This window comes from Fibrella aestuarina BUZ 2 (assembly GCF_000331105.1).
GTDB classification, from domain to species: domain Bacteria; phylum Bacteroidota; class Bacteroidia; order Cytophagales; family Spirosomataceae; genus Fibrella; species Fibrella aestuarina.
Window position 1 is genome coordinate 840413 of sequence record NC_020054.1, and the last position, 57671, is coordinate 898083.

The 57671-nt window shown below is 57.5% G+C and carries 45 protein-coding genes (2 of these 45 running past the window's edge); 21 read left to right on the plus strand and 24 right to left on the minus strand.

Features of this window, described 5'->3' with window-relative positions:
* From scpA to FAES_RS03330, 5 genes are all read left to right on the plus strand, one after another.
* A protein-coding gene (gene scpA, locus FAES_RS03310; protein WP_015329776.1) for a methylmalonyl-CoA mutase crosses the window boundary here: on the plus strand, positions 1 to 500 show its end. Its footprint begins 1750 nt before the window's first position; the window shows 500 of its 2250 coding nt (coding positions 1751-2250); the start codon falls outside the window, past its left edge; the stop codon is at positions 498 to 500.
* A gap of 54 nt (positions 501 to 554) precedes the next feature.
* Positions 555 to 1277: an RluA family pseudouridine synthase gene (locus tag FAES_RS03315; RefSeq protein WP_015329777.1), complete on the plus strand. Its 723-nt coding sequence runs from the start codon at positions 555 to 557 to the stop codon at positions 1275 to 1277.
* Positions 1278 to 1379: 102 nt separating this feature from the next.
* Positions 1380 to 1682 carry a Dabb family protein gene (locus FAES_RS03320; protein WP_015329778.1) on the plus strand — a complete coding sequence of 101 codons (303 nt, stop codon included), beginning with the start codon at positions 1380 to 1382 and terminating at the stop codon, positions 1680 to 1682.
* A 55-nt stretch (positions 1683 to 1737) separates the two neighbouring features.
* The gene (locus FAES_RS03325; protein WP_015329779.1) at positions 1738 to 2139 is read left to right on the plus strand and encodes a ketosteroid isomerase-related protein; all 402 of its coding nucleotides are present in this window, start codon (positions 1738 to 1740) and stop codon (positions 2137 to 2139) included.
* Positions 2140 to 2243: 104 nt separating this feature from the next.
* The gene (locus FAES_RS03330) at positions 2244 to 2846 is read left to right on the plus strand and encodes a GNAT family N-acetyltransferase (protein ID WP_015329780.1); all 603 of its coding nucleotides are present in this window, start codon (positions 2244 to 2246) and stop codon (positions 2844 to 2846) included.
* Here the strand turns inward: FAES_RS03330 and FAES_RS03335 are convergent.
* The 7 genes from FAES_RS03335 to FAES_RS03365 form a co-directional block, all read right to left on the minus strand.
* On the minus strand, positions 2843 to 4165 hold the full coding sequence (locus FAES_RS03335) for a sensor histidine kinase (RefSeq protein WP_015329781.1): 1323 nt from the start codon (positions 4163 to 4165) through the stop codon (positions 2843 to 2845). The two genes, FAES_RS03330 and FAES_RS03335, sit on opposite strands and share 4 nt — an antisense overlap.
* A complete protein-coding gene (locus tag FAES_RS03340; protein WP_015329782.1) occupies positions 4162 to 4488 on the minus strand; it encodes a circadian clock KaiB family protein in 327 nt (108 codons plus the stop codon). Before FAES_RS03340 ends, FAES_RS03335 begins: the two co-directional genes overlap by 4 nt.
* A gap of 1 nt (position 4489) precedes the next feature.
* Positions 4490 to 4795 carry a circadian clock KaiB family protein gene (locus tag FAES_RS03345; RefSeq protein ID WP_015329783.1) on the minus strand — a complete coding sequence of 102 codons (306 nt, stop codon included), beginning with the start codon at positions 4793 to 4795 and terminating at the stop codon, positions 4490 to 4492.
* Positions 4796 to 4880: 85 nt separating this feature from the next.
* Positions 4881 to 6593 carry a circadian clock protein KaiC gene (gene kaiC / locus FAES_RS03350; RefSeq protein WP_015329784.1) on the minus strand — a complete coding sequence of 571 codons (1713 nt, stop codon included), beginning with the start codon at positions 6591 to 6593 and terminating at the stop codon, positions 4881 to 4883.
* A gap of 116 nt (positions 6594 to 6709) precedes the next feature.
* A complete protein-coding gene (locus FAES_RS03355; RefSeq protein WP_015329785.1) occupies positions 6710 to 8356 on the minus strand; it encodes an ArnT family glycosyltransferase in 1647 nt (548 codons plus the stop codon).
* A gap of 40 nt (positions 8357 to 8396) precedes the next feature.
* Entirely contained in the window at positions 8397 to 8930 is a 534-nt protein-coding gene (gene hpt, locus FAES_RS03360; RefSeq protein ID WP_015329786.1) for a hypoxanthine phosphoribosyltransferase, read from the minus strand.
* 83 nt (positions 8931 to 9013) lie between these two features.
* Complete coding sequence (locus FAES_RS03365; RefSeq protein WP_015329787.1) at positions 9014 to 9502, minus strand: DUF8785 domain-containing protein; 489 nt, start codon at positions 9500 to 9502, stop codon at positions 9014 to 9016.
* A gap of 150 nt (positions 9503 to 9652) precedes the next feature.
* Between FAES_RS03365 and FAES_RS03370 the strand changes: the two genes are divergently transcribed.
* Together FAES_RS03370 and FAES_RS03375 are read left to right on the plus strand one after the other, a co-directional pair.
* Positions 9653 to 10306 carry a deoxyribose-phosphate aldolase/phospho-2-dehydro-3-deoxyheptonate aldolase gene (locus tag FAES_RS03370; RefSeq protein WP_015329788.1) on the plus strand — a complete coding sequence of 218 codons (654 nt, stop codon included), beginning with the start codon at positions 9653 to 9655 and terminating at the stop codon, positions 10304 to 10306.
* Positions 10307 to 10383: 77 nt separating this feature from the next.
* Positions 10384 to 10908 (plus strand): dihydrofolate reductase, encoded by a 525-nt coding sequence (locus FAES_RS03375; RefSeq protein WP_015329789.1) that lies wholly within the window; start codon positions 10384 to 10386, stop codon positions 10906 to 10908.
* 92 nt (positions 10909 to 11000) lie between these two features.
* On the opposite strand, the gene greA is transcribed toward FAES_RS03375, so the two are convergent.
* The gene (gene greA, locus FAES_RS03380; RefSeq protein ID WP_015329790.1) at positions 11001 to 11474 is read right to left on the minus strand and encodes a transcription elongation factor GreA; all 474 of its coding nucleotides are present in this window, start codon (positions 11472 to 11474) and stop codon (positions 11001 to 11003) included.
* A 230-nt stretch (positions 11475 to 11704) separates the two neighbouring features.
* Here greA and fmt point away from each other — a divergent pair, with 230 nt between their 5' ends.
* Complete coding sequence (fmt, locus tag FAES_RS03385; RefSeq protein WP_015329791.1) at positions 11705 to 12658, plus strand: methionyl-tRNA formyltransferase; 954 nt, start codon at positions 11705 to 11707, stop codon at positions 12656 to 12658.
* Positions 12659 to 12754: 96 nt separating this feature from the next.
* Positions 12755 to 13711, plus strand: coding sequence for a hypothetical protein (locus FAES_RS03390; protein WP_015329792.1), 957 nt, complete (start codon positions 12755 to 12757; stop codon positions 13709 to 13711).
* Between the two features lie 95 nt (positions 13712 to 13806).
* Here the strand turns inward: FAES_RS03390 and xylA are convergent, their stop codons facing one another.
* The 3 genes from xylA to FAES_RS03405 form a co-directional block, all read right to left on the minus strand.
* Positions 13807 to 15147, minus strand: coding sequence for a xylose isomerase (xylA, locus tag FAES_RS03395; RefSeq protein ID WP_015329793.1), 1341 nt, complete (start codon positions 15145 to 15147; stop codon positions 13807 to 13809).
* A gap of 84 nt (positions 15148 to 15231) precedes the next feature.
* Positions 15232 to 15903, minus strand: coding sequence for an NUDIX hydrolase (locus tag FAES_RS03400; RefSeq protein ID WP_015329794.1), 672 nt, complete (start codon positions 15901 to 15903; stop codon positions 15232 to 15234).
* A gap of 64 nt (positions 15904 to 15967) precedes the next feature.
* A complete protein-coding gene (locus FAES_RS03405; RefSeq protein ID WP_015329795.1) occupies positions 15968 to 16834 on the minus strand; it encodes a porin family protein in 867 nt (288 codons plus the stop codon).
* Between the two features lie 138 nt (positions 16835 to 16972).
* Here FAES_RS03405 and FAES_RS03410 point away from each other — a divergent pair, with 138 nt between their 5' ends.
* Positions 16973 to 18061, plus strand: coding sequence for an MBL fold metallo-hydrolase (locus FAES_RS03410; RefSeq protein ID WP_041258543.1), 1089 nt, complete (start codon positions 16973 to 16975; stop codon positions 18059 to 18061).
* 90 nt (positions 18062 to 18151) lie between these two features.
* Positions 18152 to 19027: an FKBP-type peptidyl-prolyl cis-trans isomerase gene (locus FAES_RS28835; RefSeq protein ID WP_015329797.1), complete on the plus strand. Its 876-nt coding sequence runs from the start codon at positions 18152 to 18154 to the stop codon at positions 19025 to 19027.
* Between the two features lie 54 nt (positions 19028 to 19081).
* Here FAES_RS28835 and accC read toward each other — a convergent pair whose 3' ends face one another.
* The gene (gene accC, locus FAES_RS03420) at positions 19082 to 20599 is read right to left on the minus strand and encodes an acetyl-CoA carboxylase biotin carboxylase subunit (RefSeq protein WP_041257484.1); all 1518 of its coding nucleotides are present in this window, start codon (positions 20597 to 20599) and stop codon (positions 19082 to 19084) included.
* 118 nt (positions 20600 to 20717) lie between these two features.
* Here accC and FAES_RS03425 point away from each other — a divergent pair, with 118 nt between their 5' ends.
* Positions 20718 to 22922 carry a S9 family peptidase gene (locus tag FAES_RS03425; RefSeq protein WP_015329799.1) on the plus strand — a complete coding sequence of 735 codons (2205 nt, stop codon included), beginning with the start codon at positions 20718 to 20720 and terminating at the stop codon, positions 22920 to 22922.
* Positions 22923 to 22981: 59 nt separating this feature from the next.
* Here the strand turns inward: FAES_RS03425 and FAES_RS03430 are convergent, their stop codons facing one another.
* The 3 genes from FAES_RS03430 to crcB form a co-directional block, all read right to left on the minus strand.
* Positions 22982 to 23446: a lipocalin-like domain-containing protein gene (locus FAES_RS03430; RefSeq protein WP_041257486.1), complete on the minus strand. Its 465-nt coding sequence runs from the start codon at positions 23444 to 23446 to the stop codon at positions 22982 to 22984.
* A 151-nt stretch (positions 23447 to 23597) separates the two neighbouring features.
* Complete coding sequence (locus FAES_RS03435) at positions 23598 to 25010, minus strand: M14 family zinc carboxypeptidase (RefSeq protein WP_041257488.1); 1413 nt, start codon at positions 25008 to 25010, stop codon at positions 23598 to 23600.
* 123 nt (positions 25011 to 25133) lie between these two features.
* The gene (gene crcB / locus FAES_RS03440; protein ID WP_015329801.1) at positions 25134 to 25523 is read right to left on the minus strand and encodes a fluoride efflux transporter CrcB; all 390 of its coding nucleotides are present in this window, start codon (positions 25521 to 25523) and stop codon (positions 25134 to 25136) included.
* Positions 25524 to 25687: 164 nt separating this feature from the next.
* On the opposite strand from crcB, the gene FAES_RS03445 reads away from it, so the two are divergent.
* Positions 25688 to 29419 (plus strand): CRTAC1 family protein, encoded by a 3732-nt coding sequence (locus FAES_RS03445; protein ID WP_015329802.1) that lies wholly within the window; start codon positions 25688 to 25690, stop codon positions 29417 to 29419.
* A gap of 84 nt (positions 29420 to 29503) precedes the next feature.
* Complete coding sequence (locus FAES_RS03450; protein ID WP_015329803.1) at positions 29504 to 30247, plus strand: class I SAM-dependent methyltransferase; 744 nt, start codon at positions 29504 to 29506, stop codon at positions 30245 to 30247.
* 6 nt (positions 30248 to 30253) lie between these two features.
* On the opposite strand, the gene FAES_RS03455 is transcribed toward FAES_RS03450, so the two are convergent.
* From FAES_RS03455 to FAES_RS03465, 3 genes are all read right to left on the minus strand, one after another.
* Positions 30254 to 30610, minus strand: a complete 357-nt coding sequence (locus FAES_RS03455; RefSeq protein WP_015329804.1) for a helix-turn-helix domain-containing protein — start codon at positions 30608 to 30610, stop codon at positions 30254 to 30256.
* A complete protein-coding gene (locus FAES_RS03460; protein ID WP_015329805.1) occupies positions 30607 to 30918 on the minus strand; it encodes a type II toxin-antitoxin system HigB family toxin in 312 nt (103 codons plus the stop codon). Before FAES_RS03460 ends, FAES_RS03455 begins: the two co-directional genes overlap by 4 nt.
* Positions 30919 to 30979: 61 nt before the next feature.
* Entirely contained in the window at positions 30980 to 32659 is a 1680-nt protein-coding gene (locus tag FAES_RS03465) for a VRR-NUC domain-containing protein (RefSeq protein ID WP_015329806.1), read from the minus strand.
* A 151-nt stretch (positions 32660 to 32810) separates the two neighbouring features.
* Between FAES_RS03465 and FAES_RS03470 the strand changes: the two genes are divergently transcribed.
* From FAES_RS03470 to FAES_RS03480, 3 genes are read left to right on the plus strand one after another with little or no spacing between them, the layout of a single operon-like run.
* On the plus strand, positions 32811 to 33788 hold the full coding sequence (locus FAES_RS03470; protein WP_015329808.1) for a DUF2157 domain-containing protein: 978 nt from the start codon (positions 32811 to 32813) through the stop codon (positions 33786 to 33788).
* Positions 33789 to 33806: 18 nt separating this feature from the next.
* Positions 33807 to 34979: a hypothetical protein gene (locus FAES_RS03475; RefSeq protein WP_015329809.1), complete on the plus strand. Its 1173-nt coding sequence runs from the start codon at positions 33807 to 33809 to the stop codon at positions 34977 to 34979.
* Between the two features lie 28 nt (positions 34980 to 35007).
* Positions 35008 to 35958 carry an alpha/beta hydrolase gene (locus tag FAES_RS03480; protein WP_041257491.1) on the plus strand — a complete coding sequence of 317 codons (951 nt, stop codon included), beginning with the start codon at positions 35008 to 35010 and terminating at the stop codon, positions 35956 to 35958.
* A gap of 69 nt (positions 35959 to 36027) precedes the next feature.
* On the opposite strand, the gene FAES_RS03485 is transcribed toward FAES_RS03480, so the two are convergent.
* The 6 genes from FAES_RS03485 to FAES_RS03510 all read right to left on the minus strand — a co-directional run bounded on the left by FAES_RS03485 (position 36028) and on the right by FAES_RS03510 (position 47880).
* Positions 36028 to 41409, minus strand: coding sequence for a non-ribosomal peptide synthetase (locus tag FAES_RS03485; protein WP_015329811.1), 5382 nt, complete (start codon positions 41407 to 41409; stop codon positions 36028 to 36030).
* 55 nt (positions 41410 to 41464) lie between these two features.
* Positions 41465 to 43621 carry a GumC family protein gene (locus tag FAES_RS03490; RefSeq protein ID WP_148289281.1) on the minus strand — a complete coding sequence of 719 codons (2157 nt, stop codon included), beginning with the start codon at positions 43619 to 43621 and terminating at the stop codon, positions 41465 to 41467.
* A gap of 126 nt (positions 43622 to 43747) precedes the next feature.
* The gene (locus tag FAES_RS03495) at positions 43748 to 44605 is read right to left on the minus strand and encodes a TolC family protein (protein WP_041257492.1); all 858 of its coding nucleotides are present in this window, start codon (positions 44603 to 44605) and stop codon (positions 43748 to 43750) included.
* A gap of 211 nt (positions 44606 to 44816) precedes the next feature.
* Positions 44817 to 46031 carry a glycosyltransferase family 2 protein gene (locus FAES_RS03500; protein ID WP_015329814.1) on the minus strand — a complete coding sequence of 405 codons (1215 nt, stop codon included), beginning with the start codon at positions 46029 to 46031 and terminating at the stop codon, positions 44817 to 44819.
* 105 nt (positions 46032 to 46136) lie between these two features.
* Entirely contained in the window at positions 46137 to 47315 is a 1179-nt protein-coding gene (locus FAES_RS03505; RefSeq protein ID WP_065814277.1) for a sugar transferase, read from the minus strand.
* 94 nt (positions 47316 to 47409) lie between these two features.
* The gene (locus tag FAES_RS03510; protein WP_015329816.1) at positions 47410 to 47880 is read right to left on the minus strand and encodes a response regulator; all 471 of its coding nucleotides are present in this window, start codon (positions 47878 to 47880) and stop codon (positions 47410 to 47412) included.
* A gap of 881 nt (positions 47881 to 48761) precedes the next feature.
* Here FAES_RS03510 and FAES_RS03515 point away from each other — a divergent pair.
* From FAES_RS03515 to FAES_RS03530, 4 genes are all read left to right on the plus strand, one after another.
* On the plus strand, positions 48762 to 55550 hold the full coding sequence (locus FAES_RS03515) for a type I polyketide synthase (protein ID WP_015329817.1): 6789 nt from the start codon (positions 48762 to 48764) through the stop codon (positions 55548 to 55550).
* 372 nt (positions 55551 to 55922) lie between these two features.
* Entirely contained in the window at positions 55923 to 56480 is a 558-nt protein-coding gene (locus tag FAES_RS03520) for a DinB family protein (protein ID WP_015329818.1), read from the plus strand.
* Between the two features lie 12 nt (positions 56481 to 56492).
* Positions 56493 to 56717, plus strand: coding sequence for a hypothetical protein (locus FAES_RS03525; protein WP_015329819.1), 225 nt, complete (start codon positions 56493 to 56495; stop codon positions 56715 to 56717).
* Between the two features lie 365 nt (positions 56718 to 57082).
* On the plus strand, positions 57083 to 57671 hold the 5' portion of the coding sequence (locus FAES_RS03530) for an acyltransferase (protein ID WP_015329822.1). Its footprint extends 86 nt past the window's final position; 589 of the gene's 675 nt are visible here — the first part of the coding sequence; the start codon lies at positions 57083 to 57085; the stop codon falls past the right edge of the window.

The window sequence follows — 57671 nt, forward strand, 5'->3', positions numbered from 1 at the left end:
GGGCCGTATCGGGTGTGTATCAGGCAGAGGTATCCGACGATGAGAACTTTCGGCTGGCGCGTGAAATGGCCAACCGCTTTGCCGAGGAGGAAGGACGCCGCCCCCGGATGCTGGTGGCCAAAATGGGACAGGATGGCCACGACCGGGGTGCCAAAATCATCGCGACCAGCTTCGCCGATCTGGGCTTCGACGTGGATATGGGGCCGCTGTTTCAGACACCAGCCGAAGTAGCCCGGCAAGCTGCCGAAAACGATGTGCACGTCGTTGGGGTGTCGAGTCTGGCGGCAGGCCATAAAACGCTGGTGCCGCAGCTCATTGACGAACTCCGCGCGATTGGCCGCGACGACATTCTGGTGATTGCCGGGGGCGTTATTCCGGCGGCCGATTACCAGTACCTCTACGACGCGGGCGTGAAAGGCGTCTTTGGCCCCGGCACCGTTATTTCCATCGCTGCCCAGAAGATCCTAAGCGAACTGATGGAAGCAGGTGTGTCGGACTGAGGACGGGGCGAAGCGGGGCGGGTGTTACTGGCGTAAACGCCGTACCTTTGTGGTATGAAACTGAATTTCGCCGACCTCATTCTGTATGAGGACGATGACTATATCCTCATCAACAAGCCGCCGCACGTAGCCTCGCTCGACGAACGCACGACCGATAAGGCGGGCGTCAGCATTCTGCGGCTGGCTAAAGCGTACAGCGACGACGCCCAACTGGCGCACCGGCTCGACAAGGAGACCTCAGGTACGTTGGCGATTGCCAAACACCCGGAGGCCTACCGGCATCTGGCCATGCAGTTTGAACACCGCGAAGTGGCCAAGCGCTACCATGCCATCACCAATGGCGTCCATAATTTCGAAGATATTTCGGTCTACCTGCCCATCGCCCCGAGCCGCGATGGTACCCACGTGAAGATTGACCGGGAAAAGGGCAAGGTCGCCGAAACCATCTTCAACACGCTGCGGGCCTACCGGATCAATACGCTGGTGGAATGCATGCCCATCACGGGCCGGATGCACCAGATTCGCGTGCACCTGATGTGCCTGAAAGCACCTATCGTGCAAGACACCACCTATGGAGGTAAACCCGTTTTTCTGTCGCAGATCAAGCGCGATTTCAATCTGAAACAGGAGACCGAAGAGCAGCCGCTGATTCAGCGGGTGGCCCTGCACGCCCATTCGCTTACCTTTACCAAACTAAACGGCGACGAACTGACGGTCGAATCGCCCTATCCGAAGGACTTTGCCGCTTTGGTAAAACAACTTGAAAAAAATAGTTAATCAGTGATGAGGAGTAAATGATGAACGATACGCTTAGGTGTCAACTACCTTATCGCTCACCACTTACCCCTCCTCATTTTATTGCTCATCACGTTTCATCTCATGTTCATTCATTCTGTTTACTTCTGGCTGGCCCGCCCCGAATCCGACGAGGACCGGGCCGCTCTGAAAGCGGGCCTCGAGTCATTGCGGGGCGTGGAGGCCATTCAGGCCGCACAAATTGGAACGGCAGCGGCAACCCGTCGGCCCGTTATCGACCACAGCTATGACTTTGCGTTGCTGCTGACCTTCGCCGATGAAGCGACGCACGACATCTACCAGGAACACCCGATCCATCTGGCGTTTGTGGATAGCTGCAAACACCTCTGGAACCGCGTTCAGATTTACGACGTAGAGGTGAAATAAATTAAGTCCACCGTCCAATGGTCACTGTATGCCCGTTGAACGGTGGAATATTTCTATGACTTCACACGATACCGTAGCGGCGTATTATGCCGCGTTTAACCGGAAAGACTGGTCGGCTATGCTGGCGCTGCTGAGCGACGACGTTCGGCATGACAGCAATCAGGGCTCGTCGCGTACCGGTAAAGACCTCTTTACGCAGTTTCTTCAGCATATGGACGACTGCTACGACGAAACCCTTACTGACCTGGTGATTCTGACGAGTCCGGCGGCGCCTTCGCGCGTAGCCTGTGAGTTTGTCGTCAACGGGGTGTATAAGAAAACCGATGGTGATCTGCCCGAAGCCCACGGCCAGACCTACCAACTGCCTGCCGGTTCGTTTCTCGACGTGACCGATGGCAAGATTACCCGCGTTACCACGTATTACAACCTCCCCCTTTGGGAATCGCTGGTGGCTTAAAACGGATGAATAATGGATACTGTAGAATGGCTCCGCTAGCCTGACAACGCTTCGTTAGCGACGCCCGTCATTCTACACTATCCATTATTCATTCTCCTTTCCCCATGGCTGATCTGACCTTTCGGCGTTATACGGGTGCCGGTTTTCGGGCGGTGTTCGAGCCGTTGGCGCGGCTGCGGATCACGGTCTTTCGTGACTTTCCGTACCTCTACGAAGGCTCGATTGCGTACGAAACAACGTACCTGGAAACCTACGCCCGCTCAGCGCGTTCGCTGCTGTTTGCCGTTTTCGATGGTGATGAGCTGGTGGGGGCTACTACCTGCCTGCCGCTGCTCGACGAAACGCCCGAGGTGCAGGCACCTTTTCGGAAAGCCCACTACGCCCTTGACCAGGTCTTTTATTTCGGGGAAAGCATTTTGCTGCCTCGCTACCGGGGTATGGGTTTAGGGCATCGTTTTTTCGATGAACGAGAGGCGCACGCGGCCAGCTTCGGCACGTACCCAACCACGTGCTTCTGTGCCGTACAACGCCCCGCCGACCATCCGCTCCGCCCGGCGGGTTACAAGCCACTCGATGCGTTCTGGCTTAGCCGGGGTTACCATCGGGAAGACCGCCTCCAAAGCACCTTTAGCTGGCCCGATATTGGCGAAACCACCGATACGGACAAGCAGATGGTTTATTGGGTACGGACGATGCCGCGACCCTAAGCCGGTAGGTAGAGCTTGAAGGTTGACCCCAGACCAGGCTTGCTTTCGGCCGTGAGTTCACCCCGATGGTTGTTAGCAACTTTGCGACATATAGCCAGCCCAACGCCGCTGCCGGGATAATTCCGGCGGCCGTGTAGTCGTTGAAAGACCTGAAAAATACGGTCGAGGTACTTCTCGTCGAACCCAATGCCATTGTCGGTCACGCTGATCTCGTGGAAGACCTGATCGGGTACTGGGCTGGGCGGAATCGTATGCTGCACCGAAGCGGGTAACTCGGCCATCGACACGCGGCGGGCGGTAAGCTGAATATGCGGCGGAACGTCGGTACGATGGAATTTCAAGGCGTTACTCAGCAAATTCTGGAATAGCTGCCGAAGCTGTACTTTATCGCCCTGTACCACGGGTAAGTCGGTGCATTCGATCTTGGCTCCCCATTCCGACACGGCTACCGAGAGGTCATCGAGCACATCGGTCAGCAGCGCATCGAGCGGGACGGGCCTAAACGGTACCTGCTGCGTCGTCAGCCGCGAATAATCGAGCAAATCTTTGATCAGCAGCGTCATGCGGGCGGCGGCGGCGTTCATGCGTGTGATCAGGTCGTGGCCTTCATGGCCCAGACTAGCCCCGTAGTCGGCCTTCAGTAGCTCACCAAACGACCTGATTTTGCGAAGGGGCTCCTGCAAATCGTGGCTGGCCACGTAGGCAAACTGCTGGAGGTTATCATTCGACAGGTTGAGTGCGTTATTGCTGATTTCCAGCGCGCGGTTGGCCCGTTTTAGCTGATCGTTGTTGAGCGAGAGCAGTTGCTGGGTTTCTTTCTGGCTCGTCAGGTCGGTGATAATAACGCTTAACGACGGGCCTTCGTCGAGGTCGAGGGCCGTTACCGACAGCAAACAGGGAATGGCGTGATCGGTATGGTCGCAAAGCGTCATCTCGACGCGGTGTTTGTCGGCCCAGCCCATCTCGACGAGCTGCTGATAGGCAGAGGCACTCTCAGAAGCCACAAAGCTGTCGAACGGGAGACCGATCACCTGCGACAGGGGAAGCCCCACCATCGAGGCAAACATGGAGTTGCCGTACACGATCAGGCCACCGGCGCTCAGCGTGACGGCCCCTTCGTTCATGGTTTCGATAAAAACCCGGTAGGTCTGATCGGCCGTTTTCAGGGTGTAAAGCTCGTGCCCGTCGTCGCCCGTTACGACCAACGCATCGACCTGACCCGTACGGATGGCGTGGATCGTCTCGGTGGCTTCTTCCAACTGCTCGCGCAGCCGTTCGTTCTCAGCCAGAAGCTCGTCGTAAGTCAGGGTTGCGTTCATGCAAAAGGGGCAGCTAGGCCTAATCCCTGGAGCACCTTTTCGGTATTCGACATATCACCGATCAGCCGCCGCTCGGGCAGGGGTAAGCGTTTGATCAGCAGCGGTAAGGCAATGATCTGGTGCCGTTCGGCTATGTCGCGCTGCTGATGCACGTCGATAACCTCCAGTGCGTAACGCCCGGGCAGGTACGTCTCGCAAAGCTGTTTAAGGTTGGTAATGGCCCGCACCGAGTTGACCGAAGCCCCCGTTACAAATAGGCTGAGCTGATAGGGCGCGTCGCCGTTTTCAGGGGTGGGTTCATCGGTTGGGTCGAGGGTATTCATGTTAAGACGTTGCCGGGCGAATGTTCAGCCCAACCAGTACTTTTTCTTCATTCGACAGATCGCCGATGATTTTCCGAATCGGTTCGGGCACTTTTTTAACCAGCGTCGGCACGGCCAGAATCTGATCACCTTCGGCCAACTGAGGGTGAATCAGCAGGTCGATTACTTCGATGACATAATTATCCTTCAGGTTGTTTTCGCAGTATCGCTTGAGGTTGGCCAGCGCCGCCACGGATTTTGGTGTGTTACCAGCAATGTAGAGCCGCAATTCCCAGATGGTATCCTGCTCATTTGTATTCGTATTCATTCCCTTGGACGTGTGTGCTATGGTGAAAGTGCAGAGATGCGCAAGCTGACCCCCGATCGAGTAACTAGCGGGTTGGCGCCCCTGTTTACTCGTCTTTATGGCGGTTGCGGGTAAGCTGCTCTCGGTTCTTCTGCAAAATTTCTTTCCGAAGCTCGTCCTCGATGTAGGTTTTATTTAGTTCGTCCTGAACCGATTCGAACTCTTCGCGCAGGCTGGCAATCTTTGATTCGAGGACCAGCTTTTTGCGTTCAATTTCCCGGTCTTTTCGGGTAACCGCGTGGTCGCGCAGGGCCTCGCCGGTATATTCCTGTAGTTGCTGGGCTTCGCGCGCCGAACCAGTCAGGACGCCCTCGGGGCCGAGGTACACATCGACCAGGTCCACGCCATGATCGGTAATGACAAACTCGCGCACCTGGTTGGAGTGTTTCATGCCCCGCGCCTTCATCACGTAGAGGCCCCGATTGCGTTCGCCGTTCGATTCGATGTCGCGCACCAGGAGCCACGTATCCACCAGCGACGCGACGCCTTCGTCGGTCTGTTCCTCAACGACGGTGTTGCGGGTCAGGGCCGTGAAGAGCACCGTAATCTGCTGTGCCTGCAAGAAGTCGATGAGCCGGATCAGCATCGATTTTACCTCGCTCATCGACCCCACCGTGATGAGGTTCGTGATCGGGTCCAGAATGACGACCCGGGGCTGAAGGGTTCTGATCAGCTTGTGGATGACCGTCAGGTGCATTTCAAGGCCGTTGAGCGTGGGGCGCGAGGCGTGGAAGGTCAGCAGCCCGGAGTCGATGTGAGCCTGTAAGTTGAGCCCAATTGAGCCCATGTTGCGGATGATCTGCTGCGGCGACTCTTCAAAGGCGAAGAAGATGCAACGTTCGCCGCGTAGGCAGGTTTCGTTGGCGAAGCTGCCCGCAATGCTGGTTTTGCCCGTACCGGCCGTGCCCGAAACCAGGATGCTGCTGCCCCGGAAATAGCCTTTGCCATCGAGCATCCGATCGAGCGAACTGATCCCCGACGAAACCCGGTCGGTAGATACGGCATGATCGAGGGTAAGCGACGTAACGGGCAGCACCGAAATGCCGTCTTTGTCGATCAGGAAAGGGTATTCGTTGGTGCCGTGTACCGAGCCCCGGTATTTGACGATGCGGAGCAGGCGGGTCGAAATCTGATTGTCGACCCGGTGATCGAGCAAAATCACGCAGTCGGAGACATATTCTTCCAGGCCGTGCCGGGTCAACGTACCTGCGCCGCGCTCGCCGGTGATGATGGCCGTCACCTGCTTTTCTTTCAGCCATTCAAACAGACGGCGTAACTCCGCCCGCAGAATGCCCTGATTGGTGAGGCCCGAAAACAGGTTTTCGATGGTGTCGAGCACCACACGTTTGGCGCCGATGCTGTCAATGGCGTAGCCAAGCCGGATAAAGAGCCCGTCGAGATCATACTCGCCGGTTTCTTCGATCTCGCTGCGTTCGATGCGCACGTAGTCGAGCTTGATGCGCTTGTCGTTTTGAAGCTGCTGGAGGTTAAACCCCAGCGAAGCCACGTTGACCGCGAGCTCGTCGGCTTTTTCTTCGAACGCCATAAAAACGCCCGGCTCGTCGAACTCCAGTGCACCGCGCACCAGAAATTCCATCGAAAAGAGGGTTTTGCCGCAGCCAGCACTCCCGCAGATGAGGGTGGGCCGTCCTTTGGGTAAGCCACCTCCGGTTATTTCGTCCAGCCCGACTATGCCGGTGGGCGTTTTGGGTAGAGCCTGTAAGGGAAAAGAGGAATCCTTAGCGGAAGTAAGGGACATTTAGATCGAAGGCATGTGTCCTCAACCACCTATCGGCTAAGGTGGTTAAAGATAACAAATCGCCACGAGCTTTCCCCACGGCGCTGCTCACCCAAACCGGAAAGGGCTTCAACGGCCTACTTCCGCTCAAAGAGGACATATCCGTTTTCTTCGCGGATCAGTCGCAGGTTGGGATTAGCGCGGTACTGATCGGCCACGGTGATCTTGGTAATCAGGTACGTTGGCTTATCGACCGGACCGTTGAGGAGGTAGTCCGACTGGCGCGTTTTGGGGTTTACAGGGGGCTGCTTGCGGAAGTAAAACAGCTGCGCGTAGCTTTTGTAGCCGATTGGTTCGGCATAAACGTCCTGCCCCTGCCGCTCGGTGTAAAAGCGCACAACGGCTCCCTGCACGTACTCTTCAATTTTGGGAACGATCAGCGCCAGATACAACCACAGGCAAACGGCCGTAGCGCCAAACAGGGCCCAGATGGGGCCGGGGAGGCTGTTCTCAGGTACGTTGTTGCGCCGGGCCCGGACAAAGTGCCCCAGCCGGATAATGGCTGTGAGCAGCACCGCCAGATACGCCAGCCCGATAATCCATTCCCAGCCGCCCCAGGTTACGTTGGCTTGCAGGTTGGCTACCGCAAAGGGGTCGTTGATGTATGGTATCAGCATGGCTTTGAACCGACCCACCACGGGCAGGGCCGTCAGCAGCAATCCGAGCAGGCCACCAATCAGCAATAGCCCGGCGGTTAACCAGCGGTTCCAGGCCACGCGGCCCGCCAGCAGGTCGGCGATGTGCCGGGCGGCCAGGTACGAGACCGGGAACCAGGCCATGCTCGAATAATGCACGATTTTGGTTTTGACGATCGAAAACAGGATCATCACCACCCAGAAAAGCACCACCATCCAGAGCCGGAAGTCGCGCGGGTCGGTTGAGGCGGTGAGGTAGCGGATGGCGAAAATCGACAGCGGAAAACAGCCCACCAGCACCACCACGAAATGGTAGTAGAACGGCTGCCCGTGGCCGGCGTCGGGCGTGGAGAAGAGCCGAATCTGGTACTCGATAAACTCCTGCAAAAACCAGGGGCCATTCTGGATAATTTCGAGCCCAAACCACAACGAGGCAATGCCCAGTGCGATGCCCACGGCCAGCAGTGCGTGCCCAAACCGGAGCAGCGGCCTGAACCGCGCCAGCGCCCACACGATGCCGAACGTGAGGCCCGCCAGCAGAGCGCCCACTGGCCCTTTGGTCAGGATGGCCAGCCCAACAAAGAGGCCCGCCAGGGCGGCGAGTTGGCCCGCTTTCGGTTTGTCGTGGCGTTGGGCGGCCAGGTACGTATACCAGACGCCCAGGAAAATGAAGAGGTTGAACGTGGGGTCGATGATGCCCGTTTTGAAGTACAGGTGCGGGGTGAGCGCGCCCAGGTATCCCACTGCCCATAACAACCCGAAGCGCGGGCCGTGCAGGTACGTTCCCACGCGGTAGAACGTCAGCAGCGTGGCGATGCCGATGAGGGCATTGGGCAGCCGGGCGGCATATTCGCCCACGCCCAGCCAGGACATGGCCGTTGCCTGAAGCCAGAAAAACAGCGGTGGTTTTTCCCAGAACGGCTCAAAGTTAATCTGCACACGGGCGAAGTTGCCCGTTACGAGCATCTCCCGCGCCGATTCGGCAAAGTTGATCTCGTCCCAGTCGAACAGGTGAACGCGGCCCAGAAAAGGCAGGTAGAAAAACGCGCCCAGGGCCAGAATAAGAAGGGGGTAGTGACGTGAATTCATCCGTAAATCCGCAACGATAGCAGGGCAGGGGCGTGCGCCGTTACGGTTGTTCCAGTACAAAAATGGCCTGCGTATTCCGGCCTAGCCCGTCGTAGTCGAGGCCGTAGCCCACCACAAACTGGTTGTCGATCTCGAACCCGACGTAGGTCAGGTCGAGCGGCGTTTGCAGGGCGGCGGGCTTGAACAGCAGCGTGGCGATGGCGATGGACGCCGGTTCTTTCTCGTTGAGTTGACGCAGCACTTCCTGCATGGTCAGTCCGGTATCAACGATGTCTTCGATCACGATCAGGTCGCGGCCGGTGATTACTTCCGATAGCCCTAGGATCTGCTTGATCTGTCCCGTCGAATGGGTCTTATCGTACGACGCCACCCGGATAAACGTGATCTCGCAGTCGATGGTGAGGTTCTTGAGCAGGTCGGCGGTAAACAGCACGGCCCCGTTCAGTACGCCCACAATCAGCGGTCGGCGGTTGGCATAGTCGCGGTTGATTTGCTCGGCCAGCTCGGCAATGCGGCTCTGAAGCGTATCACGATCAATAAAAGGGACAAACGTTTTGTCGAGTATCGTCAGCATAGCCCCAAAGGTACACCGAAACAAAAAGCGCCGTTCGTGTATTCCGAACGGCGCTTCGCAGGTAATTACCTGATGTTGGTCAGTTACAGGACCGAATCGGCGGTTACCGATTGCGATTCTGGGGCCGGTGTGGGTTGGGCTGGCTGTTGCGTGCCGGGTTGCGGATGGACCTGCTGCTGCCCGCCGAAGGGCTGTTGGCCGTAAGGCGTTTGGCCCACAAACTCCACGTCGGTGATGTAATACTTGGTTTCGCCGTTCCAGGGAAGGCGCAGAATTTTCTCTTCGTAATGGAGCGTCACGCGCTGCCCGGTTTTAACGGCTTCCGTGATTTTCTGGGCGACAGCATCGTCTTTCACCGAGAAATCGAAAAACTGTGGCGTCAGTGAACCAGTTTCACCTGAGAACCCGCCCACGTTCAGGACACCTTCGTAGGTTTTGAACAGGTAGCCCCGGCGGCTGAATTTGGAAACAGTGCCGGCCCGTTCGCCATCCGAATAGCTCCAGCCAGTCAGCAAAAACAAAACGCCGAGCACCAATAAGACAAATACAAGTAGGTACGTGAAGAAACGCATAGTTGGTAGTGGTTAGCTTGTAGTGCGTACAAAGCAACAAAAAAAGGTTTGTAGTTTGACGTTTGTCGTTGGTAGTTAGCCAGTACGGCGGCCGTTAGCCGCGGCTAACCATCGTCAAACGACAAACTAGAAACAATAAACTAAGTTTCCATGAATCATCTTTTTCCCTACATCGAACGCACGTTGCTCTACCCCAACGTTACGATTAACGAGCAGTACGACGCCCTCGATGAGGTGAATCAGCTGGGACTGCTGGGGCTGGTGGTGGCGCCGTTCTGGGTGAAAAAACACCGACGTGAACTGGGCGATTCACACCCCGCCACCCTGACAGCGGCCATTGGCTACCCGTTTGGCTACCAGCGCACCGAGGTGAAGCAGCAGGAACTGGAGCTGGCGCTGGCCGACGGCGCCAATTCCATCGATGTGGTGCTGAATACGTCGGCCCTGCTGTCGCCCACGTCGGTCTGGCTGAAGATCGAGCTGGTGAAGCTGGCCGCCGCCGCCCACGCGCAGGAAGTGCCGCTGACGGTGGTGCTGGAACAGGCCCTGCTCACCGACGAGCAACTGCTCAGTATGATCAAGACGGCGGCTGATGCGGGCGTGGATGGGCTGAAGAATAGCACGGGCATGCCGCTGCCAGGCTTAGTGCCGCCCTCGTTCTCGCTCGATAAGGCGCTGGCCTTTCGGGCGGCGGTGCCTCGTTCGCTGGGTGTCTGCATTGTAGCCGATGGCGCTTCAGAAGCCGAACTCGACGCGTTGGTTGCTGCCGGGGTAGACCGTCTTGCGCTGTCGCGCCTACCGTAGCGGTCAAATCTCCGGCGGCTGTACCTTTGTGCCTTTCCGCCCAAAACACCTGAACTGAAAACGGCTAAACGAACTGTATGCACATTAGCTTAATTGCGGCCATGGCCCAGAACCGCGTGATCGGGCGCGATGATGCCACTGGCAAACCCGATCTTCCCTGGCACCTGCCCGACGATTTTGCCTATTTCAAGCGCCATACGTTGGGTCACGCTATCATTATGGGGCGCAAATCGTTTGAGGCGCTGGGTAAGCCGCTGCCCAAGCGGGCCAATATTATCGTGACGCGCAATACGGCATTCAAACCCGATGGGGCCACCGTGGTGCACACCCTCGACGAGGCGATTGAGACAGCCAAAGTAATTGAAGAACAGGGGGATGAAACCCGAACACCCGAAATCTTTGTGATTGGGGGCGGCGAAATCTATAAAGCGGCCCTGCCGTTGGCCACCCGTATTTACCTGACCGAAATCCAACGTACCTACGACGGCGATACGCAGTTTCCGCAGTTTGACAAAGCGCAATGGCGCGAAGTGAGTCGCCACCATCACCCCGCCGACGGACGCCACGAAGCCGCGTTCGATTTTGTGGTATACGAACGATAAGTGTTCATAGCCCAAGGATCAATGTTCAAAGAGCGTCGCCATAACACCCAAGTGTCCGTTGACAAAGCTCTTTGAACGTTGACCCAATGGGTTCACCGGCTGATATCGATGATTTCGAAATCGATTTTACCAGCGGGAATGGTGATCTCGGCGGTGTCGCCGACCTTCTTACCCAACAGGCCTTTGCCGATGGGGGAACCCACTGAGATACGACCCAGTTTGAGGTCGGCCTCTTCTTCCGAAACGAGGGTATACGTTACCTCGGCCCCCGTTTTCTTATTCTTTATCTTCACTTTCGACAAAACCGATACCTGCGAGGCGTCGATAGACGATTCGTCGAGCAGGCGGGCGTTGGCGAGGACTTCTTCTAATTTCGAGATTTTCAGTTCATGCAGCCCCTGCGCGTCTTTGGCGGCGTCATATTCAGCGTTTTCGCTCAGATCGCCTTTGTCGCGAGCTTCGGCAATCGCGTGTGCAATGGCCGCCCGGCCCTTGGTTTTCAGGTCATTAAGCTCTGCTTTAAGGCGGTTTAGGCCCTCCTCTGTGTAATAGTTAATCTTAGCCATAATGCAGTAATGTCTTTCCCCAGGGGGATAAAAAAAGAACGGTCCACCGACCGTTCTGCAAGCAATTTCATTTGTTTTGCAGCCTTGTCAGAAAACCCAACTGGTACGTGCGTATGTACCCGATTCGGTGGAGAGAACTGTGTATTGTTGTCGCATTGGAAGTAGACAGCGTATCAACAAATGTACGAAGTTGGTCAGCCGTTTGTCAATAGACGTACGATTTACGAATAATGAACGAGAAATTACGCCTTGTGTTTATGGGCACCCCCGATTTTGCGGTGGCCAGTCTGCAAGCTCTGCTGGAGGGCGGTTGCAACGTGGTCGCCGTCATTACAGCACCCGACCGGCCGTCGGGGCGGGGGCAGCAACTAACACCCTCACCGGTGAAGAAAGCAGCCCTGGCCGCGGAGCTGCCCGTCTTGCAGCCCGAAAAACTGCGCGATCCGGCTTTTCTGGCTGAATTGGCCAGCTACCGGGCTGACCTGCAAGTAGTTGTGGCCTTTCGGATGTTGCCCGAAGTGGTCTGGAGCATGCCGTCTGTGGGTACGTTCAACCTGCACGGATCGAAGCTGCCCGATTACCGGGGGGCAGCCCCCATCAACTGGGCCATTATCCGGGGCGAAACCGAAACCGGCGTCACTACTTTTTTCATCGAAAAAGAAATCGACACTGGGCAGATGATCTTCCAGGAAACGGAGCCGATTTACCCCGACGACAACGCGGGTACGTTGCACGACCGGCTGATGGTACGCGGCGCGGCGCTGGTGCTGCGAACAGTGCAGGCGATTGAGGCCGGCACGTACCCACGAACGCCACAGCCCGAGCCGCGAGACGAAAAAAGTGCGCCCAAACTCAACCGCGAGAATACTGAAATCGACTGGAATCGGCCGGTTAACGAACTGCGCAACTTCATCCGGGGTCTTTCGCCGTACCCGACCGCCTGGACGACGATTAACGAACGGTTTTACAAGATTTACGCCGCTGAGATAGCCAGCGGAACGCCCGCACCGGCGGACCGGCCCGATGAAAGTCCGTTCGATGCTTCCCCCGGACAGGCCCATACCGACGGGAAAACAAACCTGCTCGTGAAAGCCGCCGACGGCTGGCTCAACATCACTGAATTGCAAGCCGAAGGAAAACGCCGCATGCCGATTGGCGACTACCTGCGTGGGAATAGCCTCTAAGCGGCGGCCTAGGTGACTTTTTTTGTGCCCGTTCGATTAATTTCATAACTAGTGTTGCTCACATATCCTATGTTTCCGATCGTTTAACACGCTGTTATGAAATCATCGATATTGACACTGCTTTTTGTCGTGGGGCTCTTGAGTTGTTCCCGAAAAGGGCAACCCGAGATAGCGCCACGGCCAGTTGCCCGGTTTACCGTTGATGGCACGCAGTACAACATACTGAACCGCGAGTCGGCAAACGAAAACTGTAACTCGATCTTTTTCAGCTTTAATATGTACCGAAAAAGTGCAGAGTTTGCAGTCAAAGACTTTCCGTATTCGGTAGAGTTTCATTTGTCGAAAAACGGCCAACTGCTATATGCCAAACTTGATGGCGATGCTGGTGAATTCCGTACGTCGACGTTCGCGCCGATGCGGTCGGCCAACATCAGCAATTTCGTTTACAACACGACCGACAACGAACTCTCGTTGGACCTGGACGTGACGTTGCTAAACACCAGAACGTTACAGCCGATTACGTTGAAGGCCGTTGTTGACAGACTGTCCATCAGCCAAACTGACTGTGGCAACAGCTCTTCCGACACCTTCTCGGCTAGTCTTGAGCGAGTTGGCAGGCAAACTTCCTTCTTCCAACAGCGGCTCAATAGTGAGGAAACCAACAATTTATACCAACCTCCGTATCCAACGCCCACTTATTACCGGCATACGCTTATATCAACCGACGGATATGAAATTCGACTCGAAAACAGTGTAGGCCTCAAACCCCTCAAGAAGGGCGTGTATGACATTTCATCCGAAGCGGCAACTCCGTTGAAAGTATCGTTTAACGAATTTTTAGGGGAGACAGCCCCCGCTTCGCTCGACTCCTATTTACCGAGAGACTGGCGGGCTTACCGCGTTTCGGGAACGCTGGAAATCATTGACCAGTATGGCTCTAGTACTGGTAACAAGGTTTCGGGTAAACTGACCTTCACGGCCTTCGACACAGAAGGAAAGCCCGTATTCAGGCTAACGAACGGGAATTTCGTGACTTACAACCCCTTGCGTTAACTGCTAGGATTAATGTATAGTGTATAATGAATAATGGGCTGGCGCAAGAGTAAGACGCGCCAGCCCATTATTCATTATACACTATACATCATACATTAAATGTACTGGTTCACGATCATCTCGTAGAGTTCCTGCTTACCGCTGACCTGCTTGGCTTCGCCGTTGTCGATGGCATACTGGCGGAGGTCTTCGAGGGTCAGTTTACCCGCTTCGAAGTCGGCACCGGCCCCGCTGTCGTAGCTGGCGTAGCGATCAGTACGGAGTTGCTTGTATTTCGACTTGGTCAGGATGGCTTCGGCGGCAATAGCGGCCCGGGCGAAGGTATCCATCCCGCCGATATGGGCGATGAAGATATCGTCCAGATCGGTTGAGTTCCGGCGCGTTTTGGCGTCGAAGTTCACCCCACCCGATTTGAAGCCACCCGCTTCCAGAATCACGAGCATGGCTTCGGTCAGTTCATACACGTCGACGGGGAATTGGTCGGTATCCCAGCCGTTCTGGTAGTCACCCCGGTTGGCGTCGATGCTGCCGAGCATGTTGTTGTCGACTGCTACCTGCAACTCGTGCGCAAAGGTATGATTGGCCAGGGTAGCGTGGTTGGTTTCGAGGTTTAGCTCAAAATCGTCCTGCAACCCGTATTTGTTCAGGAAGCCCACGACCGTAGCCGCGTCGAAATCATACTGGTGCTTAGTCGGCTCCATCGGCTTGGGCTCGATGTAGAACGCGCCTTTGAAACCCTGCTTGCGGGCATAATCGCGGCTCACCTGCAGGAAGCGGCCCAGGTGCTCCTGCTCGCGCTTCATGTTGGTGTTGAGCAGCGACATGTAGCCTTCGCGGCCACCCCAGAAGGTGTAGCCACGGCCACCGAGTTCGATGGTGGCGTCGATGGCGTTTTTTACCTGCCAGGCACCATGCGCCAGCACGTGGAAATCGGGGTTGGTGCTTGCGCCGTTCATGTACCGCTCGTGCGAGAAGAGATTGGCCGTGCCCCAGAGCAGGTTAACGCCGCTCGCCTGCTGCTTCTGCTTCAGATAATCGACAACCTTACGGAAATTGCTTTCAAAATCGTGGTTCGAGTCGCCTTCGGGCGCTACGTCGACGTCGTGGAAGCAGTAGTATTCGATGCCCATCTTCGTAATAAACTCGAAGGCGGCGTCGGCTTTCTGGAAAGCGGCGCCCAGTGGGTCTTTCCCGGCATCCCAGGGGAAGTGCTTCACGCCCGGCCCAAAGGGATCGGCCCCGGTGCCGCAGAAGGTGTGCCAGTAGGCCACCGCAAAGCGGAACAGGTCTTTCATGGGCATGCCCATGATGGTCTGTGCGGGGTTGTAGAATTTGAACGCCAGCGGGTTATCCGAGTCGCGTCCTTCGTAGGCGATGGGTTTCTCGACGAACGGGAAATAGGCCTTGTCGCCGAGTGTCAGATTGATTTGAGCCATGATAAATAAAAAGCAAAGCCGGGCTTAGGTGCGACTTACTCAGCAAAAGTAAGTGGTGTTCTACTTTTATGCAATCGATTGCAATCAGAACTTCCGCATCGTGTCGTAATCACCCACGTGGTGTAGATACAGGAACTGAATCAGCAGCCCGTTTACGTTCGTGACGAGCTTGTGGGCTTCGGGCAGCGTGGCCACCACCGAGGTGATCCGCTCGTACTCAGAGTCGCTGTCGATTTTCTTCAGGTGGAACGACATAATCTGCTCCCGGGGCATCGTTTTCTCGACGAAATAAAAATGCATGGCTTCGTCGCTGGTGCCGGTGCTGGGAAACCAAAGCGTCGGGTTCAGCTTGGTCAACTCGTCGGGCTGGAGGGTGAGACCAATTTCCTCGCCTACCTCGCGGGCAGCGGTGTCGGTGGGGTCATCGTCGGTGTCGACCATGCCGGCCGGGTGTTCGTAGGTATGCGAGCCATCGGAGATGCGCCGCTGCCGCACCAATACCACAAACTTATCGCCGGTTTGTTCGTCGATCAGGCAGACAAGCACCGAAGCAGCATGGCCCTTCAGAAAACAGACCGGCGGGATTTTATCGCCTTCGGGCGTGTCGGCATCGACGGTGAGCATGGCAAACAGCACCTCGCCATTGGTACGTCGGCGGATAAAATGTTCGTCGATTTTGTTGATTTTCAGGCCGTTGGTTTCGAGCTGGCTCTTCCAGAACTTGAATTTGGCCGCGTCGTGAAGGGCTTCTTGCATGAGTTGATCGTCAGTTATATCCGTTGAACGACAAATGACGGGAAGCAAACGACCAATGCCAAGCCTAAAAGCTTAATCCGGCCCCAAGCGCGAGCAGGTTGTTTTTCGACGAAAGCTCGGGCAGGGTAGTGGTATTGATGACACTGCGCTGGTACTGCAGGCTGACGATAAGCGAATTAGTGGGGCTGATCTGCCGTTCGTAGCCCACCGCGATCAATAACCCAAAATCAGTGGGTGTAAACTGGTTGCGGCTGCTGTTGCGCTGGTAAAAGACATTACGGGCCTTATCAAGCGCCCGCTCGGCCACTTTCACGTCGACGATTACGCCATATTGCACGTAGGTACGGCCGGTTTTTATAAGGTTATCGCTAATCAGCTTCATCGTGACCGGAAGCTGGATGTATTGCAGATTATAAGTTGAGAGGCCGCCGCCATCGCTTGCCGGGTGGACAAAGCCCACGTTTTTGGCCGTATACCAGAGCCCGGTGCTGAGGGCATAGCGATTTTGCCTGACGTAGATATCCACGCTGGGGCCTACGCTGTATTGCAGGGAGGCGCCGGGGCTCTCGAAGCGGGCCGACGTACCTGAGCCGACTACGCTGTTCCAGGTCAGGGTCGGCAGCAGGTGGAAACTCAGTTCAACCCGGTTGCGCTGCCGAAGGGCAGGTTGCTGTCCATCCAGATAGGTTTGCCGCTGCATGATCGACACCGCCGTGACGGGTGCTACGGGCTGCGTAGCCGATGTGGCCAGGGTAACGGCCGGGCCCTGTGAGGGGGTGCTGAAGCGGCTCGAAACGCGCTCCTGGAACGTGTAGCGACCTTTTCGCGATTGCCCCTGCTTCCGCGACTGTGCCATCAAACTGGTCAGGCTGGCCACGAAGGTCAGGGCCGTGGCCACGAGGAGCAGGCTGGTTCGGAAGGGGGTAGGCATTGACACAAATAATGGGTTGAGGCGATAACCGCACCGCTACAAAAATCAGGCCTATTGTGTACGCCGGCAACTTCGCGGCGGATGGGCCATCTTTCGGCCGAACCGATACCTTTGCAGCGGCGCTTCGTTCCGCTGGTTATGCTCTCAAAAATTCTGCTGGGCCTATTGGCTCTTCTTATTCTGGTTGTGCTGATCGCGCTGCTGATTGGCTACTGGATTTCGGCCCCACGCTACACGGGCCCGGTATCCGGTCATTTCAACGGCAAAACGTTTTTTACGCCCGGTGCCAAGCAGCCCGAAGGGCTGGCTGGCGTGCTGAAGTGGCAGTTGAATCACGAGATCACGGAGCCCTGGCCCGCTTTTCACGACGATGCCCCCGGTGCTGCGCCACCGGCCCGTGTTGATGCCAATGCCACGCCACCCGGCGACTCGGCCAGCCGCAGCCCGATACGGGTAACCTACGTGAACCACTCGACCATGCTGTTGCAGTTCGACGGGCTGAACGTGCTCACTGACCCCATTTACGAGAACCGCGTCAGCCCATTCTCGTTCATCGGCCCGGCTCGCAATTGTCCGCCCGGTATCCGGTTCGACGACCTGCCTCACATTGACCTGCTGCTGCTGAGCCATAACCACTGGGATCACCTGGAGATTGGTACCGTGAAGAAGCTGGCCGCTCGCGACAAGCCGCGCATTATTTGCCCACTGGGGGTGAAGGCGTTTCTGGAGCAGGAAGGTGTCGGCAACGTGACCGAGATGGACTGGCAGCAGTCGGTACCCATCAACCCGACCACGACGCTGCACTGCGTACCGGCGCAGCACTTCTCGGGGCGGGGCATGTTTGACCGCAACGCCACGCTCTGGGCGGGGTACGTTATCGCCAGCAAAGCCGTTGGGAATGTGTATTTTGCGGGCGATTCGGGCTACGGGCCGCACTTCAAAGCGATTGGGGCGCAGTTTGGTCCGTTGCGGCTGGCGCTCATCCCGATTGGTGCCTACAAACCCAACTGGTTTATGGCACCGGTGCACATTGGCCCTCCCGACGCCGTGCGGGTACACCAGGATGTCCGTTCGGAACAAAGCGTGGCGATTCACTTCGGTACCTTCCCGCTGGCCGACGACGGGGCCAGCGAGCCCGTGACGGATATGAAAAAAGCACTGGCTGCCCAACAGATTGATGCTGCGCGATTTAGAGCGTTGAAAAATGGGGAATCCGTAAATTTTTAACCCAGCTTCCAACGTTCCTTTAAAAAGTGGGGTACTTATAAAAAATGTTAATGGCTGATCCAACCGGCCATCAACCAACAATCGTTCCTTATGCGTAAAGCCAGTATGGCGCTTGTAGCCGCCGTTTTATCCGCTACAGCCTTCCTCTCGTGTAAAGACAACTACGTAGACACGACTGCCGACACCTTTGCAAAGGACACGACGGCGATTGCCGCCTTCGCGAAAACGCAGCCGCAGAACTACCTGTATGCGGGAGCCGGGGTACGTTATGCGATCACGACGCCCAACACCGCGGGGCGCCTGCCCGCCTCGGGCGATGAAGCCGAAGTAACGTACCTGATTACCTCGCTCGATGGCAAGTACCGGGCCGACAGTACAAAGAAAGATTCGCTGGCCTATTTCCGGTTTAACATCGGGAGTCTGCCTCCGGGTATTGACATCGGGTTGTCGAAAACGCGGGAGGGCGAGTCGGCCATTTACCTGATTCCATCGTATTCGGCGTTCCAGAATACCGAGTACAAAGGGTTGCCCGCCAACACGCCCATTCGTTTTTATACGACGCTGCGCAAACTGCGGACGGAAGATGAGCAAATCGCCGACTACATCGCTCGCAACAAGCTGACGCTGACTACGCAGACACAGGATGGGGTTCGGATCTGCAAAACGCAGTCGGTTACGACCGGGTCAGAACTGATCAATGGGCAAACGGTGAGCGTTCGGTATACGGGTAAGCTGCTCCGTTACGGCACCGTGTTCGACTCGAACGTAGGCAAACAGCTGTTTGATGTTGCCCTGGGGTCGACGTCGGTTATCCGGGGATTTGAGTCGGGTATTCGTGCGTTGAAAGTTGGTGAAAAAGCGACGATTGTTTTTCCATCGTCAGTAGGCTACGGCACTACGGGTTACTCAAGCATTCCGGGTTACACACCGCTTGCCTTCGATATCGAAATCGTATCGGTGCGTTAAACGACCAAGTTCCTAACGAAAAAGGCCCTGCCAGTACTGGCAGGGCCTTTTTCGTTAGTGCAACCGCTTCGTGCGCCACTGACTGGCGGGGCGGGCGGGCCCGGTAGCTGTTGTCGCGGCGGGTTTTGTCTTCTGGCTGTCGAGCAGGTACGTTGCCAGCACAGCAGCCAATTCGGTTTCGGCGGGGCTGATGGTGGTACTGGTCAGCACGTCGGGGCGGTCCGCCGATGCGGTGAAGTAGCGGTTGACGAAATGCGTGTCGAACTGCCCCGACCGGAAAGCCTCGTGGTTCATCACGAACCGGCAGAAGCCCAACGTGGTCTGTACGCCCGAAATCTGGTACTCGTCGATAGCCCGGATCATCTTCTGGATGGCGGCTTCGCGGTCGTCGCCGTACGTAATGAGCTTCGCGATCATCGGGTCGTAATAAATGGGAATAGCCATACCCTGCTCGAACCCATCATCGACCCGAACGCCGTTGCCCTGCGGGCGCACGTAGGTATCTAACGTACCCACGTCGGGCAGGAAGTTGTTGGCGGGGTCTTCGGCATACACCCGGATCTCCATCGCGTGCCCTTTGATGTGCAAGTCTTCCTGCTTGATGGTCAGGGCCTTTCCCTCGGCTACGTAGATCATCTGCTCAACCAGGTCGACGCCCGTAATGAGTTCGGTAACGGGGTGCTCGACCTGAAGGCGGGTGTTCATTTCGAGGAAATAGAAATTCAACTGGTCGTCGACGATGAACTCGACCGTGCCTGCACCGTAGTAGCCGCAGGCTCGCGCCACGCCTACCGCCGCCTTACCCATCGCCTCGCGGATCTCGGGCGTCAGGATGGCTGACGGGGCTTCTTCCACCACTTTCTGGTGCCGCCGCTGTACCGAGCATTCGCGCTCGAACAGGTGAATGATGTTGCCGTGTTGATCGCCCAACACCTGAATCTCGACGTGTCGTGGCGAGGTCACGTATTTCTCGATGAATACCGACCCATCGCCAAACGACGAAATGGCTTCGCTCACGGCGCGGTCCATCTGCTCGTCGAAATCGGCTTCCTTTTCCACGATCCGCATCCCCTTGCCACCACCGCCCGCCGAGGCTTTGATCAGGATGGGATACCCGATTCTGGCCGAAATAACTTTGGCTTCGGTCCGGTCGGTGATGGCGCTAGGTGTACCGGGCACCATCGGGATGTCGTAGTCGGCGACGGCGGCTTTGGCGGCGAGCTTGCTGCCCATCACCTCGATACTCTCGGGCGACGGCCCCACGAAGATGAGCCCGGCTTCACGCACCGCCCTGGCAAACTGCGCATTTTCCGACAAAAAACCGTAGCCGGGGTGAATGGCGTCGACGCCCAACTGCTGGCAGATGTCGATGATGGCATCGCCGCGCAGGTAGGATTGCGACGAAGGTGCCGGCCCCACGCAAACGGCTTCATCGGCATAGCGCACGTGCAGAGCGTTGCGGTCGGCTTCCGAATAAATAGCCACGGTTTTGATACCCATTTCGCGGGCGGTACGCATCACGCGCAGGGCAATTTCGCCCCGATTGGCTACGAGCAGTTTGTTGATTTTCATGTTGAAAACTAAGGGTTCAGCGTTTAAAGTCCAAAGTTCATGGATGCTTGGCATATTATCAGAAGAAGAATGAACTTTGGCTTTTGAACCGAACCGGCGCACCGGTTAAATCGACTAAATGACCATCAACACACGCATTAGCGGAGCGGTACTGCTCCTCTTTGTTACGATTACGGGGTTGGCCCAAACTGCCAAAACCCGCTACGCCGATCTGCAACAGGCGATCCGCTCGGGTAGCCAGCTCACCGGCTCCACCGGGCCACGCTCGATTAACTGGATCGACGGCGGCACGCGCTTCTCGTATCTCGACCGGGCGGGCACGATCAAAACGCTGAATCCGGCCACGCAGCAGGAAGAAACCGTGTTCGACGCGGCGCAACTGAAGTTTCCCGGCACCGACAAAGCCTTTGCCTATGAGTCGTTCCAGTGGTCGAAAGACTCGAAGAACCTGTTTTTTCAGACCAATTTCCGGCCCGTCTACCGCCGGTCGGGTATTTCCGACTATTACGTGTACAGCCTCGCCGACAAAGTGCTGAAGCTGGTCGCGAAAGATGCCCAAACGGCGGAGCTTTCGCCCGACGGCAAGCGCGTAGGCTACGAACGGGGCGGCAACCTGTTTGTCTTTGATTTCGCCACCCAGAAAGAAACGCAACTGACGGGTGATGCCAAACCGGCGTTTTACAACGGCCGGTTTGGCTGGGCCTACGAAGAAGAATTTGGGCTGGCGCAGGCCTGGCAGTGGTCGCCGGATAGCAAGTTTATCGCCTTCTGGCAGTCCGACGAGCGCGCCGTGCCCATTTACCGCCTGACCGATTACCGGGGCTTCCGCGAAACGTACGACTCGCTGCCGTACCCCCGCGTGGGCGACCGCAATCCCAGCGTTCGAATTGGGGCGGTCGAGATCAGTAACGGCAAAATCGCCTTTATGCAGGTAGAAGGCCAGCAAGGCTACATCCCGCGCATCTATTGGACGTCGCAGGAAGGGCAACTGGCGGTGGTACACCTGAACCGCAAGCAGAATGAGTTGACGCTCTACATGGCCGACACACGCACCGGCGCGGCCAAGCCGATCATGAATGAGACGTCGAAGACCTGGGTCGATGTGTTCGATTTCTTCGCGGGTGTCGATCACCTGTTTTACTTCCCCGAAAACGTGAAGGAATACTACTGGGTGTCGGAGCGCGATGGCTGGGCACACCTGTACCGCTACGATTACACCGGCAAACTGCTGAACCAAGTCACGTCAGGTACGTTCGAGGTGTCGACGATTCAGCACATTGACCCGAAAGCGGGCAAGGTCTATTACACGAGCACCGAAGCCTCGCCGATGGAGCGGCAACTCTATGTGATCGACGTGACAGGTAAAAATAAGCGGCGACTCACCACGGCGGCTGGCCGGCATGCGATCAACATGTCGCGCAATGGGCAGTTCTTCATCGACCGCTACTCCAACGTGCAGACGCCCACGCAGGTCGAGCTGCGCGACGTGTCGGGCAAGCTCATCAAGACGCTGGAAGACAACGCCCGGGTACGTGATTTCGTAAGCAAAAACGTGTACGCGCCCAAAGAGCTGGCTTCCTTTACGACGCAGGATGGACAGAAAATCGACATTTCGATTCTGAAGCCGGCTGATTTCGACCCCGCTAAAAAGTACCCGATGGTACTCGACATCTACGGTGGTCCCGGTGCGCAGTCGGTCTACAACGAGTGGCACGGGCAGGCCTGGCAGCAATACCTGGCGCAGCAGGGGTACGTGGTCGTGAGCACCAACAACCGGGGCAGCGGCGGCTACGGCAGCACCTTCGAGAAGATGGTGTATGAGAAGCTGGGCCAATACGAAAGCCTCGATTTTGCCGAAACGGCCCGCTACATGGCGTCACTTCCCTACATCGACGGCAACCGGATGGCCATTCGCGGTCACAGCTACGGCGGCTACATGAGCAGCTACACCATGCTGACGCACCCCGGCGTGTTCAAGGTAGCCCTCGTGGGTGCTCCCGTCACCGACTGGCGCTTGTACGACAGCATCTATACTGAACGCTACATGGGCCTGTTACCCGACAACGATGCGGCGTATGCCAAAAGCGCGGTGTCGCCCTACGCCAAGAACCTGGCGGGTAAGATGTTCATTGCCCACTCAACCATGGACGAGAACGTACACGTACGCAACACCTTCCAGTTGATGAACGCCCTCGAAGACGCGGGCAAAGACGCCGATCTGCGCATTTATCCGCCCGGCGCCCACGGCGTCGCCTACAGCCCCACGACCTACGTGCTGCTCTATCAGCAATACGTCGATTACCTGACCAAGAATCTGAATTAGTTAAAAGGCCCCTCACCGATGTGGTGAGGGGCCTTTCTTTTTGCTTACTGACCAGTCGCTTATTGCTTGGTCAATTCCATTTTGTAGGTAGCTGATACACCATTCACAGTAGCTGTCTGATTCAGCATCAGCTTGGAGCCTGATTGGGTAAAGGTCCAATTGTTATCAGGCTGGCCTGCTTCTTTGAATGTTAGCGTTGAGCCATTCACCGACCATTTTGCACCATTAAAGTCGTCAACCGGTGCTCCCCCTGAGTTACAGGAAGCAGGACTGTTACTCGTCGCATTCCCGTCAGCTTTTAAGGAAATGATCAGATCCTGAAAACATTTACTACCCAGGCCCGCAAAGAGCTGTATGTAGTCGATAGTCTGGTTGTTGGCCGAAGCCGTGTAGGCAGTGACTTTGTAGTTGCCCGATAGGTCGGCAGCAGCAGCCGGGTCTGAGCCTTTACAGCCGATGGTAATAGCCGCGATAACAAGTGTACTGAGAAGCAGTGAACGGATTGGTAAAAAAGAAGAACGCATACAGTAAATGTGTAGAATTAACAGGTGATTAATTCTGCAAGTATACACATTGATTACAAAACAGCTATTGGTATAGTATTCTTTACTGGTAGAATCGTTCAACTATATTTTATTAGGTGCTTAAAAGGGTTTCTAAGTAGTAAGTAAGTTGTCAGTCCACCAGTCCGTTGCCACTGTCGTCGAGGAAGCCATTGACCACTATGTGCTGGGTACGTTGCCCCTGTTTGAGCAGGAACGTGGCGGGTTGGCCTAAGCCGGGTGGCCGGCCGGGTAGTTTTCCTTCCCAGAGAACGTGCACGGGGGCTTTCGGAAAGGTATTTTTCTTGGCTGAGCGAACCCGGAAGGCCACGACACCGTCTTCGCGCAGTTTGGATAGGTCGAGGCGGCGCAGGCCTGAGAGTGAGTCGAGCGTGTCGGGGTGGAGGCGGGCGGGCATGAGCGTCAGGCCGGTGGCGTCGAGTTCGGTCAGGCCGTAGAAGGTTGAGAGGTCGCCGAGGTCTTCGATGGTACTGCGGTAGCTAAATGTCCGCGCCGAATCCGTGCTGACTTCATAGCGGTTGATGCCCAGATCCATCTTGTAGGGTCGCCCATTGCGCATCACCGTCGCATTGCGGATAAGCAGATCGAACAACTGCCGACCGTTTTCGGGAATGGCCTGATACTCCTGCGTTTTTTCCTGCCCGTACGACTCGTTGGCGATAGCATCCAGCGCTGTCAGGATCGCCACGAAATTGAGTCGGCGGATGCTCATTTTTTCGGGGTCGCCTACTTGCCCGCCGCTTTCGATCAGAATAAGCGTGGTGCCCCATTTCTGGATATTATCGCCAAAAGCACGCGGCTCGAACTCGTCGTCGTAGCGCGCCACCTGACCGGGGATAAACTGCTGCAACACGCGATTCATGCCCACGATCAATTGCATCGACCGGCGGCGCACGTCGTTGACATTGCGGGCCTGATCGTAGGCCGTAGCCAGAAACGACACCACCGCCTGCCGGTTGGTGTTGCCCACGCTATAGCGCGGATTCTGGTCGTGCAGATTAAAACCCACCAGTGGTTTCAAACTCTGCTGTAACCCTTTCAGCAACACCGATTCGGGCGATTGCAGCCGGAGGGCATCGCGGTTCATGTCGATGTCCATCGAGGTGCGGCGCTGCCAGCGTTCGGCTCCGTCGGGGTTGAGCATCGGCACAAAATAGAGCGTCGTTTTGGCCAGGATATTCTGCCGGAAGGCATCGAATTCGTCGCCCGAAGCCTGCAAAAACCGAAAAATATCGAACAGTGCCATCGTTGCCGTGGCTTCATCGCCGTGCATCTGCGACCAGAGCAGTACGGGAATTGGGCCCGTTCCGGCCTGCACCTGATGGATGCTCCGCCCCTCTGTGGATGCACCGATTTGGCTGACCGACAGCGGGCTACCGAGCGACTGCAACACCGGCACCATGTCTTTGTGCTTGAACCGGCGGTGGGTAAACGTGGTGTCTTTGAAGGTGTCGTGGGTCTCGAACAGCCGACGGGCGATGTCCTGCGACGCCGTTTGGGCCGCAGCGGGGTTAATCGAACGCATACACAAAAGAACGGCACAAAGCACAGGATACAATGCGCGGTGGTGGCTTTGCCGACGTGGTTTAGACGCGAAAATCATAGGTCAGTATAGAGTGGCCGTTGGTTGGAGCGGGGTGAACGTGGGTTAGCGAGCGGAAGAAGCCATCAGGCCCCAGCCGGCCGCTGAGGCGAGCAAACAGCCCATCACGTTGAGGCCGATATTCAGGAAGGCCGCGCCATAGCGGTTCTGTTGCAGCAGCATGAGGTTGTCCTGACTAAAACTGGAAAACGTGCTGAGGCCGCCGCAGACGCCCACGCCAATCAGCAGGCGCCAGGGCTCACGGTCGGGGCGGGTGGCTACCCAACCCATCACGGCACCCAGCAGGGCCGACGCCAGGATGTTGACGACCAGAATGGACAACGGAAAGGCGGTTCCGCCCAGGCTAGCCGGTAACTGCCGCCCGAGCAGGTAGCGCAGCATGCTTCCCAGCCCGCCGCCCACAAAGACCAGCCCGTAGGTGTAAAATGAAGTCATCACGCAAAAGTTAAACGAATCCGGGCGCTGAGGTGAGTCAGCAGGGACGGTCAAAGTTGATTCATTTCTCCCAATTGTGAAACATCAGTAGTCAAGGTTGTAAATGCTGTTTGATCCTTGTATCTTCCTAATTTTACCGGATAACTCATCGGTAAAGTACCGTTATGACCTTTCCTCTTCGCCTCGTTCTTTCGCTTAGTCTGATTGCATTGTTGCAGGCTTGCCAGTTTGGGCAGAAACCGCTGTTTTCGCTCCTGCCCGCCGACGAAACCGGCATCACCTTCGCCAACCGCATTGTCGATAACGATTCGATGAACATCATCGACTTCGAATACATCTACAATGGCGGCGGCGTGGCCCTGGGCGACTTCAACAACGATGGCCGAACCGACGTATTTTTTAGCGGGAATCAGGTGCCCAACCGGCTCTTTCTGAACCAGACCGAACCCGGCTCGCACGACCTGAAGTTCCGCGACATCACCAGCGAAGCGGGCGTCGGGGGCGGCGGCAAATGGTGTTCGGGTGTAGCGATGGTCGACATCAACAACGACGGGCTGATGGACCTGTACGTTGGGGCGACCGTCAGCAAGGATTCGGTGAAACGCCGGAACCTGCTCTACGTGAATCAGGGCCTGAAGAATGACGTGCCTACCTTCCGGGATATGGCCGCCGACTACGGCATCGCCGACGACGGCCACACAACCAACGCCGCCTTTTTCGATTACGACAACGACGGCGACCTGGACCTCTATGTGCTCACCAATACGATCGAGGCGGGCAGCCCCGGCGCTTACCATGATAAGGTCAAAGACGGTTCATCGAAAACCACCGACCGCCTGTATCGCAATGATTTCGACCCCAAACGGGGCCACCCGGTATTTACCAACGTGTCGAAGCCGGAGGGCATTCTGATGGAAGGCTACGGGCTGGGGCTGAACATCACCGACCTCAACCGCGACGGCTGGCGCGACGTCTACGTGACCAACGATTACCTCTCCGATGACCTGTTATGGATCAATCAGCATGCGGGGGGCAAACACACGGGTTTCCGCGACGAAGCGGCGCAGTACTTCAAACACACGAGCAGCTCGGCGATGGGCAACGACGTGGCCGACGTCAACAACGACGGGCTGATGGACGTTGTGGCGGTGGATATGCTACCGCGCGACAATTACCGCAAGAAGATGCTGGTGGGCCCCAACAACTACCAGACGTACCTGAACAACGAGCAGTATGGGTTTCATTATCAGTTCGTTCGGAATACGCTTCAGCTGAATCAGGGGCCGCGCCCCGGCACGATGGGCCTGAGCAGCGATACGCCACAACTGGGCATTACCACACCCAGCCCCTTCCAGCGTGTGGAGGCGGGCGCGCCGCTCTTCAGCGAAGTGAGTTTGCTGGCCGACGTAGCCGAAACGGATTGGAGTTGGTCGCCGCTGCTGGTCGATTTCGACCATGATGGCAAACGCGATCTGCTGGTAACCAACGGCTTTCCGAAAGACGTGACCGACCGCGATTTCGTGTCGTTTCGGGCGCAGAGTTCGTCGGTCGCTACCAAGCGGTTTATGCTCGATCAGATTCCGGTGGTGAAAATTCCGAACTACGCCTTCCGCAACCGGGGCAGCGACGACGCCAGCAACGTACCCACGTTTGAAGACGTCACCGAGCAATGGGGCCTGAAAACGCCTTCATTCTCGAACGGGGCGGCCTATGGCGACCTCGACAATGACGGCGACCTCGATTACGTGGTCAATAACATCAACGACTCGGCGTTTGTGTACCGCAATAACCTGGTCGAGAGCAAACCCGAAGCAGCCAGTTACCTACGGCTAAAGTTTGAAGGGCCCGCCCGGAACCGGATGGGATTGGGTGCGTTCGTCACGATTTTGTACGAAACCACCGACGGCAAAAAGCCGCAGCAACAGGTATACGAGCACAGCCCTTACCGCGGTTACCTCTCGACAGTGGAGCCGGTGGGGCATTTCGGGCTGGGCAACGTGTCGGTGATCCGCGAACTGCGCGTGGTCTGGCCCGCGCACGATGGCCAACCCGCCCGGCAACAGACGCTCCGCAACGTGAAACCCAATCAGGTGCTGACGCTCCGGCAGCAGGACGCCAACGAAGCCCCTACACCGGCAGGTACGTTGCCAAAACCACTGATGCATGACGTATCCGACTCGCTTGGGCTGGCGCTGTTCCATACCGAACCCGAATACATCGATTACAACACGCAAAAACTGCTGCCGCATAAGCTCTCGCAGTTTGGCCCGGCCGTGAGCGTGGGCGACATCAACGGCGATGGGCTCGATGATCTGTTCATTGGTGGGGCGCGTGGGCAGCAGGGGCGCTTTATGGTGCAAAGCAAATCGGGCGCGTTCGTGGATACCCAATCTTTTGCGTCGCCCGTGCTACAGCCATCGCAGAAGCCCGAAGAAGACATGGGTACGTTACTGTTCGATGCCGACGGTGATGGCGACCTCGATCTGTACATTGCCAGTGGCGGCGTGGAAGGGCAGGCCAACACGCCGACGTTCCAGGACCGACTTTATCTGAACGACGGGAAAGGTGCCTTTGCGCTGGCTCCGTCAGGTACGTTGCCGGTCAACATGACCAGCAAATCGTGCGTGAAAGCGGCCGATATCGATGGGGATGGTGACCTCGATCTGTTTGTGGGTGGTCGGGTAGTACCCGATCAGTACCCCAAGCCCACGTCGAGTCTGGTGTTGCGCAACGACAGCCGCCCCGGTCAGCCGAAGTTCACCGACGTAACGGCTAAAATCGCGCCCACGCTGACGGACATCGGCCTTATCTGCGATGCCATCTGGACCGACCCCGACAACGACGGAGACCCCGATCTGTTGCTGGCCGGTGAGTGGATGCCCTTGACGCTGTTACAGAACGACAAAGGGCAACTAAAACCCGTCGACGCCAAACTGGGCAAAGCCAAAGGCTGGTGGAGCTCCCTGACGCCGGGCGATTTTGACAACGACGGCGACATCGACTACGTGGCCGGCAATCTGGGCCTGAACGCCCGGATGCGCGCCAGCGACCGCTACCCGGTTCGCATCTACGCCGGTGATTTCGACAACAACGGCTTTTACGACGCTATTCCGACAATATACATTCCCGACGAAAAAGGGGAACCCCGTGAGTTTACCTTTCATGGTCGCGACGACCTGATTAAGCAGATGATTGTGCTGCGGGGGCGTTTCCAGAAATACCAGGATTTCACCCAGGCTAGTATCGACAAACTGCTCAAGCCCGAAGAACGACAGCAGGCGATGGTACTCGAAGCCAACGAGTTCCGGTCGATGTACATCGAAAACAAAGGGAACGGTGCGGATGGGTCGCCGCAGTTTGAGCTGCATCCGCTACCGATGCAGGCTCAACTGGCGCCTTTATTTGGGATGATCGCCGAGGATGTTGACCAGGACGGCAACCTCGATATACTAGCCGTTGGCAACGACTATAGCGGCGAGGTGTTGGTGGGGCGCTACGATGCGCTTAACGGCCTGTACCTGCGCGGCGATGGCAAAGGCGGTTTTGTGCCCCGATCATTGGCCGAAAGTGGTTTCTGCGTGCCGGGCAACGCCAAAGGCCTCGTGTCCCTGCCCGATGCCCGTGGCAACCGGCTGCTGGTGGCTACGCAAAACCGCGGACCAATGTGCGCTTTCCGGTCAGGTACGTCGGGGCAGTTGCTGCGCGCGAAACCCAATCAGGTGGCGGCGGTGCTGACGTTGGCCGACGGCAAAAAACAACGTATTGAACTGCCTTTCGGAAGCTCGTTCCTGTCGCAAAGCAGCCGGACGCTGTGGGTGCCCGCCGGAACCAAATCGGTCGAGTGGATCGATGCGAAAGGAAAACCGGCAGGGCAGGCGGTGGTGGCGCGCCGCTGATCGATAAGCCGTCTTTTTCAGGGATAGGATGAAACCGGTTTCGTTATAGCTTCGTACACCGGTTTCATCCCGCCCCGTCTGCTTATGGCCTCGCCCGACTATTTCTCCGAACACGCCTCGATCTACGCTCGCTACCGCATCGACTATCCCGGCGAGCTGTATGATTTCTTGATGGCCAACGTACCTGGTCGGCAAACGGCCTGGGACTGTGCTACGGGCAACGGGCAGGCGGCGGTGGCGTTGTCGAACTATTTCGAGCAGGTCGAGGCGACCGATCTGAGCCTACAGCAGTTGCAGAATGCGACGCACCGCCACAACATCCATTACCAGGAAGCGACGGCGGAACAGGCCCCTTTTCTCGACGAAACCTTCGACCTGATCACGGTAGGGCAGGCGCTGCACTGGTTCGACGTACCCGCGTTTCACGAACAGGCCGACCGGGTGCTGAAACCCAATGGTGTGATTGCCGAATGGGGTTACGGTCTGAACGAAGTCACGCCCGCCGTCGACGCGCTGCTACGCTACCTATATACCAACGTGCTGGGCCCGTACTGGGACCCGCTGCGCCGCCACATCGAGACCGAGTACCGCGACTTGCCGTTCCCGTTCAAGAACGTGAAAGAGGCTCGGTTTGTCGCCCGGCGCGAGTGGCTGGTGGAGTGGTACATGAACTACCTACGTACCTGGTCGGCGGTGCAGGCCTTCCGGAAACGCAACGGCTACGACATCATCGATCAGTTCGACGGCGATTTCCGCCGCGCCTGGGGTACACAAGGCACCCGCGAAGTCCGGTTCCCAATTTTTCTGCGGCTGGGCATGAAGAAGTAAGGCCTGTTACATTAACAGGGTGGCCGCAGGGATGCCTAACTCTTTGTGAAAGAACCTGGCCATGTGCAGTGTCATCGGTTTGCGACGATTCAGTACGGCGGATACGTAACTTTTGCTGCCCAGCTTACCAACAAAGTCCTGGTTCCGAATGCCTTTTTCCGCCATCTTGAGGCGTATGGCATCGATTGGGTCAGGAGGTAAGATGGGGTAGTGTTCGTCTTCATACGCTTTTACCAGCAGCAAAGACACCTGCAGGGCTTCACCTTCGGGGCTATCGGGACGTACTTTGTTGTCGAACTGCTGATCAATCCACGCCATCAGTTCGTCGTATTCCTGCTCGGTTTTGAGTGTCTTTAGTGTCATGGCTTCACGTACTGCACCGTTTTTACATCAACTTTATCATACTCGGCGTGGGTGCCAAACCATTTGATCTGAATGGTTTTGTAGTCGAATACCATCCGGACAACCAGCCGATATTTGTTACCCATGATATTGAAAACGACCCGATCGTCGGCTACGACGCTGGCATTCCCGTATAAGGCTTTTAGTTCATTGAAGTTGGCAAAGGACTGTCCCTGTAGCTCGGTATACCATTGTCGAAGTGCATTGGCCGCTTGTGGATAAGACTGACAATAGTCGAGTAGCGTACGGCGAGCTATAATGTTGAACATACACCTTATCGCGTGAGTTTACTCATGGTGAACAAATGTATGCTTTTTCGGTAAAACACCATTACAGCGCCCAGATCACCCGCACGACTTTGCCGTGCACGCCGATGGTCTCGAAAAATTGCAGCCAGTGGAGTTGTTGTGAGCCCAGGTGGTCGGTGGGCGACTTGACCTCCACGAAGCTGTATTCGCCCGCTTCGTTCCAGATGAGCAGGTCGGGGAAGCCGCGGGTGTGTTCGCGCACGTTGCGGGCCATTTCCAGCAAGATCAGGCCGAGTTGTTCCAGATCGATCAGGTCGATGAGTTGGTTGACGAGACTCAGCAGTTCGTCGTTCCAGTCGACGAGCACGTTGGTGATGCCGTATTTGCCGTTATAAGTACGTCCCACGTGCCGCCGCCAGGCCTCCCGGCTTGTCAGTTCGGTTAGCCGCTTTTTCATCAACTCTTCGCGGCGGAGGTAGAAATCGGGCAGGTAAAAGTCTGATGGGGCGCGTTGCAACGGGTGATGAATGGCCGACACGTTGGCGTCGTAGATAATGTCCCAGAAAACGAGCCCGAAGAGCCCGCGCCAGGGGTAGTTTTCGGTAAAGGCCGCGTCGTAACCCTGCTCCAGGTAGTAGTTCATCACGCCCGCTTCGACATGGTGCCGGTAAGCCGCCGGAATATCGACGCTCTCGGCTTCCGACAAAAAGCGCGTGGTGGCTTTTCGGGTACGTTTCTTTTCGGCCGTGCCCAATATCTTCTCCCGGAAATCCTGCGCGAAGAAGCGTTCTTCGGCGTTTTGCGGCGTCACGGCGATTTCGTCCAGCAGCGCCAGCGCTTCGTCGGCCATGCCGTTGCGGAACAGCAGCCGGGCGCGGCGTTCGCGGGCGGGCGAGCGGTCGGTCAGTTCGTAGACGCTCAGGGCTTCGTCGGGGAGTTTCTGGCGTTCCAGAAAGCTCCCGACGCGGCAAACGAGCTTCTGGTAACCCGGCAGAGCGATGTCGGCCAGGTCGGGGCGGGTTTCGTTCCAGTTCAGAAACCAATTGTAAATGTCGGTGGCGGGCGTTTCGGCGTTTTTCAGGTCGTAAAACGCTTCGTTGGTCAGCGAGATAAGCAGCTTGTCTTCAACCTCTTTCCGGTTGCGGAACCGGGCTGTCATCTTGCTGTCGTCATACTGCTCGAAGTTCATCATGCCCATGTCGCGCATGACAAACTCGGTCATGTCGGAACCGCGGTTGCCGAAGAACAGAAACTTGAGCATCATCACCTCGGCTTCGAACGCCACCTTCACGACGGACTCGCGGGTGGTGAGGCTGGTGACGACTTCGCCAAAATCGAGTTCGTTGAGGGCATAGCGCACCACGCCCTCCTTTTTCAGCTTGTTGAGCGCCCGAATTTCCTCCGCTTCGAGGGGCAGCAGCGCCAGCAGGTCGGCCTTGGTAAACACGTCGAGCGCCTCGCTGCCCATGCCTTCGTGGCGGGCCGATAGCCGTTCCAGAAATCCCGCCCGGATGAGTTCGTCGAGCGTAACCGGTAGCTCGTTTATTTCGCGATAATTGAATTTATTGACCCGAAAGAAGACACCTTTGCGATTGCTGCATCGTACATACAGGCATTGCGCGTCGACGCTGAGCGCATCGAAGCGGTCGAGGAAATCGTGTTCGGCCTCGTTGAGCAGTCCGCCGTAGAGCCGCCGCACGAAATCGAGCACGTATCGGAAATTATGCCAGTAATAACGCGGCTGCAGGATGACTTTTTGCATAGGATGACTGGAACGCGAATGACGCCGATTCGGGTGGACTAACGCTGGTTTTTGGTCGAAACAATGTTGTACGATCCATTAAAATTGGCGTCAATCTGTTTCGGCTTCGTCAGCGGCGTTCCCATAGTAAACAACAAAAACCCGCCCCAATATGTCCCCAATTGATGTGCTGGAAACCCTGAAAGCGCGGCAATTACTACCGCCTGAACAGGCCGACGAGCTAGCCCGATTTGAGCGGCAACGGCCCCTGTCGGTCAACTACGAACTGCGGGCACTGCTGTATGTGGGAATCCTGCTGCTGACGGCGGGGCTGGGGCTGCTGATCTACGAACATTACGACGAAATCGGTGACGTGGCTATTATTGGGGGCATCACGGCGCTGTGTGTGGTCAGTTTTGTGTTTGCCTGGCGCAACCGCCCGCCGCTCTCTCCCGATCCGGCACCGAGCCGATCGACATTTGGCGACTATGCGCTGTTGCTGGCGTGTTTGCTGTTTCTGTCGCTGGAAGGCTACGCGCAGTACCGGTTCAACGTGTTTGGCACCCGCTATGGGCTGGCCACGTTTCTGCCCGCCGTGCTGTTTCTGGGGCTGGCTTACCGCTTCGACCACCGGGGCGTGCTGGGTATGGGCCTCACGGCACTGGCGTCGTGGGTGGGCCTCACCGTGCGCCCGCTCGAACTGCGGCTGCGCACCAACTTTTTCGACGAAGGTACGGTGCTGACGGCGATTGGGCTGGGTACGTTGCTGATTGCGGTGGCGATGGTGTTCGAACGGCGGCGGATCAAACCGCATTTTACCGATACGATCCTGACGTTTGCCGGTAATCTGGTGTTGCTGGCGCTGCTGGCGGGCATCTTTAATTTCGGCGGGCGACGCTGGCTGTACGCACTGACCCTGTTTGCGGTGTGTGGAGGCTACGAGTGGCTGGCCCGTCAACGGCGGTCGTTCCTGTACACGCTCATGGCGATGGTGTATGGCTACATTGGCCTGACCTACCTGTTTTTCGACGTGACCGATGGCCTGGGCTGGGCGGCTGACGCCTACCTGCTGTATGTCGTGCTGACGGGCGTGGCGGCGGTTTATTACCTGATCATACGCTATCAGGCCACGGTAAAAGAGTTGAACTAACGTACCTGAACCCTACCTATGCTTTACGATCCGGATCATATTGACGAGCGCGAAATTCTGCGGCAGGTCGATCGCTGGAAGGCGCAGCAACTGGTTACGCCCGAGCAGATTGCCGCCATCCAACAGGCCTTTCCGAAGCGCTTCCGGCAAACCAACCCCTGGCTCGAAATCGGGGCCTTTTTGTTTGCCATCCTGGCGGTGTTGAGCCTCTACGGCCTGTTTATGATTCAGTTTGAGGCCTTTTCGGTGAGTGGGTCGGTGGTCTTCGCGACCTTGTCGATCGGGTATGCCGTGGCGATCGTGTGGTTTGCCCGCTACTTCGTTCAGAAGAATCAGATTTGTCGCAACGGCACCGACAATGCCCTCTTGGTAGCGGCGGCGGGCATTGGTAGCTGGGGGCTGATCGAACTTGTGGCGAGCGGCTACGGTGGGCAGTACCCGCCGTTCTGGATGTGTGCATTATTATCCCTGCCGGTACTATTGGCGCTAATCTGGTACTCAGGCGACGTCATGCTGAGCTACCTGGCATTGGGCTTGTTTTACGGCCTCATTTTCGACCGGCTGCTCGATTTTAGCTGGGGCCAATCGGCGATGCCATTTGCGCTGATGGGCATATCCGGGCTGTTGTTTGCGCTGGTTCGGAAGGAGCCCCGGCGTGCTTATTATGCCGAAGCGTTGGGCGTGGTGCGCTGGCTATCGCTGGGGGTGTTGTTGGCGGCGGGTAACTACTTTGTCGTGCGCGAACTCAACGCCCTGTTGCTCGACCGTCGCGCACCCGTGTCGCCGCAGATTGCGCTACCCGGTTTGTTCTGGCTGTTTACCCTCGGCCTGCCCGCCACGTACCTGACGATCGGTATCCGGCAGCGGAACCGCATGCTGCTGATTCTGGGTACGTTGGGCGTGGCGGCAGCGGTGGCTACTTTCCAGCATTATTACATCAGCTGGCCCCGGTCGGTGGTGCTGGCTATCGACGGGACGCTGCTGATTGGAGTCGCCGTGTTGCTGATTCGGTATTTACGCCAGCCGCGCCAGGGCTTTACCGATGAGCCTGATGATGAGCCCCCCCACGCGCTGGTAAAGCATATTGGCACGATTGCGAGCGTACAGGCCACCGCCAACGCGCAAAATCAGCCGCATTTACGATTTGGTGGGGGTGATTTCAGCGGATCGGGTGCGGGCGAGCGTTATTAGTGTAGATAACAAACTCCGGTCATCATCCATGGTATATCGATCTATGCGCCACCTGATTTTGCTGGTTTTGCTCGGTTTTGTAACGGCCACTCACGCCCAGAATCGCCGCCGCCAACCCAATCCCAACCTACCTACTAGCCCAATGCCGGTGGTGATGGCTCCGCAGCCGCACCTGCTCGAACGGGTTTCGATGTCGAGTTCGCTGCTCAACCGCGCCGTTCATTACTCCATCTACCTGCCCCCCGACTATTACGTATCGAACCGCCGCTACCCGGTGGTGTATCTGTTGCATGGCTACACCGACGACGAAACCGGCTGGCTTCAGTTTGGCGAAGCCGACCGGCTGCTCGACGAAGGCATCAAAAACGGCACACTGCCCCCCATGATCGTGGTCATGCCCGATGCGGGCGTCACTTGGTACATGAACGATTTCCAGAACAAGGTGCGCTACGAAGACATGTTCGTGACCGAATTCATCCCGCACATCGACTCCAGCTACCGCACCCGGGCCAAGCGCGATTTCCGGGCCGTATCGGGGCTGTCGATGGGGGGGCATGGCTCGCTGTTACTGGCGATGCACCACCCTGATCTGTTCGGCTCCTGTGCGGCGCTGAGCGCGGCGGTGTTCACGGAAGAATCCATGAAAACGATGCCCGAGGAGCAGTACAATACGGTTTTTGCCCAGCTGTTTAGCGGCCCGGTAAAGGGCGACGAGCGTATTACGGCCCACATGAAGCGCAACAGCCCGCTCACGCTGGCGTCTTCGGCACCCGAAAATGACCTCAAAAAAGTGCGCTGGTACATCGACTGCGGCGACGACGATTTTCTGAGCACTGCCAATGCCCGGTTGCACATCACCCTGACGGACCGAAAGATTCCGCACGAATACCGGGTTCGCGATGGCGCGCATACCTGGACCTACTGGCGAACCGGGTTGCCCGATGCGCTTCAGTTTATCGGCACGGCATTTCACCGATAAGGTCTTTTTCAACGCATAAAGGGCGTTAGACCAACTGGTCTAGCGCCCTTTATGCATTCAGGTACGTGGCTATCTGCCCCGTTTGTCGAGCACGGCCTGTAGTTTGGCGGCGAACTCTTTATCGTTTGGCGGCGCAAAAATGTAGCTGTGTTCGCCGGGTACGTCGTAGACGTGGACGCCTTTGCGGGCAAAATCGCGCCAGCCGTAGTAGTCATAGTCGTCCATGAAGAACGTCTGGATGGTGGCCCGGAACAGGTGTACCTCCAGGTCGGCGGGTAGGAGCTGGAAGTTTTCAAGGGCCACGTCGTTGATGGCTTCGATGCGGAAGGTGGTGTCAAAAATAGCCTCCTGCTGTTGCGCCTGCCCGAATTTGAGCTGCCAATAGGCCCGAATGGCCATTCGTTGCAAGATGTGCCCGGCCCGGCGGCTGGGTTTGAGCCACCAGTATTGCTTAATCAGCTTACGGTCAATCGACTGCATTTTGTAGGAAATGCCCTGGAAGCCGTGCTGCCTGACGAGCCGGAGCGTGTGGCCGACCTTGCCCATAAACTCGCTGATGCCGTTGGCTTTGCGCTGCCACCACGGGTTGCTGCGGCCGGCGTCGTAGGCATAGGCATCGAACAGGGCCACCAGACTCACTTCGCGGCCCTGCACCAGCAGCTGCCGGGCCATTTCGTAGGCGACGATTCCACCGAAGGAAAAGCCGCTGAGTGAGTAAGGCCCCGTGGGGTTATGCTGCACGATCTCCGATACGTAAGCCTCGGCCATCTCGGTGATGCTGCGGAATGGCTCATCGACGCCATTCAGGCCCCGCGCCTGTAGGCCATAGACGGGCTGGTCGGGGTGAAGGTTGTTGGCGACGGCGTTGAACAGCAGCACGTTGAGGCCCGCGCCGTGTACAATGTAGAGTGGTTCGCGATTACCCGCTGGCCGGATTGGCACCAGCGATTTCCACGACCTGACCTCGGGGGCGTCTTCGTGGATGAGCGTGGCCAAGGCCCGGATGGTCGGGTACTCGAAGAGCGACGCCAAAGGCAGGCGCTTGCCGGTTTGTCTTTCGAGCCGGGTCATCACCTGCACGGCAATCATGGAGTGCCCACCCAACTCGAAAAAGTTGTCGTCGACGCCGATGGTCTCAATGCCCAATACGCTGCTCCACACGCCTGCCAGCAGTTTTTCTTCGGGCGTGGTCGGTTGGTTGTTGGTCGATTCCGGCGCGGCCTCGGGACGAACGTCGGCCGGCGCGGGCAGGGCTTTGCGGTCGATTTTGCCGTTTGGCGTAATCGGAAAGCGGGGCAGCACCACAAAGTCGGTCGGGACCATGTAGTCGGGCAGCGCCTGGGCGGCTTCCTGCCGCCAGGTACGTAGTTGCTCCTTCGAGATGGTCGGCAGTGGCGCGTGCGGCTCGTTAACAAAGTCGCGGGGGGCCGCGTTGGTCAGGTGCAGACCCGCTGGTGGCGTTGGCAGGGCATCGGCGCGATGTTGCGGGATAAAGACCACCTCCAGCCGGTTGTCGGCCCCGTCGGAAGCCCAGCGCACGTGCGCCCGGAAGCCCAACCGCTCGGCCAGTGGCCAGAACAGATCGGGGTCGACGCCCGCAGGTACGTTGCCCAGCCTGTTTTTCAGCTCGCCCAGCGGTTGGTCATCGGCCGCGTTATCCAGCCAGCCAACAAGCGCATGGTCGGTAGCGGTACGGGCATTGGGTACGTTGGTCAGCCGTAGGGTTCGATCTGGCAGCTGGTGCAGCTGTTGTTCCAGCGCCTCGACGGTACCAATAGACGCCCAGTCTAGCGTTTGGTCGGCCAGGAGCTGAGGCGGCACCTCATCGGCGCTTTTGCCAACGTAAAGCCAGACGTCGAAGTGGTATTTAGTGGTCTCGTTCAGAGCATGGCCTTCGCGCAGCTGCACGTCCACCGCCCCAATCGTCGGGAACAGCGTTGGCAGCAGGTAGAAGAAAGCGGGGTCGGCCATTAGTTCATCGTCGAGTTTCACCCGCCGCTCCACAATGCGGCGGAAATCGGCCACGCGCTGGCTGTCGGCAGTGCGCTGCAACTGATCGAACGTGTGGTGCTGCACCTGCAAACGGCGGCTCTGCATGTCGCCCACAAAGACGCAGCCACCCGCCTGCGTGGCGTTGACCGCCCCTTCGATTACCTTCAGCAGATACCGGACGTCGGGGAAATATTGCGCCACGCTGTGGATGAGCACCAGATCGAGCGATGCCGGTGCGACCATCGAATAGTCGTCGGCCATGGCCACCTGCGCGCGCACCTGCCCCTTGCCAATCGGGTTGGCCTGAACGCGCTGATTCAGGTTGTCGATGGCGGTTTGGGCATAGTCAGTGGCAATATAAAGGTCGGTATCGGTGGCGAGTTCAAACAACAGTTGCCCGGCGCCCGATCCCACTTCCAGCACCCGTTTGGCATGCAGCGTCCGTAGCCGTTTCAGCGACTGGGCCAGCCACTCGTCGGCCTGCTGCCGGATATCGGTCTGGTTGGAGAGCTGTTCGGCAATGACCACGTCGAGATCGAGCTCGGCGGTGGTGTGGTCGGTCTGGCTTTTAACGCCCGCTTCGTAGATGGTATCCCAACGTTGCTGCCAGTCCATACCCGCGCTGTCGAACTGGCTCAGGTCGGGGACCACGTAGGCCACCAGCCGCTGATCGCCGGGGCGGTCTTCGCGGGCCATCACCACCGCTTCTTTGATGGTATTGCTTTTGGCCAGCGTGTGCTCAACCTCGCCCAGTTCGATCCGGAAACCGCGAATCTTTACCTGCTGATCGATACGGCCCATGTACACGATATCGCCCGTGGTGGGTGCATCGGCGGTGTTGCCGCCGTCGAGGTAACGGCCGAGGTCGCCCGTGCGGTAGATTTTCTCGGGCGTGGCCGAGAACGGATTGTCAATAAATTTTTCGGCGGTCAGTTCAGGCTGATTCAGGTAGCCATTGGATACCCCCTCACCCGCAATCCAGAGCTCGCCGGGCTGGCCGTCGGTGATCGGTTGCCCGTTTTCATCAACGACGTAAATGCGGGTGTTGGCAATGGCCGAACCGATGGTGATCCGCTCATCGGTTTTGCGGATGCGCTTGCCCGTGGCGTAGATGGTCGTTTCGGTGGGGCCGTAATAATTCCAGAGCTCGGCGCACAGATCGAGCAGCGTGTGTGCCAGATCCATCGGCAGCGCTTCGGCGCAGGAGATCACGCGCAGGGCCTTGTGGCCGCGCCAGCCTGCTTCGAGCAACACCCGGAAAGTCGCCGGGGTGGTCTGAATAAACGTGATCGACGGATCGCCGAGCACCTGCGCCAGCGCCTCGCCATTCCGGGCCGTGGCCGGGTCGATGAGTAGTAGTTCGGCCCCGACGAGCAGCGGCGTATAGATTTCAACCACCGCTAGGTCGAAGGCAATGGTTGCCAGCGCGATGGTCTTGTCCGTATGCGTCAGACCCGGCTCGTTGGCCACGCTAAACAGCACATTGGCCACGCTATGATGCCGGATCAGCGCGCCCTTGGGCCGGCCAGTCGTGCCCGACGTGTACAGGATATAGGCAATGTCGGCGCCGGTCGGCTGCTGATCGGGGGCGGTTTGTGGGTACTGACTCAGCGTTGGCCAGAGGGTTTCGACCAGCAACTCGCGTGCATCAGGCAGATCGAACCGGCCGGTATGCGCTGCCGACGTTAGCAGGGCTACGCAACCCGCGTCGGTCAGGATATAGTTGATGCGGTCGGTTGGATGCTGCGGATCGACGGGGATGTATGTCGCGCCGGCTTTCATAATGCCCAGCATGCCCACGATCAGCGGTAGCGATCGGTCGATGGCCAGCCCAACACGGTCGCCCGGCCGAATACCCTGCGCGCGCAGCGCATGCCCTACTTGATTGGCCTGCTTATCCAGGTCGGCGTAGGTCAGCGATTCCTGTTTGAAGCGAATGGCTACTTTGTCCGGGAAATGCATGGCCGTATCGGCCAGCAGCGTGGTAAGGCCTTTTTCACGGGTGTAGCCACTGCCTTTAGCCGAAATAGCCGTTGGCGCAGCCGGGCTGACTTTGGCGTGGCCGTTCAGCGGCTTTGGCGCGCTGGGGGATATACCAACCGTCGCCAATGGCTGATCGGGGTTGGCGACGACGGCTTTCAGCAGCTCAACAAACGACGAATGGAACCCGGCGATGGTTTGAGCCGAAAAGAGCTGGGCATTGTGCGACCATTCCAGAATCAGGGTCTGTTCGGAGCCCGTTGCGTTGAGCGATAGCTCGAAGTTTTCGAACGCCCGCGGGTTACTCAGCAGTTGTAGCGCCAGGCCCTCGAATGCCACACCTTCGTCGAGGCCCATGTCGACGTTGAAGACGACTGGCACAAAGGCGACGCGCGACGGATCGCGGGGGATGGGTAGCTTTTTCAGCAGCCGCCCGAAGGTGATGCGCTGATGCTCAAACACGTCGAGCAGTTCGGTGCGGCGGCGGCGCAGGTACGTCAGGTACGTTTCGTCGCCCCGGTGCGTGCTGCGTAGAGGAAGGAGGCTGACGCAGTGGCCAACCAGCCAGTAGCGGTCGGCGACGGGTTGCCCGGCGGCGGGGAGGCCCAGCACCACGTCGGGCTGTTTGGTGAGGCGGCTGAGCCAGAGTTCAAACGTAGCCGTGAGCGTGCTCACAAAACTGCTGCCCGCTTTCACGCCTACCTGCTTCAGTTGCTGTACCAGCGCGGTGTCCAAGGCCACGTCGTAGCGGTGACTGGCGTAGGTACGTTGCCGGGGCCTGGGTACGTCGGTCGGCAGGTCAATTGGTGGGACTCCCGTCTTGTACTGATCCAGCCAGAACGCTTCGCTTTCGCGGTAAGTGTCGCTGTTCAGAAACGCCTGCTGCTCCAGCGCAAACTGGCTGATCTGTGGCGCGGGGGGCAAGCTCAACGACAGGCCCCGCACGTAGGCTGAGTAGTACTGACCCAGATCCTGCAGGAGAATCCCCGTTGACCAGCCATCGCAAACGATGTGGTGAGCGGTGAGCGTAAAATGATGGGCCGTCTCCGACAAAATCAGGAGCGTGGCTTTGGCCAGCGGTCCGTGTTGCAGGTCGAAGAGGTAGTTGGCGTCGGCTTCGGTCAGGTCAGCAACGGCCGTGGCTGCTTTGTCGGGCTGATCGCTGTAATCGATAACCTGAAGCGGAATAGCCAGGTCGGCCAGAATGCACAGGTGTTGCCCGTCGGGACTAAAGGTGGAACGAAGCGCTTCATGGCGACGCACCAGCATCGCCCAGGCTCGCTCAAAAGCATCAACGTCAAGCTTACCCGTAAACCGTAGCGATACCGATTCATTGTAGGCCCGACTGGCAGCATCCCCACCAAACTGACAGGCCAGCCAGATTTCGGCCTGCGATTCGGTCATAGGGACCACCCCAATCAGCTCGGGTCCGGCGAACGGATCAAAATCAACAGCGGGTAGGGGTGGTGCGATAGACATGTACTACGGTCAGCTGGTGTGGTTAGCAAAAATAGCTTTTAATGCTATGTTACTTCTACCCCCGGCGTTCAGTTTGAAGTTTCCGTTTTTGCTCAGGTGTTTCGATATCAGCCGCCGCGCTGGCATTATCGATGTAGTCGCCGCCGATTTTGTTTAATACCAGCAGGATCGACTGCCGGGTGATGCGTTCGTAGAGCGCCATCAGTTGCTTTTCGGCCCGGCTCCAGGTGCTGTTGGCGTCGACGATCAACAGCGAGAGTGCGGTATTTTTCAGGAGGTAAACCGGCATCTGATGGTTGACCAGAGCGGGCATTTCCAGGAAAATCCGGTCGAACTGCGTCGAATCAAATTCGTGTTCGGCGTCGATCAGGTAGTCGACGCCCGTTACGTTCATGAAATCGGGACGGACGGTATAGGGCAGGTACGTTATGCCCAGGTTCGATTCCCGGCGTTCTTTACCGGTCGAGGCCGGGTAGCAGTAGGCCACCTGTAGGTCCGACTCTTCGGCCAGCCGCAGCAAGCCATTGGCCACCCACGTTTTGCCTTGTTTGGGTAGCACGCTGAACAACGTGATGACGGGCGGGTAAGGCTTGTCTTTGACCTGCGCGATCTCGATGTTGACGGCGTTGAACAATTGCTCGAACATCACCCGCGCTGCCCGGGCCGCTTTGGCCGTCGATAGCGGGTTCTTCACAACCGGAAAAAACGCGGATACGGGTAACCCAATCAGGCTTTCGGCCTGCTCGGGCGATTGAATCCGCTTATCCATCCACAGGCGCAGGGCCGTTAGCAGCAACGCCAGAAAAATGCCGACGCCTACCCCGATGATCACCATTTGCTTGCGCTTCGAGGCCTGCGGTTCGAGCGGGAAATTCGGGGCGTCGAGCGTCAGTAGCTTGCCGGCTACTTCAACGTCCTGCTTGCGGGTCTGCGACTGGTCGACCTGTTGTTTCAGCGATTTGTATTCCTGCTCGGCCAGTTCGCGGTCGAGCGTTAGCTGGCGTAGTTGCGAGCCTAGCGGGCCATAGCTGTTGGTTTTGCTCTGATACTCCCGCATGCGCCGGGTGTATACCTGGAGCCGGGCTACCGACTCGTCGTACTCCAACTGCTTGTTCAGCTTGTCGGCCGCGAGGGTAGCCTGCGGCAGGGCGTCGGAGGTGCTGGTGGCGGCATCATAGCGTTGGGCGCTCGCCTTCAGTTCCTCAGCGGCCTGGCTAGCGGCAGCCTGTAGTTTAGCGATGATGTGGCGAGGCTGCCCGTAGGCCTGAGCGTTGGCTAGTTGGGTTTCGGCGGTGGCGAGTTTACGGCGTTTATCGGCCAGATCATTGTTGGCCGCCGATACGTTGCCCTGTTGCCCCATGCGTTTGTTAATAGCGTCGAGAGAGGCTTTGGCAGCGTCGCGACGCATCAACTCCTGGTTGTATTGGTCGCCGAGGGCTTCGCGGGCGGTGGCAACGTTCCGGGCTTCCTCGTCGTAGTCGAGCACCTGGTTGTTTTCGTTAAAGGCGCGCAGCCGGGCCTCGGCCTGATCGAGCTTCGTCTTGGCTTCGCCCAGCTTGGTCTGGTAGTAGTTGACAACCGAGTTTGTCTCCGAGGTTTTGTATTGAGTGTTGCGCTGGTTGAGCACGTCGATGGCGTAGATCAACGTTTTCTGCGCTACGGCGGGGTCATTCGCTTCGTACTCCATCAGGAGCACGTCATTGTTGTTTTTGCGCGGCGACCCTTTCAGCTTCATCGTCAGGCTCTCAACCGAATACGGCGAATCGGAGGTAAAGAGCAGCGTTTTGATGGGGTTTGGCGTAGCGGCTTTGGCCAGGCTGTCCAGAGCTCTCCGCAGCCTTGGCGTGGGACCAAACAGACCCAGTTCATCGCGCATGGGCCGGGGAAGTTCCTGCTCGAGCCATTGATAACCGTTCCAGCCCAATACCAGACTATCTGACTCCCGCAACTGGAGGTGATCGGCCAGGAGATTGATACCGACCTGCAACAGCGTTTCTTTGGAGGTCAGGGTCGTCAGCAGGTTGTCGAAGGCTCCTGTCGACCGGTCCATAAACGACGATTGCTTGTCGCTCAGTAGGTTATAGCCTGAAGCCAGCCCGGTATAGAGTGTCGACTCCGATTTGTAGACCTTCTTCTCATGGCGTGTAGCGTAGAAGGCGGTCGCCGCCGTAATGGCCGGAAGCAACACAAACAGCAGGGCGTGCTGTTTCATTAACCTTAAAAATCCGTCGAGTGACATAGTCTTATAGCTGGTTCAATGTCCAACGTTCAACGCGGTGCTGCCACGTAGCAGAGCAGCGGGCTGGCAAGACGCCGTTGAACGTTCGACCCATGTATGTTATCGTTTCAGCCGTTGAATGGGTACCCCCATCAAGGCTTCAAAAAAGTGAACCTGTTTCAAAAAATCGCCTTTCAGTTGCTCTGATAACGATTTGGTTTGTGCGTACTGGGTAGTCGAGGCGGCAAAAGCCGTGGCTGTAATCGTTCCTTTTTGCAATTCAGCCTCGGCGATGCGGTAGGCGGCCAACGATGCTTGTTCGTCGAGCAACCGCACCTTCAAGATCTGTTGCGATGTGATCATATCCTGATACAAGGTAATCAACTGTTGCCGTAATTGAAGTTCAAGCACGTCGAGCTGCGCTTCAGCGGCCCGCTGATTGGCAACTGCCTGCCGAATCTGGTGTTTACGGCCAAAGAGATCGAACAACGAAATACGTACGTCGACCCCCGCCCGGTAGCCATTGGACAGTTGCAGTCCCGACGTATTTGTGTTCACGTCTGGGTTGGTGCCCGGTGTACCCGGCGTAACCGGCACACTCGACCGGGTGTTGCCGCCCAGCGATTGATTGGTCCACGCGTATCCGCCCCCCGCGCTGATGTTCTGCAGGATCTGCGCTTTGGTGGTGCTGGTTGCGGCATCGGCGATGCCCACCACTTCGCGCTGATACTTCATCAGGGGCGAGTAAGCAATGGCTACTTTCAGCAGTTGCTCGAAGGGCAACAACTGCACGGCAATATCCTGATTGACGTCCAGGTACAGCGTGTCGCTGGCCAATCCCGCCGACTTGCCGAACGATACCATGCCCCGCGCTCCTGCATTTTGCCCGTAGCCACGGACGGAGGTGAAGATAATCGCTATGATTAATAGACTGCTGGAAAAGCGATAAGAAGAACTCAATGATACCAAGCGGTTCATGGGCGATTGAAATGGAGAACCCGACGAATGTCGACGGGGTTTTTGACGTAGGCTGTCTATCTCTTCTGACGAAAAGTGTGCCAACCTGTCACAGCCTAGCTGCTCTACATAAGCTGGATGTGCCACCTATTTTTTTTAGGTAACGGCAAGTTACGCCGCAACGGGCGGCTCCGCGTAGGAATTGAATGGGCGGTAGGTAAGCCTGAAGTTATCAGGCTGCGCGAGTGGCTTTCTCCCAGATGCCGGAAAGCCCCCCACGGCGGTAACGAACGAACCCCTGCAGCACGCACCAGTTCATGAACGTGAAATAGAAGGGGACGAAAGCGGGCTTCCAGCGGGTTTGTTGATCCTCAAGCCGGTAGCCGATCCAGGCCAGGCTGTAAAAGGCAAGTTGGCCCAGGAACATAATGGCCCAGAAGCCAATAGCCAGGCCTGACGCATTCTGGTATACCAATTGTAGCAGGATCAGCGCGTTCAGCAACAAGAGTAACGGCAGGCAAAACGGGGTTACGGCCCAGCGTAGTACCCGGTGCGATACGTATTGAAAGCTCAGCCAGCCATACCGGCTGATATTAAACAGGGGCAACAATCGGGCAATCGACTGAAAGCCGCCCGTAGCAATGCGCACTTTGCGTTTCTGCTCTTCGCGAATAGCCGCCGAGGGGCGTTCGAGGGCGTAGGCGTTAGGCTCGTACTCGACCCGATACCCGCGTGCGGCAATCCGGAGCGAAATCATGAAATCGTCGAGCAGCGTATCGGCCTCGACGGGCTCAAACAGGCCGGTGCGGATGGCAAACAGTTCGCCGGCGGCGCCCACAATCGTGTGCAACTCGGCATCGAGGCGTTTCAGAAACGATTCGTATTTCCAGTAAAGGCCTTCTCCGCTGCCAGTAGCGGCTTCGGACGCTTCCATCTGAATGCGTTTCTCGCCTGTTACGGCCCCTACGTTGGGCAGGTCGAACTTCCGAACCAGCCGCGATACGGCTTCGGGGTTAAGGTGCGTGTTGGCGTCGGTAAAGATTACGAGCGGTGTGTTCACCCGCTTCATGGCTTTATTCATCGCCACAATTTTGCCCAGCCGGTCGGTCCCCGATAAAATGGTGAGGTTGGGTACGTTGGCCCGTTGGGCCTCGAGCCACTCGGCCGAGCCGTCGGTCGACCCTTCGACCACGAACAGCAGATGTAGCCGATGGGCGGGGTAATCCTGATCAAGACAGTTCTGCAACTTGGCGGGCAAACAGTCGATCTCGTTGTAGGCGGGCACAACCAGCGTTACGTCGGCGGGTTCACCCATGGGCGGCAATACCCGCTGACCAATACCCAGCGCTCGCCGCACCCGTACAATGCCCCACAACAGCAGGCCATAGCCTAGGTACGTATAGACGACCAGCGCAAATAGTAACCAGAAAAGAACGATGAGAAGCATGGGAGGCAAAACGGTGAGTAATAAACGACAGGCGGTGAGGGTACGGCTGGGCCGCGCATTTGTCGTGCGTTACGTGCTCACCGCTTAGTCCGCACCGTTGCTTAATCAGACGTTTTCTTGCTGCCAGAGGCTGAAAAACGTCTTGTAAATGATCTTCATGTCATTCCAGAACGAGAACGTTTCGACGTACTCGATGTCGAGGGCGATGCGCTCCTGCTCATCCATCTTGGCTTCGCCTTTGGCGCGTTTCTGCACCTGCCACAGGCCTGTGAGACCACTCGGACCCGCAAAGCGCTTCACCGTCTGATCGGCCGTTAGTTTTTCCGCTTCGTAGACCGGCAGGGGGCGGTTACCAACCAGCGACATGTCGCCGCGCAGGATGTTGATCAGCTGCGGCAGTTCGTCGATGCTGCTGTTGCGCAGGAAATGGCCAAGGCGTGTAATGCGCGGATCATTCCGGAATTTGACAAAGGTGGCGCCTTTCTCGCCTTGTTTGAGGTATTGGCGCTCACAGACGAAGCGGTCGTTGTGGAAGAGCTTGCGCTGGCAAGAGGAGGCAATCAACGCGCATTCTTCGCAAATATCTTTGACCTGCGGGGTTTCGTCGGTTGCACCGTTGATGTTGTACAGATTCTCTGAGGCCATGTCTTTCAACATCGTGGCCGCATCGGTCCGCATCGTGCGGAATTTGATCATGTCGAAAACGCGGTAGTTGGAGCCCACCCGTTTCGACTTAAAGAAGACCGGCCCTTTCGAGTCGAGTTTGATGAGGATGGCTACCAGCAGCATCAGCGGGCTGAACACAATCAGGGCCTGCAGAGAGGCCGCAATGTCGATGGCGCGCTTCCAAGTCGGTAACTGAAACGTAAAAGCCTGCCCTTCCACCTCCGCGTCGGGCTGAGTGGCTACCCGGCGCATCAGCGTCAGAAAAAACTTGATCCGGCGCTCCAGGTGCGTTGGATCGGTCAGGGTGAGCAGGTCGGTAACGCCCGTGTGCATCGCCAGCTGGGTTACCCGGTCGGTAACGGTCTGGCAGAGCAGCAGAATCGGCACACTGCGTTGGATAGTGAGGTCGCGCAGGGCCGCGAGTGAATCGGCTCTGGCTTCGGTTTCGTTGATGATGATGAGTGAGGTGGAACGGCGGTCACGTACCCAGGCGATGGCATCGTCCATCCGTTGGTACCAGCGGATCAGGCAGGAAGAATCCAGCCAGTTGCTGATTTGGCTAAATACGGCCTCATTTTTATCAACCAGCACTAGACATGGCGCTTGTTGCCCATTCATAGTCGGTGATGTGTTGTGGTGTGTAGGATAAGCAGACATGGTTACCGGCGGCTGTTACCAGGGGCAATGAGGCAATTGACCTGGTACGGTTCGATTATAGATTCAGGGAACCGGGTGACCAGAACCGCTTCAGCAGCGCTGAATGAACGGGCACAGCCTGAGCTTCAGCCTTTTCCAGGCCAAACACCGAGCGGCCAGTCATCGACTGAAGCTTCACTTTCACTTCGAGCGGGTTGAACGGCTTGGCAATGTGCCCATCGGCACCGGCTTCGAGGCAGGCAATCCGAGTGTCGCTGTCAAACGCTTCTGATAAAACAAGAATGGGGGTGCGGCCCATGAGCTTGCTCATACGGACCAGCTTGATCAATTCTAAGCCGTCGAAAAAGGGCAGGTCGAGTTCGGTGATCACGCAATCGAACTTACGGCCCTGTATCAACATACGAACCGCGTCGCGGCTATTGGTGGCTACGGTTATTTGGTAATCTGCTCTTAAGGTTTGGGTTAAAACCGTTACGATGTGTGGGTTTTCCTCAACGATAAGCAAGTGTTTCAATGACGTTTTCATTATGGCTAGGTTTTCCCTGCAACTTCTTTTTTGGAGAAATTTGGCACGACTATTGCTAAATTTTCGTCGTGCACAACAGGCATTATGGGTGTTAAAAACTGGCGTGTCACTTCCAAGCTGAATTGACTGTGTCGGGGACTGAATGATCAGTGCCACCGACTTCTTTTTTTTGTACCTACCGGCCAGTTCGTTAAATACATGCTTTTAGACTAGGTATTAGTTTCATACGTCACAGTGCTTAACTGCGATTTAACTGACGGTTTATTAGGCGGTCGATAACGATACTATCGGTTTCAGTCAATCGAAAATTCAGTTTGTGCCTTACGCCGAGAGATACGCGCGCCTTCCTAAAAATGGAATTTCATTCCACGCGCTTTCCCAACAATCACTACGTAATCACTCGTTGGTTAGCTATTCATTATCAGTTATTTACTAGTTAAAATAGGCTGTATTTACCCAGTTCGAGCGGCTGAAAACCATTGTAAGTTGGAGACGACGCGAATACGAACGAGGGTTTTGCAATAAATTTTAGAGGCTACCAGATTGAAATTGACTGAGAGGTTGCTCGTCACTTTTAAATTCCTCTATAAACACTAGTCTTTCTATAGAATGTTTAATTAGTGTATGTGCATATATATATGATTAATTTTTTGGTTTACTACAGCCAAATAATAGAGTTTTCTAAAATCGTATAACAAATTGGTTGCATTTACTTAAGTAAAATCTCCATAGATTTTACCGATCTTATATAACTATCGCCTATTTGTTACTACAATAAGTTAACCCAATGTGGCCCAATGAGACTGAGTTCGTCTAAAGGATATAGCTATACGGGCACGGTGTTGGTACTGGCCCTGATGCCTACCTGAGCTGACTCTATTATGCAGACGAACCGGCCAACTGACACATCCCCTTTTTCTGCAACCACCCGTTGGTTTGCGGAAGCGCAGCAGGTTCATCAACTCGTTGAGGCAATGGCTAGCCGCTATCCCGAGCAGCCCGCTGTCGTGATCGAAGGCGCTTCGCAGACTTATGCGGAGTTGAACGAAGTAGCCAATCGGATTGCCAGTCAACTGCTTCGTCAGGCCCCGGAAGCGCCTGTCATCGGTATCGATACCACCCGCCGACTGTCGCTGGTTAGTCAGCTGTTGGGCATACTGAAAGCGGGCAAGGCCTACCTGCCGCTCGACCCTACGTACCCAGCCAGCCGCCTTCGGCAACTGATCGACAATGCCCACCTGACGCATTGCCTGACGGATGGGGCTCAGAACCTATATGGCGAACTGGGCCTCTCTGTGGTGCGTACTGATGAGGAGACAGCGACCGACGCCCCCAACCCGCTAACCCGAACGCCCTACGTCTGTGTATTGTATACGTCGGGGTCGACTGGTGTTCCCAAAGGGGTGTGTCTGGGTCATGCCGGGCTGATCGACCTGCTCCGCTGGGAGGCAACGCAGGGCCCAGCCCGGCCTGGTAGCCGTACGCTTCAGTTCTGCCACCTCAGCTTCGACGCGTCGTTTCAGGAAATCTTCCTGCCGCTTAGCACCGGTGGTACGGTTTATTTGATTGATGACAGCTACCGCCTCGACGCGGGCCGGTTGCTGCGGTTTATGGTCGATAATGCGATCAATCGGGTGTTTCTGCCCTATGTGGTGCTGCAATACCTCTGTGAAGCGGCCGAGGCGCAATCGCTGTTTCCGGCCTCGCTCGAGGAAATCATTACGGGTGGTGAACGCCTGCGCATTACGCCGCAGATCCGCCGGTTTTTTACCGAGCTGCCCACCGCCACGCTCATGAACGTGTATGGCCCCACCGAAACGAGCGTGTGGGTGACCCAATACAAACTGACCGGCGATGCGCCCAACTGGCCCAAGTTGCCGCCCATTGGCGCGCCCATTGCCAACGCTGAGGTGCTGATTCTGTCGGACACGCTGACGCTGCTGCCCGATGGCGAGGTAGGGGAGGTGTGCATTGGTGGCCCGCCCGTAGCGCTGGGTTACCTGAATCAACCCGAGCGTACCGCCGAACGATTCATCCAATGGCAACACCCGGAGAAAGGCACCCTGACGCTTTACCGCACCGGCGATCTGGCCCGCTACGTACCTGACGACAAGGGCACGCGGCTGCTCGACTTTCAGGGTCGGGCTGATGATCAGGTGAAAATTCGTGGCAATCGGGTCGAACTGGGCGAGATCGAGGTGGCACTGGCGCACCTGCCCGACGTGCAGCAGGCGGTGGCGGTGGCCCTCGAAAACGAAGCGGGTCTGAAGCGCATCGTGGCCTACGTGCTGATGACGCCCGGGCAGCAAGCTAACGTGGCCGACATGCGGGCCAACCTGGCGGCAACTATGCCCGATTTCATGCTGCCGGCGCATATTATCGAACTAACCGACCTGCCCCGCACCACCAGCGGTAAGGTCGACAAGCTGCGTCTGCCCAAACCCGAGTCGACCCGGCCGGCGCTGGGTACGTTGTTTCGGGAACCCGTTTCGGAACAGGAAAAGACCATCGCGGCGATCTGGGCCGAACTGCTGCAAATCAGCCCTATTGGTCTCGATGACAACTTTTTTGAGTTGGGCGGTAACTCGTTGCTGGCGCAGAAGACCGTGGCCCAACTGGCTCAACGGGGTCAGACACTACCCATTACGAAACTATACCAATACCCAACCGTTGCCGGGCTGGCAACGTACCTGAGCGGGCAGGGGGCGACTCCGCAGAAACAGAGTCGGCAACCAACGGCGGCCCGGCGCGCAGAGAGTGGCGATGTTGCGATCATCGGGATGGCGGGCCGGTTTCCGGGTGCCGACTCGGTGGCTGACCTTTGGGACGTGCTGGCCGAAGGCCGCGAGACCGTCACGTTTTTTACACCCGAGCAGATCGACTCGAGCATTCCGGTCGCCGTACGCACGAATCCTGGGTACGTTCGGGCGCGGGGCATCATAGCCAGCGCCGATCAGTTCGACCCGGCTTTCTTCGGGATTACGCCCGCGCTGGCCGAAATGATGGACCCGCAGCAGCGCATTTTCCTCGAAATCGCCTACGAAGTGCTGGAACAAACCGGCTACCTGCCGCAGGTCCGAGACGAGATCGTGGGCGTGTATGCGGGCAGCGGCAACAACACTTATTTCCTGAACAACGTCTTACCAAATCCGGCGCAGATGGCGCGGGTTGGGGCCTTTCAGGCGATGACGGTCAATGAGAAAGACTACATCGCCACCCGAACCAGCTACCAACTGAACCTGACGGGCCCTGCCGTGAGTGTCTACTCGGCCTGTTCGACCTCGCTGCTGGCTATTGCTCAGGCGGTCGAGAGTCTGCGGAATGGGCAATGCACGGTAGCACTGGCGGGGGGCGCCTGTATTACGGCCCCCATCCACAGCGGTCACCTCTACGAAGACGGGGCCATGATGAGCCGCGACGGCCATTGCCGCTCGTTCGATGCCGACGCGCAGGGAACCGTTTTCAGTGATGGTGCAGGCGTGGTACTGCTGAAACCCCTGGCCGACGCCCAGCGCGACGGTGACCCGATTCTGGCGATCATCAAAGGCGTTGGTGTGAACAACGACGGCGGTGGTAAAGGCAGCTTCACGGCCCCCAGTGCCGAAGGACAGGCCGCCGCTATCCGCAACGCCCACCTCGACGGCCAGATCGACCCCGCTACCATCAGTTACGTGGAAGCCCACGGCACAGGCACACCGCTGGGCGATCCGATCGAGATCGACGGGCTACGCATGGCCTTTGGCGAACAACCCCAACGGCAATTCTGCGCAATCGGCTCGCTGAAAAGCAATATGGGCCACCTGTCGCAGGCGGCGGGCGTGGCGGGCGTCATCAAAACGGTGCTGGCGATGCAGCACCGCCAGTTGCCGCCGTCCCTTAATTTCAACGTACCCAACCCTGCCATCGACTTTGGCAGCAGCCCGTTCTACGTCAACGATCGTCTCACCGACTGGAACGTCGAGGGACCCCTACGTGCTGGTGTCAGTTCATTCGGCGTTGGCGGCACCAACGTCCATGTCGTACTGGAAGAGGCAGGGAGCACGGGGCGGGGGGCAACGGGAACTGAGGTTGTTCAGACGCAAAGCCCAGCCTTTACGCTGCTCACCTGGTCGGCAAAGAGCGACGCCAGCACAGCGGCCTACGCAGAGAAACTGGCTGATGCGCTAGCCACCGCCGATGTAGTTGATGTGGCCTATACGATGGCTACCACCCGCCCGGCCTACGCGCACCGGCAGTTTGCGGTAGTGTCCAGCCGTGACGCCATAGACCCGGCTTTGCTGACAAAAACACCACGCGTTGTCTTGAAACAGCAGCCCGGCGAAGTGGCGTTTGTGTTTCCCGGGCAGGGTGCCCAATACCTCAATATGGGTCGGGCGTTTTACGAACAGAAACCCGTATATCGGCAGGCCGTCGATGCGTGCGCGGCCCTGCTTGAACCGTACCTCGACGTCGATATCCGGACGGTGCTGTTCTCCGACGATGAAGATCTGGCGGCGAAAGAACTGCTGAAAAATACGCGTTACACCCAGCCTGCCCTGTTCGTGACCAACTATGCGCTGGCGCAGCTCTGGCAAAGCTGGGGCATTGAGCCGACGGTGTTCTGCGGACACAGCATCGGTGAGTTTGTCGCGGCGCACTTGGCGGGTGTATTCTCGCTAGCCGATGCGCTGCAACTCGTAGCGACACGCGGACAGCTGGTCAGCGCCTGCCCGCGGGGAAGCATGCTGTCAGTGCGGCTGTCGGCGGCTGACGTGGCCCCCCTCTTGCCCGAAACCCTGTCGCTGGCGGCCATCAACAGCCACAGCTTGTGTGTGGTGGCGGGGCCCGATGAAGACATCGCCGCGCTGGCGCAGCGGCTCGACAAACAGCAAACGCCAAACCGCGTGTTGCAGACCAGCCACGCCTTCCATTCGGCTATGATGGACCCCGTGGTGGATGCGTTCCGGGCCGTTGTGGAAAAGGTACAGGTACAGCGCCCGCAGAAACCCGTTGTTTCGACCGTAACCGGCACCTGGCTGACCGATGCGCAGGCGACCGACCCGGTTTATTGGGCCAAGCATCTGCGCGAAACCGTCCGGTTTGCCGACGCCCTCGACACCCTGTTCGAACTGCGGCAACCCGTCTTGCTCGAAGTGGGGCCGGGCTTCAGCTCAACCACGCTGGCCCGACAGCAGGCCGGTACGCGCACCGTCGTGACGGTAGCCAGTCTGCACCGACCCACCCCCGACCGAACCGAAGAGCAGGCCATCCTGATGGCCCTCGGTACGCTCTGGCAGCAGGGGCTCACACCCAACTGGGACGCCGTGTTTGCCGGTTCGGGCGGAAAACGCATTCCATTACCAACCTATCCGTTCAATCGTAAGCGGTGCTGGATCGACTCACCGGCTGGCCACATGGCCCTGATTCCGACGCAGATGAACGTGACGTTGCCGACCGATGAGCCCATCGCACCCTCGTCTACCAACGTACCTATAACTAACTCAGATACAACCCACACGTTAGTCATTCCGGCTCCGACCGACGTACCTACGCCTATGCGAAGCGAACATTTACTCGACAAAATCAAGACGTTACTGGAAGATGCGTCTGGCATTGATCTGGTCGATCTGAATGCCAATGATACCTTCCTCGAACTGGGTCTCGATTCCCTGCTGCTGACCCAGATTTCGATCAGTCTGCGGAGTTCGTTTGGGGTGCCCATCTCGTTCCGGCAACTGAGCAGCGAACTGGATACGCCGCAGAAAGTCGCCGATTACCTCGACACCCAACTGCCTGCCGAAACGCATCAGCCCGCGCCCGCCCCGGCACCCGTACCGCCCATGGGTAACGTACCTACGAACGTACCTACATACGGGACCACGAGCCTCGACCCGATGCCTGCCCTACCCGGCGGCGACTCAGCGCTGGGCCTCATTGCTCAGCAATTGCAACTCCTGGCCCGGCAGGTGGCGCTGATGCAGGGCGGCATGGGGCAAGGGGCAGGGAGCATGCGGCAGGGGGCGGCAACGTACCCAACGGCCGTGTCGCCTGCGCCCACAACCCCCGTTCCACCGCTACCCCCCACGCCCCCAGCCCCCCGCTTTCAGCCCGCCGCCGACATCACGCCGGAGGAAGCGGTGGAACTGAAAAAACCGTTTGGCGCTACGGCGCGGATCGAGCGGCAGAAAACGGACAACCTGACCCCAAAACAGCAGCAGTTTCTGGCCGATCTGACGCAGACCTACAACGCCAAAACCGCTGGGAGTAAAGCCTACACGCAGAAACACCGCGCCCAGATGGCCGATCCGCGGGTGGTATCGGGCTTCCGGCCGCAGACCAAAGAACTGGTCTACCCGATCGTGATCAAGCGCTCGAAAGGAAGCAAGCTGTGGGACGTCGACGGTAACGAGTACATCGACGCCCTCAACGGATTCGGCGCGACCATGTTTGGCCATCAGCCCGATTTCATCAAGGAAGCGCTGCACGCGCAGGTCGAAAATGGCTTTGAAGTAGGACCGCAACACGAATTGGCCGGCGAAGTCTGTGAGTTGTTCTGCGACATGACCAATAACGAGCGGGCTGCCCTATGCAGCACCGGCTCGGAGGCGGTGCTGGGCACCATGCGTATTGCCCGGACCATCACCGGCCGCTCGCTGATTGTGGCCTTCACGGGCTCGTACCACGGCATTGTGGATGAAGTACTCGTGCGTGGTACCAAAAAGCTGAAGTCGTTCCCGGCGGCGGCGGGCATCATGCCTGAGTCGGTGCAGAATATGCTCATCCTCGACTACGGCACCGACGAAAGCCTGCGTATCATCCGCGAACGGGCGCACGAGCTGGCCGCTGTACTGGTTGAGCCGGTGCAGAGCCGCCGCGCCGAATTCCAGCCGGTGGCTTTCCTCAAGGAAGTGCGGGCTATTACGGAAGCATCGGGCACGGCACTCATCTTCGACGAGGTCATCACCGGTTTCCGCATGCATCCGGGCGGGGCGCAGGCCTTGTTCGGAATTCAGGCCGATCTGGCGTCGTACGGGAAAGTGGTGGGCGGCGGACTGCCCATCGGCATCATCGCGGGCAAGAAATCGTTTATGGACGCGCTCGATGGTGGTTTCTGGGAGTACGGCGACGAGTCGATTCCTGAGGTGGGCGTCACGTACTTTGCCGGTACGTTCGTGCGGCATCCGCTGGCACTGGCGTCGGCCAAAGCGTCGTTGCTGCATTTGAAAGAGAAAGGTCCCGCGCTGCAAAAAACGCTAACCCGCCACGCCGAAACTATTGCCGAAAGCCTCAATGCGGCCTTCACGCGCCTGAAGCTACCCCTGTTTGCCGCGCAGTTTGGCTCGCTGTGGCGCCTGAAGTGGACGGAAGACGTACCCTACGGCGAGCTGCTCTTCACGCTGATGCGGCAGAAAGGCATCCACATCTGGGACGGCTTTCCCTGCTTCGTCACTGAGGCCCATACCGAAGCCGAGCTAGCCGCGATCCGCGACGCCTGTATCGACAGTGCCAACGAACTCATCCGCGCGGGCTTCTTCCCGATGGCCGTTACCGAAACAACCTCTGGTGCGTGGCTGGCGCACCAACCGCCTGTACCCGGAGCCCGTCTCGGGCGCGATCAGCAGGGTAACCCCGCCTGGTTCGTCCCCGATCCTGACCAACCCGGCAAATACCGACAGCTGGAAATCGCCTAGGTACGTTAGACGGGGTACTAAATCGATGAGTGGTAAATTGCTTGTTTTAGGTGTCGGCTTGGTGTGCCTACTTGCCTCTTTCTGGATAAGGGAGACATTTTCGGTTCAACTTGCCGATACCTATTACGTCCTTGGTTGGGGAGCCGTTTTGCGTGGTGCCGGTCTTTTATGCTGCTTGGTAGGCTTGCTTTCCTTTTTGCGGAATTGGCTGGTCAAGCGCTAACAATGAGCCTAGTAGATCCCAAACTTTGTTGAGAAGTCGGGATTAGAGCACTCAATGGCAGATCGGTATTGGCTAGGAACGGATTAGTAAGCGGTAATCACTGGCTGTCAGTGTTTTGCGATATTGCTATTCCTTGCCCAATCAGCATTATGACAACCACCCAACACCTGCTGCATGATGTCGGTCTTGCCCGTCAGCGTTACCTCGATGCGGTAGCCAATCTAGACGAGGCAGCGGCGCAGTGGAAACCGGCCCCTAGTCGGTGGAGCGCCGTCGATATCACCGAGCACCTGTTTTGGGCGGAGCAGGGCGGTATCCTGGGCATGTGGAAAACCCTGCTGGGTATCCGGGCGGGGACGGTGAGCTACGAAGGTGTCGGCCCGAACGATGGGTTGTCCATCGAAGAGGTGATCCGGCGAACGTGGCAGGAAAACGAACGGGTACCAGCGGTCGCGGCCCCGCGTATGGGTGGGCCGTTGGCCTACTGGGCGTCGGCGCTGCACGGCCTGCAAGCCAGCCTGGCCGACTTCTGCGCTATTCTCCAGGAAGACGACTTACTGCGAAAAGCCCATCCGCACCCCATTTCGGGCTCCATGACGTTCGGGCAGCGGCTCGAATTCCTGCGCTTCCACATAGACCGGCATCGCTCGCAGGTCGAAGCGTTGACGTTGCTATGGGCCGCGCAGGATATCCATCAATCTACCTAACTCAACAGGGCCATGACCATTGTCAAACAGGGTAATCTACAAGGGCAGTTTAGCGGTTTTCGTAATCGGGAAACGGTGTTTGTGTTCAGCGATGGCGAGCGCTGGCAGCAGGATGAATACTGCTACGTCGATCACTCGGTGTATCGCCCGCATGCCACCGTCAGTCAGGAAGGGAGCGCGTATTACCTTCATGTAGCTGGAGTCGCCGAAAAAGTGCGGGTCGTGAAGCGATATTGAGGCATCTACCCGCACCCTTCTATATGCCAGTACCTGATCTAACCTGGCTTTGTGGTCTGCGCGGTGCGCCCACGGGTTGGCACGGACCGGGCAGAGGCGGGCGTTGAAGTGCGCAAAAGGGTAGTACAGGCGTACTACGATCCCTTAAATTCGTTAGGGTTGGCCGAGAAGGACACCTGCCAATCGGCCTGTATATCGCGGAGGTGAAATAAGATAGTGACCAGGTGGCCCATATGTCCGTCAAGAACTTATGGGGCTGTCAGACTAGACGCTATAGTGGATGCTAAGCGTATGCCGTCAACTCAGAACGGTTCACCAGTAGGCAATGCCAGCAGCCATACTACTAGTTGTTCAGCCCGCTAACTATGAGCATTAAAGAGTATATCGTACAGAAACCGGCCCTGAAGCGCTTCATGCTGTATGCGCTGGTACATCCCCGCAAAGCCAGGCCGCGCCGGTGGGTGAGTTGGTTTGTGAACCCATTCGTGCATCGTCATCACCGCACGGCCCAGATTCAATGGCGGGCGCGGTTAGATGTGCTGCCATTCAATACATTCAGACTTGGGGCGCAGTCGATCATCGAAGATTACTGCCTGGTAAACAATGGAGTAGGGTCTGTAGAGTTTGGAGACTCCTGCTTATTGGGAGTCGGCTCTACCGTAATTGGTCCTGTGTGTTTTGGCAACAATGTCATGACCGCCCAGCATGTGGTGCTGTCGGGCCTCAACCACGATTATGAGCGCATCGACGTACCTATCAAGAATCAACCCGTCTCGACGCGCCCCATTGTGGTGGAAGACGACTGCTGGATTGGGGCAAACGCCGTTGTGGTGGCGGGCGTAACCATCGGTCGGCATTCGGTGGTAGCGGCGGGAAGCGTTGTTACCCGCGACGTGCCGCCGTTTTCCGTCGTTGGCGGTAACCCGGCCCGGCTGCTCAAACAGTACGATGAAG

Excerpts from the sequence above, each read along its gene's own strand:
- FAES_RS03315 (WP_015329777.1), top strand. The coding sequence starts at position 555 with ATGAAACTGAATTTCGCCGACCTCATTCTGTATGAGGACGATGACTAT.
- FAES_RS03320 (WP_015329778.1), top strand. The coding sequence starts at position 1,380 with ATGTTCATTCATTCTGTTTACTTCTGGCTGGCCCGCCCCGAATCCGAC.
- FAES_RS03325 (WP_015329779.1), top strand. The coding sequence starts at position 1,738 with ATGACTTCACACGATACCGTAGCGGCGTATTATGCCGCGTTTAACCGG.
- FAES_RS03330 (WP_015329780.1), top strand. The coding sequence starts at position 2,244 with ATGGCTGATCTGACCTTTCGGCGTTATACGGGTGCCGGTTTTCGGGCG.
- FAES_RS03335 (WP_015329781.1), bottom strand. The coding sequence starts at position 4,165 with ATGAACGCAACCCTGACTTACGACGAGCTTCTGGCTGAGAACGAACGG.
- FAES_RS03340 (WP_015329782.1), bottom strand. The coding sequence starts at position 4,488 with ATGAATACCCTCGACCCAACCGATGAACCCACCCCTGAAAACGGCGAC.
- FAES_RS03345 (WP_015329783.1), bottom strand. The coding sequence starts at position 4,795 with ATGAATACGAATACAAATGAGCAGGATACCATCTGGGAATTGCGGCTC.
- kaiC (WP_015329784.1), bottom strand. The coding sequence starts at position 6,593 with ATGTCCCTTACTTCCGCTAAGGATTCCTCTTTTCCCTTACAGGCTCTA.
- FAES_RS03355 (WP_015329785.1), bottom strand. The coding sequence starts at position 8,356 with ATGAATTCACGTCACTACCCCCTTCTTATTCTGGCCCTGGGCGCGTTT.
- hpt (WP_015329786.1), bottom strand. The coding sequence starts at position 8,930 with ATGCTGACGATACTCGACAAAACGTTTGTCCCTTTTATTGATCGTGAT.
- FAES_RS03365 (WP_015329787.1), bottom strand. The coding sequence starts at position 9,502 with ATGCGTTTCTTCACGTACCTACTTGTATTTGTCTTATTGGTGCTCGGC.
- FAES_RS03370 (WP_015329788.1), top strand. The coding sequence starts at position 9,653 with ATGAATCATCTTTTTCCCTACATCGAACGCACGTTGCTCTACCCCAAC.
- FAES_RS03375 (WP_015329789.1), top strand. The coding sequence starts at position 10,384 with ATGCACATTAGCTTAATTGCGGCCATGGCCCAGAACCGCGTGATCGGG.
- greA (WP_015329790.1), bottom strand. The coding sequence starts at position 11,474 with ATGGCTAAGATTAACTATTACACAGAGGAGGGCCTAAACCGCCTTAAA.
- fmt (WP_015329791.1), top strand. The coding sequence starts at position 11,705 with ATGAACGAGAAATTACGCCTTGTGTTTATGGGCACCCCCGATTTTGCG.
- FAES_RS03390 (WP_015329792.1), top strand. The coding sequence starts at position 12,755 with ATGAAATCATCGATATTGACACTGCTTTTTGTCGTGGGGCTCTTGAGT.
- xylA (WP_015329793.1), bottom strand. The coding sequence starts at position 15,147 with ATGGCTCAAATCAATCTGACACTCGGCGACAAGGCCTATTTCCCGTTC.
- FAES_RS03400 (WP_015329794.1), bottom strand. The coding sequence starts at position 15,903 with ATGCAAGAAGCCCTTCACGACGCGGCCAAATTCAAGTTCTGGAAGAGC.
- FAES_RS03405 (WP_015329795.1), bottom strand. The coding sequence starts at position 16,834 with ATGCCTACCCCCTTCCGAACCAGCCTGCTCCTCGTGGCCACGGCCCTG.
- FAES_RS03410 (WP_041258543.1), top strand. The coding sequence starts at position 16,973 with ATGCTCTCAAAAATTCTGCTGGGCCTATTGGCTCTTCTTATTCTGGTT.
- FAES_RS28835 (WP_015329797.1), top strand. The coding sequence starts at position 18,152 with ATGCGTAAAGCCAGTATGGCGCTTGTAGCCGCCGTTTTATCCGCTACA.
- accC (WP_041257484.1), bottom strand. The coding sequence starts at position 20,599 with ATGAAAATCAACAAACTGCTCGTAGCCAATCGGGGCGAAATTGCCCTG.
- FAES_RS03425 (WP_015329799.1), top strand. The coding sequence starts at position 20,718 with ATGACCATCAACACACGCATTAGCGGAGCGGTACTGCTCCTCTTTGTT.
- FAES_RS03430 (WP_041257486.1), bottom strand. The coding sequence starts at position 23,446 with ATGCGTTCTTCTTTTTTACCAATCCGTTCACTGCTTCTCAGTACACTT.
- FAES_RS03435 (WP_041257488.1), bottom strand. The coding sequence starts at position 25,010 with ATGCGTTCGATTAACCCCGCTGCGGCCCAAACGGCGTCGCAGGACATC.
- crcB (WP_015329801.1), bottom strand. The coding sequence starts at position 25,523 with ATGACTTCATTTTACACCTACGGGCTGGTCTTTGTGGGCGGCGGGCTG.
- FAES_RS03445 (WP_015329802.1), top strand. The coding sequence starts at position 25,688 with ATGACCTTTCCTCTTCGCCTCGTTCTTTCGCTTAGTCTGATTGCATTG.
- FAES_RS03450 (WP_015329803.1), top strand. The coding sequence starts at position 29,504 with ATGGCCTCGCCCGACTATTTCTCCGAACACGCCTCGATCTACGCTCGC.
- FAES_RS03455 (WP_015329804.1), bottom strand. The coding sequence starts at position 30,610 with ATGACACTAAAGACACTCAAAACCGAGCAGGAATACGACGAACTGATG.
- FAES_RS03460 (WP_015329805.1), bottom strand. The coding sequence starts at position 30,918 with ATGTTCAACATTATAGCTCGCCGTACGCTACTCGACTATTGTCAGTCT.
- FAES_RS03465 (WP_015329806.1), bottom strand. The coding sequence starts at position 32,659 with ATGCAAAAAGTCATCCTGCAGCCGCGTTATTACTGGCATAATTTCCGA.
- FAES_RS03470 (WP_015329808.1), top strand. The coding sequence starts at position 32,811 with ATGTCCCCAATTGATGTGCTGGAAACCCTGAAAGCGCGGCAATTACTA.
- FAES_RS03475 (WP_015329809.1), top strand. The coding sequence starts at position 33,807 with ATGCTTTACGATCCGGATCATATTGACGAGCGCGAAATTCTGCGGCAG.
- FAES_RS03480 (WP_041257491.1), top strand. The coding sequence starts at position 35,008 with ATGGTATATCGATCTATGCGCCACCTGATTTTGCTGGTTTTGCTCGGT.
- FAES_RS03485 (WP_015329811.1), bottom strand. The coding sequence starts at position 41,409 with ATGTCTATCGCACCACCCCTACCCGCTGTTGATTTTGATCCGTTCGCC.
- FAES_RS03490 (WP_148289281.1), bottom strand. The coding sequence starts at position 43,621 with ATGAAACAGCACGCCCTGCTGTTTGTGTTGCTTCCGGCCATTACGGCG.
- FAES_RS03495 (WP_041257492.1), bottom strand. The coding sequence starts at position 44,605 with ATGAACCGCTTGGTATCATTGAGTTCTTCTTATCGCTTTTCCAGCAGT.
- FAES_RS03500 (WP_015329814.1), bottom strand. The coding sequence starts at position 46,031 with ATGCTTCTCATCGTTCTTTTCTGGTTACTATTTGCGCTGGTCGTCTAT.
- FAES_RS03505 (WP_065814277.1), bottom strand. The coding sequence starts at position 47,315 with ATGAATGGGCAACAAGCGCCATGTCTAGTGCTGGTTGATAAAAATGAG.
- FAES_RS03510 (WP_015329816.1), bottom strand. The coding sequence starts at position 47,880 with ATGAAAACGTCATTGAAACACTTGCTTATCGTTGAGGAAAACCCACAC.
- FAES_RS03515 (WP_015329817.1), top strand. The coding sequence starts at position 48,762 with ATGCAGACGAACCGGCCAACTGACACATCCCCTTTTTCTGCAACCACC.
- FAES_RS03520 (WP_015329818.1), top strand. The coding sequence starts at position 55,923 with ATGACAACCACCCAACACCTGCTGCATGATGTCGGTCTTGCCCGTCAG.
- FAES_RS03525 (WP_015329819.1), top strand. The coding sequence starts at position 56,493 with ATGACCATTGTCAAACAGGGTAATCTACAAGGGCAGTTTAGCGGTTTT.